The organism is Roseiconus nitratireducens, from assembly GCF_008629675.1.
GTDB classification, from domain to species: Bacteria; Planctomycetota; Planctomycetia; order Pirellulales; family Pirellulaceae; genus Stieleria; species Stieleria nitratireducens.
Genome location: NZ_VWOX01000018.1, coordinates 57,672 through 115,342, shown reverse-complemented (window position 1 = coordinate 115,342; position 57,671 = coordinate 57,672). Strand labels below are relative to the sequence as shown.

Below are 57,671 nucleotides of genomic sequence, written 5' to 3'. Positions count from 1 at the left end.
ACCAATTCCCCCATCGCCATCGTGTGAGACAGCCCGTCCAAGATGTCGCGGAACTTGAACTTGTCATAGGGTGCGAAGAAGCCGCGTTGCACAGCCCTGGCATTGAGCACGTTGCCCCAGTTGTCGGCGGGCTTGAGGGAGCCGCCGAGCACATTCTGAGTGATATGGATGTGGGGCGCGTCGCCCAGTGACGGTCCGTAGTTGGTCCGGCCGCGGCCCGGCAACCCGCTGCCTGGGTCACTGGGACAGCGCAGCATCGGGATTTCGGTCTGCCAGGGGATGTATCCCGGATCGGTCGAATAATGCTTGGGACTTGGTCCCATCGCCGGCCAAAACCCGCTGGGGGTCGGCGGCGTGGCCCCAGTCACAGTCTCTCGACTGGGCATTGAGATCTTTTCCCACAGCCCCTGCTGTTCGAAGTAGGGCGTCAGCGGCACGAAGATGCTGAGGTTCTTGCGATTGGCCGTGTTGCTCAGCCGCCACCAAGCCGGCGGTGTTTCCAACCCGATGCCGGTCCCGCCCCCATGCGGTGGAAGTTGCTTGAACGCCGAGTGATAGTTGTGCATCGCCAAGCCGAGCTGCTTGAAATTGTTGCTGCAACTCATTCGGCGGGCCGCTTCTCGGGCCGCTTGCACGGCCGGCAAGAACAGTCCGATCAAGATCCCGATGATGGCGATCACGACCAATAATTCGACCAGCGTGAAGCCGCTCGCACGCTGCCTGCGCTTTTTGGATGCCATTGGACAACTCGATCAGAAGAGGAGAAGACGTCCTAAAACGCCCCTAAAGTGAATCCATCCACCATTTGAGAATAAAACTCAACGTTCTGCCAGCGAAATCTCAACTAGCAAATTTCATCGGGAAATTGCAAAAATAAGTTGAGCCCACTCTCCTACAATTGCCCCGGATTCGCCAAACACCCACCGAGAAACCACCCTTCCTGGGGGACACCCCGCGGAATTCCAACGATTCGGTGAAGTCGCGGACCAAAGCGGGCCTGGTCAGGCGATCCACGGGGTGACGCCCAGAGACAGGGCAAAGATCGCAGGTGAAGCCCGCGGGCGGACGTTACCGGGCGGCCCGCGTCTCCAGCGGCGCGGGGACGTGTTCATGCCCGGAGCGGCGCACCTGCGTGTGCCGGCGGGTTCGTTCTCGGGAGGATTGGTCAGGCGATCCCGGCCGCGGGTCAAGCCACCGGCCCGATGGGAACGCAAGTGAACAGACGCAGCCACCGTCGGGAACGATCGCTGGACAACCGTCACTTTGGCAACGGTCGCTGCACGTGGCGTGTTGCCGGCTTTCCGAGAGCGATCAATCCAAGGGGCGAAGACGAATGCGGCGGTACTCCACTTGTCCGCGATCGCCTTCCAGACCGATCGGTCCCTCCGCGGGAACCTCCATCGAGGTTTCCAGCACCTCGCCATTGCAAGTGCTGTGCGCGTTGGTGCCGCGGACGGTGATCTCCAACTGGTTCCAGTCGCCCGGGCGGTAGTGCTTCAAGTCCTTGTAGGGTCCCGCCAACAGGTAATCGCGACACTGCAGCTGCTGGCCACGAATGAACACGCCGCTGTCGGCATTCGGTGTGGCGCGGAACTCCAACAACAACTGGAAGTCCTGATCAAAATCATCGGCCGTCCAAAGCTGCTGAATGGACCGACCTTGCGGAGGCGTTGTCACCACGAGCCGGCCGTTGATCGCGACGTAGCGACCGTCCGGCGTCGCGCGCATGCCGTCAAACGATTGCTTTTGATCGACCAACGGCCAATGAACGGCGCCGGGACTGCGGGCCAGCCAACGTTGCCGCGCGGCACGCATCGCGTCGGGCGTGCGACGGTATTCCCAACCGGTCAAGTCTTCGCCGTTGAAAAGCCGGATCGCATCCGGCTCGTATTCAAAGTCGTCCGGTTCGGTGTCCGCAAATCCCAGCGTTGCCAGGATCGGTCGCAAGGCGGCTTCCCACTTGGCGTAGCCTTTCGCATTGGGGTGCAACAGATCGGGAAACTCCGCGGCCTTGGCATTGCCGCTGTCGTCGGCAAACAACGTCCAGGTATCCAGAACCGTGATCTGCGGATCACCTTTTGCCAGATCACGATAGAGTTGGTTGATCTGTTTGATCTTGTCGGCGGGCCTGGCCTTTTCAGAACTGCTTGGGAACACCTCGCACAGGACGATGGGCATTTTGGGGTCATGCTGCTTCAGTGCCTGGACAATCCGCTGGACATTGCCCGCAATGGTTTCCGGTTCCGCCCCTTCCTCCAGGTCGTTGGTTCCCATCAACAGGACGACCGCGGCGGGATCCAATTGCAGTACATCCTGGTCCAAACGAGAGAGCATTCCGCGAGTCGTATCGCCGCTGATTCCGCGATTGGCCTTGGACACCGACGGCAGAGCACCGCGAAAATCGTCGCCCCAGCCCTGCGTGATCGAATCTCCCAAGAAGACCACCGCGCCCTGCTTGGCATCACGATTTGCCTGGAAGGTGGTACGCCGGTTCCGCCAAACATTTTGAAACCAATCGTAACGACGCATCGGACCCTCGCCGGGCAACGCCGCGTCGTCCGGAATCACAAAACGTTCTTCAGCGACGGCGGCCGCTTGCTGTGCGTTGCACCTTCCGGCGACAAGTGACAGGGCGGTCAGAATCACGGCCAAACAAACAGGCGGGGAAGACATCAATCGGCTCGATTCAGGCGGAAAACAGGAGAGACATTCAAGGGCAAGAGTGTACCACGCGGACCGAACCGCAGGCTGAACCCCCGAACCGCAGGCTGAACCCCCGAACCGTAAGCACCGAACCGTAAGCACCGAACCGTAAGCACCGAACCGTAAGCACCGACCGGCGGTGTCCGCCGGTCGATTCACTGCCGACCGCCCCGGCAAGGCCATGCCCGACACGGCAGACCACTGGCGATCCGGTCGGTCCTTCCGGACAACCGCCCAACCGTCGGTTAGAATCGCACGGCAACCGTGTCCGCTCTTCACGGTCCGCCAGCTTCCCCACCCTCGCTCCACTTGAGGTTTCCAGTTGTCTGTCCGCCTGCTTCCCGTTGTGATTCTGTTTTTATCCCTGTGGACGGAAGTTTCCCGAGGGCAACCCGCCGACCCAAAGGCTGATTCCAGATCGTCAGGCCAACCGAATCTGATTTTCGTCCTTTCCGATGACACCGCGCAGGGTGATTTGGGTTGCTATGGGCAACAGATCATTCAAACGCCGCACCTGGACCGCATGGCCCGCGAGGGGACTCGATACTTGCAGGCCTACAGCGGAACATCGGTGTGCGCTCCCAGTCGCGCCTCCCTGATGACCGGCTTGCATTGCGGGCATTGTCCGATCCGAGGCAATTATGAAGTGCCGCCGGAAGGCCAACTTCCCTTGCCGGCCGACACGACGACGGTGGCGGAGGTTCTGAAGTCCGCCGGCTACGCGACGGCTTGCGCCGGAAAGTGGGGAATGGGTTATTTCGACACCCCGGGAAGCCCGCTGAAGCAAGGCTTTGACCATTTTTTTGGCTACAACTGCCAGCGCGAAGCCCACTCCTATTTTCCAAAGTACCTTTACGACGACGACCGCCAAATCAAGTTGCAGGGCAATGACGGTCGCGGGATCGGCCAGACGTACGCACAAGACTTGATTCAAAACGACGTCATCAAGTGGATCAAGTCCCACCACCAGGAACCGTTCTTTGTGTTCTATGCGGTCACGCTGCCGCACGGCCGGCACGAAATCGACGACTTGGGAATCTATGCCGACAAACCCTGGTCGCTGAGTCAGAAATCCTATGCCGCGCAGATCACACGGCTGGACCGGGACATGGGCCAGTTGCTTCAGACGCTGGAAGAACTGGGCATCGATCAAGAAACGCTGGTGATCTTTACCGGTGACAATGGATCGTCCTTCGCACCCGAGAGCGAAATGGGTTCGCTGTTCAAACAGGCCGACAATGGGCTGCGTGGATACAAACGCGCGTTGTACGAAGGGGCGCTCCGGCAGGCCGCCATCGCGTGGTGGCCCGGCACCGTTCCGGCTGGACGCGTGACCGACGGCCCCTGGGCCTTCTGGGACTATCTGCCGACCGCCGCGGAACTTGCCGGTGCACCGCTGGACGCGGACGTGCGCACCGACGGAAAGTCCCTGGTCCGTTTCCTGAAAGGCGGCGACGCGCCGACACGCGACTACTTCTACTGGGAATTGCACGAGGGCAGACCGATCCAAGCGTGTCGCTTCGGCGAATGGAAAGCCGTCAAGAACGGCGTCCAGTCGCCGATCGAGTTGTACAACTTGGAAGCCGATCGCGGCGAATCTGAGAACGTCGCAGAGTCGCATCCCGAAGTCGTTCAAAGAGCAGCCTCCATCATGGACCAGGCCCACGAGTCCGATCCGAACTGGCCTCTGACCGGCAAAACAGCCCAGCGGCAGCAATCGGAAAAGGCAGCCTGGCAGGCAACGCGGCAACGCCGCGAACAGAACTAGCGCTGCGCCTATCGATCGATGTCACGCGTTCTCTGGTTAGCCCTCCCGCGAGCCGTGTTTTGCAGTGCAATGAGCGGCAAGGCGCTAGCCGCCGGTTGATGCGGAAAGACCCGCGGCTACCGCCACGCGGCTCACAAAGTGGCGCCGTCCAGCGAGGCTTTGTCTGAAAAAAGTAGCGACGCTCGCCAGAGCATCGCGTCCCGCCGCGATCGCGACGGTAACTACAAGGTTTGCGAGTTTTCAGACAGGTCCTAAGCGGGGCACGTCAACGCTCGTTGTTCGACCCGAACGGAAACACCAAGACGTGACCGTTCCGCGGCACGTCGCCCGCCGCGAAAGACGGTATCATCCAGACGAGGTCCGTGGTCCCAGGGTGCCGCCGCGGGATTTTCAGAGCTTTGCGGTTGATGATCGCGCAACCACATGGCCTCCTCAGGCTCTTTCAAAAACCCGCCAACGTGATCTTCCGATCCATCGCGTTTTCTTTAGCCAGGTCATCTTTTGCTGCGGCATGGTCGCGTGTTCCATGACAAACAACCCGATCGAAGGCCGACGTCCCGTGAAGTCGCGCCGGTGGCCGATCTTTCGCCGCCTGGCCGGTTGGTTGTCCGAAACTCGCATCACTCCCAACACCATCAGTGTATCCAGCGGCGTCTTCGGCTGTCTTGCCGGGATCTTGTTGGCCGGCACATCCTGGACATCCGGCGACCCCCTGCGGCTGACGTGCTACATTGCCGCGGCGGTGATGATTCAGTTCCGACTGATCGCCAACCTGCTGGACGGGATGGTGGCGGTGGAGGGCGGCAAGTCTTCGCCGGTGGGCGGCCTGTTCAATGAAGTCCCGGACCGGATCTCGGATGTTGCGGTGCTGGTCGGAGCCGGTTACTCGCTGTCGGCCATCGCGCCGTTGGGCTATGCAGCCGCCTTGGTCGCGTTGTTCGTCGCGTACGTGCGGGCGGTCGGCGGCAGCGAAGGCGTCGGGCAATGCTTCCAGGGCCCGATGGCCAAACCGCAGCGGATGGCGATCATGACGGCCGCCTGTTTGGCCTGCGGCCTGGCGATCCTCCTGGGGGCGGCCGCCCCCGCGATCGCGATCCTGATGAACGCCTCCCTGAGCTTGATTGTCGCCGGCGGCGCGGTCACCGCTTGGCGGCGCTTGTCATCGATCGCCCAACGGATGCGGGAGCAACATGTTCGGACTGTTTGATCATCTTTCGCATCAGATCCATTTGACATTCATCGGTGTCGCCGTGTTGCTTGGGATCGCGGAGGCCGCGTTGCTGGCCCGACGGCGTCGAGTCCCGGAGCGTGATGACAGCGAATTGGCGCAGCGGATTCGCACCTGGTGGGTGATCGTCATCTCGTTTGCGATTCTGTTTGGTGTTTCCCGAACGACGGCGATCGTCTTCTTCGCCTTGGTCAGTTTCCTGGCCCTGAAAGAGTTCCTTTCCATGGTCCCCACGCGACGCGTTGACCACCGCGTGTTGTTTTGGGCCTACCTCGCGATTCCACTGCAGTACGTCTGGGTCGGTTCGGAATGGTACGGGATGTTCATCATTTTCATCCCCGTCTACATGTTCATCTTGCTGCCGACGCGGATGGTGATGATCGGGGAAACCAGTGGATTCCTGCGCGCGGTCGGATCGTTGCAGTGGGGCCTGATGACCACGGTTTACAGCCTGTCGCATGGCGCGATGCTGTTATCGATCCAGCCGCCGGTGAATCCTCGCGTTGCACCGATCTGGCCGGCCGGATCGTCGCAGGAATCCGGCGGAGCGGCGTTGTTGGTATTCTTGATCTTGTTGACCCAGTTCAACGACGTGGCACAGTACTGCTGGGGGCGTGCATTGGGGGAAACCAAGATCGTGCCCAAAGTTAGCCCCAACAAGACGGTCGTCGGAATGCTCGGCGGCGTCTGTTCGACCACCGTGTTGGCCGCGGCCATTGGCCCCTGGCTGACGTTCATGGATTTGCTGCGGAGCATCACGGCGGGCTTGATCATCGGAGTGTTCGGGTTTGCCGGCGACCTGTCCGTCTCCGCCCTCAAACGCGACCTGGGTGTGAAAGACTGTGGCTACACGCTGCCCGGGCACGGCGGGGTGCTGGACCGGGTCGACAGTCTGACGTTCACGGCGCCGCTGTTCTTCCATTTCGTCTATTACTTCTATGGTTGAACGATGATCACTGCGCTGCGTTACCTGTTCTTTTTGTTCATCGTTCGCCCCGTGATCCTGTTCGTGATCGGGTTGAACGTCCGACGGATCGCGAACCTGCCGACCGAAGGCCCGGCGGTGGTCGTCGCCAACCACAACAGCCACCTGGACACGTTTGTCCTGATGACCCTGTTCGGCATGCAGCGTTTGAAGGACGTGCATCCAGTGGCAGCGGCGGATCACTTCCTGCGGAATCCGGTGATGGCATGGTTTTCCCAGCACATCGTCGGAATCATCCCGTTGGAGCGAGAAGTCAAGGGCATGCGCACCGATCCGTTGGCCGGCATCTGCAACGCCCTGCGCGAAAACCAAATCCTGATCATTTTTCCTGAGGGGACGCGCGGGAAGCCGGAGGTGCGGGAAGAATTCAAAACGGGAATCGCGCACGTGGCCAAGCGTTTTCCTGAAGTGCCGTTCACACCGGTATTTTTGCACGGCCTGGGGAAGTCCCTGCCCAAGGGAGAAGGGATCCTGGTTCCCTTCTTCTGTGACGTCTTCATCGGCCGGTCCGTGCGGTGGACCGGCAAACGAGAGACCTTCATGCACGAGTTGTGCGAGGAAATGTCGGCGTTGGAAAACGAAAAGCCGATCCCGAACTGGACCTGAGCGTGTCGCGAGGCTGACAAGAGTTTGGCGACATCTTCCACGCTCTGGCGAGCGTGGCGGCGTCGCATCCCAACATCTTCCGCGTTCTGGCGAGCGTGGCTACGTCACATCCCAACGTCTTCCACGCTCTGGCGAGCGTGGCGGCGTCAACGTCGCACCCGAGCGATTCGCTGCGGCTAGAAGAAGCCGCCGCCTCCGCCCATGCCGCCGCCCATGCCGCCCATTCCCCCGCCCATGCCGAACGGTTGCGACTGGCCCGTATCGGGCACTTGAACCCGTTCGGGAACGTCGTCGGGGACAAACGAGTTTTCCCGAAACGCCGCGATCACGCGTTCGATTTGGCGATGCACGCCGTAGGTCGTCCGCACCGCGATCGCAGGACGGGCCGCGTCGAAAGGTGAGATGCTGGAGTTGCCCCCCAACGCTTCCCAGGTGCCCGGCACGATGTTCGATTCGATCAGCTGGATGAAGTCCTGATAGTCGGCTGCCGCGTTCAGCCCTTCCAGCCAATAGACGCGGCTGAGCAGATTATCCTCGGCGGCCTCCAGCGTGCTGACCAACAACTGGTTGTGCACCACGTTCAGGGTGCAATCCAGATCGGAGAGCATCAAGGACAAAAAATCGTAGGCCGGCATGGACGGATATTGAGCGGTCACGCCGACGTCCTGATCCAACCCGATCTCTTCCATCGAACGCCGATCGATGCTCAGAGGAAGTCCCAGGTCCTGGGAGATGGTTGCCACCGCTTCCGAAAGCGGCGTTTCCTGAAAGTCGTAATCCACCTGCTTGGCCAACGTTTCTTCCAACTGTTCCATGAAGGTTTCATCGACGTTGATCCAACGCGAGACACCGATGCCTTGATGAACGAGGGCTCCGGGATCGGCGGTAACGACCAGTGCTTCATCTTGCACCGTTGCTTTCAAACCTAGCGGGCGCAGCAGTTTTCTCAGTGCGGTGCGAAGCGGCACGTCGCTGAAGTCCCCGGAAACGGATCGCGACGGCTCCAACTTTGCATAGGAGATCGCGCGGTCGTCGATGATCACCGGCATACTCAGCGATTGTTCCAGTTGCCGCTCCAGATCGCCGACCGCGGCGGAAACGGACAGATTGACCGGCTCATCCAATCGTCGTTGAATGTCTTGAGCCAACTGGCTGGTCGGTTTCGCCGGACGGTATTGCTTTTCCCAGACCATCGGCTTGCCATCGCCGGACGACGGTGGAGCTTCGCCGGCGTAAGGGGAGGGCGCCGGAGCGGGCGGCGACGCCTTCGGTGGCGGTGCCGGTTGCGGCGGTGCCGGTTGCGGCGGTGCCGGTCGCGGTGCTGTCGGTTGGCGTGGCACGGGTTGGATAATGACCGGCCCCGGCTGAGGAACCTGCGCGAGGATCGGAGCCCCATCGACATGGAGGGATGGTTGGTCGTTTCCGGCCGAGTCACCCGGAGAGGGTGAGAGGAAAACGGCGGCCAGGGTGCCGACGGCGGCGAGCGACCCGAGGGTGTTCCAGGGTGTCATGATTCGGGCTCCTTTCGAAACGAGGGGTTGGAGAAGAGGATCGGTGGGAGCCGGCGGCAGCGTCCCAGAAGAGATGTCGGCCAGAAAAGTGCTGCTGGCGGCGGCGGCTTCCGAGGCCGTGCATTGGGAGAGTCCGGCCGCAGCGAACGCCAGCACGGGAACGACGCCACGACACCGCAAACGTCTGGCAAGCAATTGCTTGCCGCGTTGCAAACGGCCGCGCACGGCGCCCAACGTGGTCTGAAACTGCTCGGCCAGGTGTTGCACCGACTGGCCTTCATACAGGTGCATGACGATTGCCGACCGGTAGTGTTCCGGCAGTGCGGCCAGTTCCTCGTCCAGCACGATGGCTTCGTGTCGTCTGGCAATCCCGTCCAGCGGGCTCTCTTCCGCTGCCGGCACATCATTCATGGCGGGAGGATCCGGGTCGAGTGGTGGAGTGCTGCGGTGAAGCGTTGCGTCGGCGGCGCGCTGGGCAACCCGTTGGAGCCACCCCGGCAAACATTCCGGTCGACGAATCTTGTGGGCGTGGTGCGCCAGAATCAGGAAAGCCGTCTGATAAGCATCGTCGGCATCGCTGAGCGTTCGACAGCGTCGGCGACAGACACTCAACACCATCCGGCTGTAACGCTGCACCAGAACCGCGAACGCCTGGGGCTGCTGGTCCTGGATCCAACCGTCCAACAGCTCCGCGTCACTGAGAACTTGCAGACCCTGCGCCTCCTCGCGTGGGTCTTCCGTGATCTCACACGGGATCGTTTCATCGGCTGGAGGCGGCTGTGTACTCATTGGCTTCACCAGGGTAGTGGGACCAACCCGGCCGGTGGCGCGCAAAAAACGCGATTTTTTTCTCGCTTCCGCCTGCAATGTCCCGCCGCTGGCGGCGACGATTCGGCTACCCCTGGCGGTGATTTCTTGCTAGTTTGTACGGAACACGTCGCACACCGGCGGGCGGGTCGAATGAACCACGCAGTTGTGTCTCCCGGCAGGATTGGCCGAGGGGGAAATGGCTGCCAGAGTTGGTACCCGATCGCCGGCGTGTGACATGGACGGTTTCGAAACGCGCTGCGTGATCATCGTGCAGCGTTCGTCGTTGACCGCCTCGTGTCACAACTCCTTCTCTTCGCAGTTGCCCGACGCCGAACCGGCGATTCTTCTTGGGCAACGAAGGTTTGCAGTTGACCGCGAGCGCCAACCCGCATTCCCTTTGACTTGACCCCCACGAACTTGACTTCTGCACCCAACGCGAATGCCACCGGTCCCTCCGGTGGCGACGAAGATCGCTCCGATGCGAGCCCTCCGGGACTGGGCACACCGGTCACCGGCAACGGATCGTCGTCCAAATCCGGCAGCCGCAAATCGGCTGGGGCTGCAACCCATTCCGATCCCGTCACGTCGACCGATGGAACATCCACCGATGCATCGGGCGAATCGTCGATGGAAGACGGTGTCGCCGAGTCGGCATCTCAACCACGGTCGGTTGAAGTCGATCGGTATCAAGACGAAATCCGGCTGGTCGGACCGACGAAGGGGGAGTCCGGCGAGGCGGACCACGCCGAAAAACTGCACCGTTGCCAGGAATTGATCGACTATCAATTCGAAGACCTGGAACTGTTGCGTTTCGCCCTCACGCACGCCTCGGGCGCCTCCCATCGATTGGCCAGCAATGAACGGCTGGAGTTCTTGGGAGATGCGGTGTTGGGATTTGTGGTCTGTGCCTGGTTGTTTGATGAGTATCCCGAGTACAGCGAAGGTGATCTGACCAAGATCAAATCGGCCGTCGTCAGCCGCCGGACCTGTGGAAAGGTCGCCTGCCAAATCGGCTTGGACAGCTGCCTGATCGTCGGCCGCGGCGTGACCCGCAATCGCAGTTACCCACGCAGCCTGGTCAGTGACGTTTTCGAATCGGTCGTCGCGGCCCTGTACCTGGACGGCGGTCACCTGGTTGTGCGGGACCGGCTGAAACGCTGGTTGAAACAAGAAGTCACTCTGGCGGTGGAAAGTCAGGGTGCTGCGAACTACAAGTCAGCGTTACAGCAACGGGCCCAAAGGGACATTGCTTGCACACCGATGTACCGGCTGAAGAAAGAGTCGGGCCCGGATCATCGCAAAGTGTTCCTGATCAGCGCGGTGATCGACCAGCGCGAATACACCGCGGCCTGGGGCACCAACAAGAAAGAAGCGGAGCAGAAAGCGGCGGCCAACGCGCTGGCGGAAATCAAAGGCGAATCATTGCCTTTTCCGCTGGAAGACCCGCCACCGACGGCTTGATCCGGCAGAATTGGCGGTTGCTCCGCAACAGTACCGCCAGCCGTCGCTGCTTTCACGGAATGAAAGCCGACAATGGAAACCAACGATTGACCGGCGCTGTCCCGGCCGCCCTGGCGCCCGATCAGATCCGCAGCAGGGCAGTGCCCCAAGCCAGTCCGCTGCCGAAGCCGCACAACAGCACGTAGTCGCCTGCCGCAATCTTGCCTTGTTTGAAGGCTTCGTCGAGCGCCAGGGGAATGCTAGCCCCGGACGTATTGCCGTAGCGATCCAAATTGACGAACACCTTCTCCGGCGGAACTCCCAAATCGGAAACCGCCGAATCGATGATGCGTTGGTTGGCCTGGTGCAGGATCACCATCGACAGGTCATCGGGTCCGATCCCCGCCGCTTGAAGCACGTCCTTGGCACTTTCGTCAAACACCCGGACGGCCCACTTGAACACGTTTCTTCCGTCCATCCGCAGGTACTGCAGACCGTCGCGTCGCGTTTCCTCGGTCAGGGGCAAACGTGTCCCGCCGGCGGGGATGCACAACATCTCTCCACCGCATCCCTCGCTGCCAAGCTGATAGGAGAGAATGCCGGCGGCTTGGCCGTCGGTGTCGGCTAAATCGTCACCGGAACGCTCCGCGGCCGATTCGTCCGGACCGATCAACACGGCGCCCGCCCCGTCGCCGAACAACGGGTAAGTTTTTTTGTCATCCGGATTCACCGTCCGGCTCATCAAATCGGCGCCGATCACCAACACCCGCTTGGCATTGCCGGTCGCGATGAACTGGGCTCCCGTGGTCAGCGCGTACATGAACCCGGCACATGCGGCCCCCACATCCATCGCCGCAGCGAACGCCCCCAGCCGTCGTTGCAGGTGGCAGGCGGTCGAGGGCGTGAAATGGTCCGGTGTGATGGTTCCCACCAAGATCAGGTCCACCTCATCGGCGGAAACCCCGGCGTCGGCCAAACACCGCACGGCCGCCTCATAGCACAGGTCACTGGTGGCTTGGTCGTCGGTCGCGTGCCGCCGCTGTAGAATGCCGGTGCGGCGAACGATCCATTCGCTGTCACAGCCCAGCGCCGCTAAATCGTCGTTGGTGACAACGTTATCGGGTACGAAGGCCCCGGATCCGAGGATCTTGATGCCAGGCACCCTCCCCATGCGTCCTCGGGTCGCACGTGTTGGAGCTTCGGCAGGTGTCCCGGTGTCTTGGGTGTCGGTCTCGTTCAACGGTCCAGGTACCAAGGGCTGGCGGTCAACGGTCTGGCGGTCAACAGTCTGGCGGTCAACAGCCTGGCGGACAACGGACTGGCTGCCAATTCGCTTGCGGGCGGGCCGTTGACGTGAAGGGACGGTGCTCGGATCGGACATCGATTGACGAATGTTCTGGCAATTCGGAAATGGCTGCGGTCAGCGCCGCGTTGGCAGTATAGCCGTGTGACGCTGATTTCGTCAGGTGAATCTGGAGCCCATGAAGTCCCACCGTCCCGCCCCCACGCGATTTTCTCGGTTCGCTGCAGTAGCGGTGTGCCTGGCGGTTGCTCTGTGCACGGTGCTATGCGTCGCGGCCGGATACCGAATCGGCTTCCGCGTCGGTCACGGGGGGGCTGGCCGGGGTCCGCAGCCGGACCGGATGGTGTTCCAGGTCAAAGGGGCGTCGATGACACCGACACTGGTTGAAGGCGACCTGTGCCTGGTCCAACCTCCGGCGTCCGCTTTGGCGATCGGCGACGTGGTCGCAATCGACTGGGCCGGAAAAGCTCGAATCAAACGCATCGCCGCGTTGGCGGGCGACCGCCTGGAAGTCCGCGAGGGGCACCTGCTGGTCAACCAGCAACGCTTGGAGGACCTGCTGGCCGCTCGCGATGATTCCGCCTTCCCTCTCCGACCCGCGTTGGTGCCCGTGGCATCGGGCCCGACCGATTGGCGCCGGCCGCATCCGACATCGCCGTGGCTGGTGTTCTGCTATGCCAACCCGCACTCTGGCGGACACCCAACGGCGGTGATGGATGACTACCCCAGCAATACCGACGTGCACCGCCGCCTGCGCCCGGTCGACCGCTTGGTTCTGGAAGTCACGCCCGAAGCCGACGGAAGGTGGCCGTCGGCGTCAGATGAAGGACGCGTCGCCTTCTTCCAATCCGGCAATCTTGCCGTCGCCCCGATCCCTATCTCGATCGGATCACGGCGAATCTCCCAGCGAGCCGCCCGCGAATCAACTCGAAACGACGGGTCGGATCTCGAGGCCGGCGCACTGTCGATCTCGCGTCCGATCGCCCTGCGAGTCTCTCCGCAAGTCGCTTCCGAATTGCAATTGCGCGTGTGGCGAGAAATCGAGTACCGCGCCGATACCGCGTCGTCGACGGTTGCCTATCCGTTGACCGTTCCGGAGGGAAAGATGTTTGTCGTGGGCGACAACGTCCCCGTGTCGGTGGATAGCCGACAGTGGGGAAACATCCCGACGAATGCGGTGACGGGGCAGGCCGTTTGCACCATCGATCCTCGCGAATGACCAAGCGTTTGGCGCACGTGGCGGCCGTGACGAGCGTTCTCAAACACAGCCAGTTTCGGAACCTGTCCAACGATCCGCGACAGCTTACCAACCCATGGTGCCGGGACCGCCCTTGAACGGCCCGACGATGTCGGGCGTGATCCATCCGCCGTAAAAGTCGCCGGGCTGGGCTTCGACAGCAATTCCGTCAACGTATCCCGCGTCGATCTTGCTGGGATAAAACGCAACGTACTCCGCCATCGCACTGTACCGGTCAGGCGGATCGGGGTAATACCAGGCGGCTCTCCCGATCACGCGCCGCGGCGTCACGATGGCGAAGTAGTAAGCGGGTCCTTTCCACTCGCAAAAGCTGCCGCCGGGTTCGCGACGCAACCGACGAAGATCCATGTCTTCCGGTGGGATGTAGTAAACCGGCGGATGGCTCGTTTCCAACATCCGCATCGCCCGATTGGTTTCGGCAATCGTCAATCCATCGACCACCACGCGAATAGTCTTGCTGGTCCGTTCCAATCGTGGCGGGCGAGGATAATCCCAAACAGATTCCTGAGGGCCCTGACGTTTGGATGGCTCCATCTCACTCGGCCCCGTCGGATGCCAAACGCACCCCGGTAAATTGCCAGCGCGCCTCTGGAGGAAAGAAGTTGCGATAGGTTCGTCGGGCATGATTCGCCGAAGTGGCGCAGGAAGATCCTCGCAACACAAACTGGTTGCACATGAACTTTCCGTTGTATTCACCCAGCGCACCCTCCGGGGCGGAATAGCCCGGATAGGGACTGTATTGGCTGGACGTCCATTGCCAAAGACAACCAAAGAGTTCTCGCAATGCCGCCGTGTCGGTCGGATCATACTCTGGGTGCACCGGACGCCCCGAATCAACGAAGCGGTTCGCACCTTTCAAGATCTGTTCTGGTGCGGCGGCCTGGGACGCGATTTCCCATTCGGCCTCGGTCGGCAACCGATGCCCCGACCAGCGTGCGTACGCGTCCGCTTCAAAGTAGCTGAGGTGACACGCCGGCGCCGCGGGATCCAACCGCCGCAACCCGCCCAAAGTGAATTCGTGCCATTCAGCTTCCCGCCGGCACCAATACAGCGGATGCTGCCAATCGCCTTCCTGGACCGCCGCCCATCCCGCCGACAACCAATGCTCCGGTCGTCGGTAGCCACCGTCTTGGATGAACGCCAAATATTCCCGGTTGGAAACCGGACGCGACTGAATCCGAAACGGATGGACGTACACCTTGTGACGCGGCGATTCGTTGTCGTAGGCAAACCCATTTCCGTCGTGTCCGATCCGGCGAACGCCACCTTCAAAACCGACCCATTCAACGGAGGCAGGTGAGGCCTGGTCGGCGACCGGATGATCGAACATGGCCGGGAAGATTGGATTGCATGACAGCAGGTGCTTGACGTCGGTCAACATCAGCTCTTGGTGCTGCTGCTCATGATGGAGCCCGACTTCCAATATCTCCCGTTGCTCCGCAGTAAGCTCCTGGCGGGACAACCAATCGATCACCGCAGCATCGACCTGTTGCCGGTACTCGAACACGGACTTCATCGTCGGACGCGACAACAGTCCGCGTCGGTGCCGAGGAAACTGTGCTCCGACGGAGTTGTAGTAAGAATTGAACAGGTACTCGAACGCTTCATTGACCGGTTGATAACCGGCCAGAGGTTTCAGCAAGAACGTCTCAAAAAACCACGTCGTGTGGGCCAGATGCCATCGAATCGGGCTGGCATCCGGCATCGATTGAATGACGCAATCCTCCGCGTGCAACAGCGCCGTGATGCTCATCGAATCTTGACGCACACGATGAAACCGCTGCTTCAGACCCTCACCTTGGCCGTCCACGCCCGATGGATCCGGCGCGCTCGGATCTTGCGTTGCGTTCTCAGTCGTGATGGTGCGCGACATGGTGATAGCGGACGAAAGCGAAAAGAAAGGGGAACGCGGGGCGATGCCACAGGAAAGGAGCCGGCTCTCGCGAGCCGCCTCAGGTGTCATCCGATTCCGCAGCACGAAAAAACAGCACCGAAAACCTTGATTGCGGATCCGTCCACGCCTGACGAACCGACCAACCCGCCGTCTCCGCCAGCTGGGTGAATCCGTCCAGCGTGTATTTGTGCGAATACTCGGTGCGGATAGTCTGACCACAACCGAATTCAAAACTGCGTCCGCAGAGGTGAACGGTTTGGTGCGTCAGGCTGACCAGCCGCATTTCGATCCGGCGAGCGGCTTCATTGTAAATGGCCGTGTGGCCGAATTGATCCAGATCAAAATCAGCTCCCAACTCGCGATTGATTCGCACCAACATGTTCTTATTGAATTCCGCGGTCACGCCCTCGCGGTCATTGTAGGCAGCCTCCAAGACGCCCGTGTCTTTGTGCAGATCGACTCCGATCAAGAGACCAGTTTTTGAAGGTTCGTTTGAAGCGGTTTGCCCCTGGCAACGCATCCGCCTCAGCAGGTCGACCGCTTCATCGGGCGTGAAGTTGCCAATCGTCGATCCGGGAAAGTAGAAGCACACGTTTTCGTGCTCCGCGACCCATCCGGGAAGTTCGAACGGTTGGGTAAAGTCAGCGACCACCGGCGTGATCGGCATGCGCGGATACCGATCGGAAAGCTCCTCCGCCGTCTGTGCCAAGTGCTTTCCGCTGATGTCGACAGGGACATAGCTAGCCCGCGGCCCAACTTGGTCCAGCAGCAACCGCGTCTTGACGCTGCTGCCGCTGCCGTATTCGACGATGCAAACGTCCTCACCGATTTGTGACACCATCGCGCCGGCATCACGCTCCATGATCTCGGTCTCAGTCCGTGTCGGGTAGTATTCCGGCAGCGAGCAAATGGAGTCGAACAGCGACGATCCACGTTTGTCGTAAAAGTACTTGCTGGAGAGCACTCGCGGCATTTCGGAAAGACCGGCCAAGACGTCCTCGCGAAGCTGGGCGTCGTCGGAAAGCGAGCGTGGTTCCGGGATGGTCGTCGTTTGACCGGCGGAGGAAGTACCGACAGGCGAAGTACCGACAGGCATAGCAGATCCAGTTGAGGCGGGTTCCGTTGGAGTCGGGGCAGTCTACCGCAGCGACAAGTTGACCGCGAAATGCTGCGTCCGACGCATCACGACGCAATCGGCGCGGCGAAGAATCCGCGCGGTCGAAATCGATCGTGGTACGGACGGTGGGTTGCAATCCGTGTACCACGCCCGTGACGATTCGCAGTGCGATGGGCGGCATGGCGTCAGCCGCCGGTGGATGCGAAAAAATCCGCGGCGAACGCCGGGCGACTCACGCAAAGAAACGCTGTCCGGTTAGCGCGTCTTGGAAGCATCCTCGGCGGGTGCTTCAGCAACTTCCGTTTCGGCCTGGGAGGCTTTCGATTCATCCGCCGACTGCGAATCCTGACCCTCTTGCTGATCTTCACTGGAAGCCAGCATGTCGGGGCCGTGACCGACGCCGCTGAAATCCGGCCAGCCCTGGTTGAACCGCGTTTCCGCGGTGTAGTCGACGGCGGGCCGCTCGTAAGGTCGGGCCGGCGAGCTGTTGGCGCTGCGGCGTCCAAATTGGAACCGGCTACCGGCCAGCTTCGTTTTTTCCCGAATCGAACCGCCCTGGAACGGGCCGACGCCCAGGACCCAGGTGTTCTTGGCCGTGGCCACCGAATGCCGCACGCCAGATTGCCAGATGGGTCTTCGGGTTTCACGGTCGTAGGCGAAGGCGGCAATCTTCGAGGCGGCCTCGCGCGATTCCCGCCGGGCGAAGGCGATTTCCGGAATCGAGGGCAACGTTGGTGCGTTAGGAATCAAACTGGCCGCATTGCTGACAGCATTGTTCTCCGGCAAACCGAACGTCACCTGATGATCGTCCGAACCCAAGGTGCCGATCCGGCCTTCGATGATGATTTCGGCATCGTTCGAAGAATCCTGGATCAAACAACCGGCCGCAAGAATCTGTTGACGCAATCCACTGATCACGTACTCCGCGTTGACGAACGTGGGGCCCTTCACGTTCCTCATGTAGCTCGTATCCAAGTACACCTTGCGGCCCGACAGCGGCCGAAAATCCAGGTCCTGAATGTTCCGGTCGACCGCTTCACTGACCACCAGCTGCTCGGTGGCCTGGTGCTCACGCGTGGTTCCGCAACCGGTCAACGCGACGACAATCCACCAGGACGTCGCGCAGATGATCGAGATCGGGAAACGTTTGGCGTGAAACATGAATCGCAGAAAGCGCAATCAGGGCGGGTACACAAGCACGACCCGGGCGGGCACGCCCGCGCAGGGCGTGTGGATCGTTGCGGTGTTAACGGTTCAGTGAGCCGATTGGCAACCCCGTTTTGGATGATCACCGGTTCAACGGTGTACCTTGCGGTTCGTGATTGACAGGGTGCTTGATTGCGTTTCCGCTGAAAACCTCGGTTGCACCGGTCAAAACTCGCAGGCGGAGCCTGCAAGGCAGTTTGTTCCAAGGCGGGAGCCTTGGAACAAGGGCACCAGGGGGAATCAATGCAGGGTCCCGCGCGTGTTCCGCTCGTTCCCGGGCTCCCGCCCGGGAACGCACGGTCCCACCGGCTCTGCCGGCCTTTCCCAGCGAAACGCTCGAACCACCGGGGACACTTGCCGCCAATCGCGTTCCGGGCCTGCGGGAGCTGGCAGGCAGAGCCTGCACAGCAGTTTGTTCCAAGGCGGGAGCCTTGGAACAAGGGCCCGTCGCGCGTGGAGCTTTTGCCCAGCCGGATCAGTAGGCTTTGGCAAAGATCGCCTGTTTGGCGGCGGGCTTTCCGGTCGCGAAGCAGGTCCCCGACGCGTCGTTGGCCTCCCGGGGAATGCAACGGATCGTGACCTTCAATTCCTTCAGCAACGGCTGCAGGCTTTCTTCGTCGGCGAAGTGGCACCAGGCAAATCCGCCATGGATTTCCGGCGATTCCGGATCCTGCGGGGTGAAGTAGTCGCGGAAATCCTTTTCATTGGTGATCGTGACGGTGTTGTCGCGACGCAACTGGTCGGCTTTGTCGTACAGGGATTGTTGGATCTCGTCCAACAATTCGACCACATTTGCAATCAACTCTTGCCGCGGCATCGGCACACTCTTGCCTAGATCCCGCCGCGCCAGGAACACGGAATCCTTCTCCATGTCCTTGGGCCCAACCTCCAACCGGATGGGAACGCCACGCTTGACGTGGTGCCATTTCTTTTCACCGCCACGCATGTCACGATCGTCCACTTCGACCCGAATCGGTGCCCCATGGAAGGACTGATCGCGGAGGGCCGTGGCCAGCGAATCGATGTATTCCAATACCGCGGACCGCGATTCCTCTTTGTAGATGGGCAGGATCACGATGTGGATCGGGGCCAACCGGGGCGGGACGACAAAACCGTCGTCGTCGCTGTGCGTCATGATCAGGGCTCCGACCAATCGCGTGGAGACACCCCAGGAGGTGGTCCAAGCGTATTCGCGAGACCCGCTTTCGGACTGGAACACGATCTCCTGAGCCTTGGAAAAATTCTGCCCCAGGAAATGGCTGGTCCCGGCCTGCAGTGCTTTGCGGTCCTGCATCATGGCTTCGATCGAGAGGGTTTCGACGGCTCCGGGGAATCGCTCTCCGGGCGTCTTGGCGCCGATGGTGACCGGCATGGCCATCCAGTTCCGCGCGAAGTCCGCGTAGACATCGATCATCTTTTCCGTTTCTTCGATCGCCTCGGCTTCGGTGGCGTGCACGGTGTGGCCTTCCTGCCACAGGAATTCCGCGGTCCGTAGGAACATCCGCGTCCGCATCTCCCAACGGACCACGTTGGCCCACTGATTGATCAGGATCGGCAAATCCCGATAGCTTTGCACCCACTTGGCATAGGTGGCTCCGATGATCGTTTCACTGGTCGGCCGCACGATCAGCGGTTCTTCCAGTTCACCGGCCGGCCGCAATCCGCCCTCGGGATCGGGTTCCAAACGGTGGTGGGTGACGACAGCGCATTCCTTGGCAAACCCTTCCACGTGCTCCGCTTCCTTCTCCAGAAAGCTCATCGGAATGAACAGCGGAAAGTACGCGTTCTGGTGACCGGTTGCCTTGAACATGTCGTCCAGCGCCCGCTGCATGTTCTCCCACAACTGGTAGCCCCACGGTTTGATCACCATGCAACCCCGGACCGGCGAATTCTCCGCCAGATCCGCGGCACGAATCACTTGCTGGTACCACTCCGGATAATCTTCGGCGCGCGTCGGGGAAATCGCGTTTTTGGGGGCTTTGGCCATGTCGATGCGGGTTGGCGAGACTCGTGGTGGTTGATTGCGGAGCGGGAATATAGCAAGCGACGCCTGGAATGGCACGAGCGGTCCGGCGACAGCGGGCGACCACTGCGGAACACCGCGGAACACCGCCGGGACAATGCGGGAGTTGCGGCGGGGCCTCCGGCCCAGACTCCGCTGCGGCGGGCGCCGCCCGAGCGAGGGCGACGCGGGGACGCTACTGATAAAGCGCCATTTGGACGACGTTGGTGACGATCTTGGCCGCATCTTCGGTGGCATATCCGGGACACTGCACCGAATTCAGACTCTCCAACGCGCAGCTCAAGTCCAACGGCGAAAACACCACGCCGACGATGCCGCCCACTTCGGCATACTCCAGCAACGGCGGACCGGTCTGGCGGCGAATCGACTGACCTTGCCCGCCGCGACTGGGCCGCCGGATGGTGACCGAACGGAGGTTGTATCCAAAGTACTGGTCAGTCAGCATCGGATGGTCGGCGGGCATCGGCCGCATTGCCTCGCCGCCCAACAAGCCGGCGATCTCGCGACGGAATGAGGCGGCGAACGCTTCGTTGCCACAGATCGCGGTCCCCAAGATCACGCCGTCACGGTCCAGAAAATTCTTCAGCACTTCGCGTTGTTCGCTGCTCAGTTCAAACTCACGACGTCCGTGAATCCACAACACCGTGACTTCGGCCAAGTCAGCATCGGTGAAGCCGACGGAATCTTCTGGGACCGAAACGGGAATCTGGGCCTGGTCGCGGATCAACGTCGAAACGTTCGGCAGCGCGCGTCGCGCGTCTTCGCCGCCCGCGCCGACATCCAACCGGGCGATCCGCGTGGTACCGCGCTGGGCGGTGGGGAGTGAATCGGCACGCAACACGATCGGGTTGTCCAATTTGTCTTTCAATTCCCTGCCGGTCGCGTAGGCCACCAGGTTCTGCCCCAAGCGGATCGAATGGTCGATTTGGCGTCGCACCGGATCGTCGGCGGGACCACGCTCATACAGCACGTCGCCCAGTTCCCAACGGCAGGTCAAACTTTGCGGCACATAGAAAACGGCCGTTCGGCAGCAGGCCTGCACGCCGTACACCCAAAATCCGTTTGGCATGGCGTCAATGTCCACTGTCCGTTCGGCGCTCCAAATCGGATGCGAGGTCGGCAACCGTTCCAAAGGTGAACCGGGATACCAACGGGCACACAATTGTTTGACCGTGGCTTGAAATTCCGCCGGGTTCCCACAACCGTTGTCGCCGCTGGAATCAAACAGGATGGTTCCGCCCTGGTCGATGTAGTCTTTCAACAGATCACTCCGCGGCCCATCGATCTGCAACGCCTGCTTGCCGCTGATGACCAGCACTGGTGTTTGCAGCAGATCGGCCACGGAGGCACTTTCGCTTTGCACGGTTTGCCAAGTCAAGTCACGGCCCCAGGCACGTTCAACGTGCCGCACCAGTTGGCGCAACGAATCCGGATGGGGTTGCCATTCCGATCGATCTGGCGTCCGCCGTTCCAATTGGCCGATCACGACTTGGCGTTTTCCCTTCGAGAGGAACAACAAGGCAAACGAGGTGGCGATGGTCGGCCCTTCCCAATCACCGCCGGACCAGTACCCCTGGAAATCGTCCTGCAGCGCGATCAACTTGTCGGCGCCTTCGCGATACCAATCGTAACCGCCGAAGAAGCGTCGCCCGGATAGCCGTCCGGTGCGTTCGATCGCGTACAGATAGTAGAAATAGGTCCCCGAGTGTCCGCCGGGATTGGCATCGACGGAGAATCGGTCGCCCAACCATTCCAGCCCTTTCTGGATCGGGTCCTCGGCGGTGTCATCCGAGCCGCAACACTGGATCTGGCCGTTTTCAATAGAGGAACTGGAATTCCCCAACCGGCCGTTGGCGATGATCAACGACGCGACGCCGGCGCAGGTCATGCTGCCGGTCGGCTGACTGGTCCCGTACCCCCAGCCTCCGCTTTGCGTTTGACGTTTTTCCCAGTACTGAATGGAGCGGGCAAAGACTTGGGGATCCACGTCCACACCGCGATCCTGGGCGGCACCCAACGCCAGCAGGGCGAATTGGGTGTTGGACGGATCACCACCACCGGATCGCTTGCCACCATAGGTCCACGCCCCCGAATTGCCGCCGGAGTCGATTTGCGAGCGGGTCAGCCAGGAAACATTGTTCTTGATCCTGGGCATGTCGGCCGCGGCACCGACCTGGCAGAAAACCAACGTCTGCAGCGACACCGAATAGGTTTCGTCGGCGATGGTCGCGCGCAGATACTTCATCGCCTGGGTGATGGCCGGATCGTCGCGAGAAACTCCTGCGTTGAGCAACGCCAGCGTGCAGAGTGACGACAGCCCGCACGACTGTCCTGCGTACTCGTCCCAACCGCCGCGATCATTTTGCGCTTTGCGAAGATAGGTAATCCCGCGTTCGATCGCACGATTGACCGCCGCGGCATCGACGTCGGCCCGGGCCATCGGGGCGTGGCAGACCGCAAAGGTCAAGAGCAGCAAAAGCGGTGCGGTGAAGCGAAACAATGGGGATCCCCCTTTCCAGAAACGCGCGGCGCGAACGTACACTGTTTGTAACCGCCGTCGGATCGGTCCCAATCAGACCACCGCCGCGCCGGCAATCATTCCATCGTCACCATACCACACTCCTTCAGCAACCGGCGACAATTGACTGTGAGCGAACCGACGCCTCCACCACCACCCGGCGACAAGCGATCCGAAGCGAAACCGCCCGCCCCCAGGACGTCCGCATCGCTGCCGGCGGGGTCGTCCGAGGCCCAGCCGGGCAAGAACTTGGGGGACGTGTTGCGCGAATTCTCCGGACACCAGGCAACGATCCGATCGGAGCTGGGTAAGGTCATCGTCGGACAAGGCGAAACCATCGAGCAACTGCTTGCGGCGATTTACACGCGCGGCCATTGCCTGCTGGAAGGCGTTCCCGGGTTGGCCAAGACGTTGATCGTCAGCACCCTGGCCAGCATCTTGGACGTTTCCTTCAAGCGGATTCAATTCACGCCCGACCTGATGCCGTCGGACATCACCGGCACGCAGGTGCTGGAGGAAGACGAATCGGGACGCCGCAGTTTCCGATTTGTCGAAGGCCCGATTTTCGCAAACGTCTTGCTGGCCGACGAAATCAACCGGACGCCGCCCAAAACTCAGGCCGCGTTGCTGGAAGCCATGCAGGAACGGCAGGTCACGGTGGGCCGCGAAACGTACGCCCTGCCCAAGCCGTTCTTCGCCATCGCCACCCAGAACCCGATCGAGCAGGAGGGCACGTACCCGCTGCCCGAAGCGCAGCTGGACCGGTTCATGTTCAACATCAAGTTGGATTACCCCTCGGTCGATGAGGAAGAACAGATTCTGACGACCACCACGCGCGGCGAGTCGGCAGCGGTCAACAAGGTGCTGTCCAGCCGCGCGATCCTGAACGTGCAACAGTTGGTCGGCAGCGTGGCGGTCAATCCGTTTGTCATCAAATACGTCACCCGCCTGGTCCGCGCGACGCGTCCGGGTGACGAAACCGCTCCGGATTACATTCGCCAGTTGGTGGACTTTGGTGCCGGACCGCGGGCGGGACAAAACCTGATCGCCGGTGCCAAGGCGATCGCCGCCATGCAGGGCCGATTCAGCGTCGATGCCAAAGACGTCCGGCGGATCGCCCTGCCGGTGCTGCGGCACCGGATCGGCACCAACTTTCAGGCCCAAGCCGAAAGCATGGATAGCGACGCGTTGATCAATCGCCTGCTCGAGGACATCAAACCGCCGCAGCCGGAAAAGTTGGCCAAATGACCGCCTCGCTCTCGCCCGAATCGCTGCAACAGATCCAGCGTCTGGACCTGCGTGCCCGCATGGTCGTGCGAGGCTTCCTGCAGGGCTTGCACCACAGCCCCTATCACGGCTTTTCCGTTCAGTTCAGCGAGCACCGACGATACAACCGCGGTGACGACCCGAAACTGATCGATTGGCTGGTGTATGCGAAGACCGACAAGTACTACACCAAACGGTTCGAAGCGGAAACGAATCTGATCGGTTACCTGGTGATCGACCTGTCCTCGTCGATGGGGTTCACCGAAAGCCAGTCGATGACCAAGTTCGAATATGCAACTTGCCTGGCCGCCGCGTTGACGTACCTGATGATCATGCAGCAGGATCCAGTCGGCCTGATCACGTTTGATCAATCCGTTCACGCCGCGTTGCCGGCGCGATCGCGACGCGGGCATGTCGGCGACGTGCTGGCCAAACTGACCAACCTGAAGCCGTCCGGATCGACCGACCTGCCGGCATCGTTGACACAGGTCGCCGCGATGCTCAAGCAGCATTCGCTGGTCATCCTGTTCAGCGACCTTTGGCCCAGCGATGACCCGGAAAAGACCTGGCAGCAACAAGTCGACGAAACGATCTCGGCCCTGGCGCGACTGCGGCATGCCGGCCACGACGTGATCGTCTTTCACGTGCTTGACGCCGCCGAGGTGGAATTCCCTTACGACGGGCCGGTGCAGTTCACCGATGCCGAAAGTGGCGAATCCGTTTCGGTCGACGCCACCGGCTTTCGCGAGGACTACCTGAGAACACTGGCCGAATTTCGAAACGCCTATCGCGACGGGTGCAACCAACTGCAAATCGATTTCGTACCGCTTGACACCAGCATGCCATTCGACGCGGCGTTGACTCAGTACCTGTTGCAACGACAGAGCATGTTTTGAACGCCACGGCAACCGTCTCTCGTTGAAGCGACGACGCCGGACGACTCGACCAGGTGATCCGTGACTTTTCTGAACGCCTCGCTACTTTTTGCCCTGGCCGCGATCGGGATTCCCATCGCGTTGCATTTGATTGCGCGCAAGGAGCCGCGGCAAGTTCTGTTTCCCTCGGTCCGATTGCTGACCCAGCGGTTGGAAACCAACCGCAGCAAGATGCGCGTTCGGCGGTGGTGGTTGTTGGCCCTCCGAATTCTGGCACTGGCGGCCGTCGCCGTGGCCCTGGCCCAGCCCGCCATTGCGGGATCGCTTTCGTTGACCTGGACCACCATCGGGATCCTCGCCGCGGCCGGCGTCGCGCTGTTGGGCCTCGCCTCCGTGGCCGCCAGCCACGCGGCGCAAAAGTCCCTGGTGTGGTCCCTGCTGGCGATGGCCGGCTTGGTGTTGGCCGTCGCACTGACCTGGTCCGGTTACACGTTAGCCAGTGGGACCAAACCGGTCATCGATGAAAGGGGGCCGGTGGCGTTGACGATCGTGATCGACAACGGCCCGTTGTCGGCCTGGCAAACGTCGGAAACAAACCACCTGCAACAACTGCGTAGCGCCGCGACGGAATTGATCGCTTCGGCCGGGGCCGAAAGCCGCATCGCGGTGATCGACCGCTCGACGACTCCGGCGGCGTTTGCGCTTGATCGCAGCGGTGCCATTTCGAAAGTGAACGACTTGCGTCCCCTGGAAATGGCGCAACCGCTGGACGCCCGGATCGAAGCCGCCGCCAGGCTGTTGGAAACCAGCCAAATCGATTCGCGTCAATTGGTGTTGTTAAGTGGGTTGGCCGAGTCGGCGTTTTCGGATTCCTTTGCGGACCAATCGCTGGCGGACTTGATCCAGGACGCCGGCATCGGGGTGACGATTTGGCAAGCGGATGCCTATCGGGGTGCCAACCGTTCGCTCAGCCTGCCGACGCTTTCCGATGATTCGCCCGCGCCGGAAGCCCCGATCAAGGTCGCCGCCACCGTTTCCCTACGGGAAACGACGTCGGAGGATAACGAGAGTGGCGATCAACCCTCGGCGGCGCCCCCGCAATCACGTTCGACGACGGCCGAGTGTGTACTGTACCCGCGTGATGCCTCCCTGCCGGTCGTTCGCAACGGCGACGTGGTGCGTCCCGAGCCTCAGCCGGTGGATCGAGTGAGTGTTCCCTTGGCCCCGGGCCGCGATGTCGAACTGCAGATGACGCTGCCGCCGTTGGAAGTCGGATTGCACCACGGCGCCATCCGCCTGGTGGGCGAGGACCCTTTGGCGATCGACGACGCTTGTTATTTCAGCGTCGAAGTGCTCCCGCCCAATGAAGTGTTGTTGGTCGGCGATCAGTCGGAAGAGGCGGACGAGATTGCGCGGACCATTTCAGCGCCCGCCGAAGTGAACGACCCCACGGCACAGTTTCGGCTGCAACGCATCAGCTATGCCGATCTGGGCGTGTCACGTTTGCAGGATTACGACGGCGTCATTCTGCTGGATCCGCCGTCGGCGGCGCTGGGCGATCCTGCCCTGAAACGGTACCTGCAAAGCGGCGGCTCGGTGCTGGTCACCGTCGGACGTCAGCTCGGAACGACCCGCGTTGATGAACCGGGGTTTCCGATCTTCCAAAGGCCTTGGCGGGTGAATCGACCCGGAACCTTTTTGGAGATCTCCTCCCCGTCCCATCCGGCACTGCAGAACCTGGCTGCGATCCCCGAGGGCGTTCCGTTCCCGGATTTTCGTATCGACCAGTATTGGCAGACGCAACCCCGCGACGGCGATCGCGTCCTGATGCGTTACGCGGGAACCGGTCACCCGGCCTTGATCGAAAGTGCGGCCGAGGGCGGAGAGGGTGGACGCCTGCTGGTGTTGACGACGCCGATCCCGGAACTGGCCGATCCCGCCCAAGCCTGGAACGAATTGTTCAGCGCCGAAGAGTTCTGGCCGGCGTTCTTGCTGGTCCGTGACTTGACCGATTACCTGACGCGTCGCGGGACGGAGACCTGGACCTTTCGCGTTGGAACCCCCGTGTCGATCGTGATCGAACAATCAACGCCCGAGCAGGATCCCCGACGCCTGCAATGGTTTCCACCGGACGTCTCCACCCCGATCCCGGTGGACGTCCCGGCAACCGATTCTGAAGACACATCCTCCGAGCGGCGAATCGTGATCGGCCGGCCCGAACGCAGCGGCGTGCACTGGATCCGTGGTGATCGCGTGGGACTGGGATTCACCGTCAATGTGCCGCGTGACGGCTTGGATCCGGCAGCGATCGACCCGAGTCAGCTGGACGAATGGTTTGGATCGGAACGCGTTCGTCGAATCGAAACGTTGACCGACATGGACTGGACGTCCGGCAGCGAACGACAAAGCGTGTCTCTGTGGTCACCGGTGATGCTATTGGCGTTGATCGTGTTTTTGTTGGAACAGATCCTGGGCAACCGGTTCTATCGGCGGCGGGCGGGACCGCAACGGGCGACAGCCGCGGCGGGGTCGGCGGCATGACGCAGTTCGATTGGGATCCGATTTACGGTTCGGCGTGGGTCGCCGTGTTGGCAGCGATTGCGATCGTGTTGGTCATCGCGCGTGTCACACCACCGACCGACGATCCGGTGCGACGACGCTGGCTGGTGGGCTTGCGATCCTTCGCGGCGTTGGTGCTGTTGTTGGCCGCGATGCGTCCGGCTTTGGTTCGCACCGACAATCGCCCCACCCCCGCCACCTTGGTCGTGGCCATCGACGCGTCGAAAAGCATGACCTTGCCTGACGGAGACGGCGGCGACCGCTGGAGCAGCCAACAACGGGCCACCGAACAGTTGCTGGCCGGGTTGGCCCCGCTGGCTGAATCATTGGACGTGGCACTGATCGCCTACGACGGTCGATCGACCACCGTCGCCCAAGCATCCGATGGAGAAGGGATTGCCGGATTGGCGGCGAAACTGGAAAACGTCCAACCGGTCGGCGATGCGACGGATCTTGGCCAAGCGATTCGCGCCGCAATCGACGCTTCCTCCGGAAACCCGTTGGCCGGGGTGGTGCTGATGGGAGACGGAACGCAGACAGCCAGCGCGGGCGCTGGCGGCGGCGCGACCACCAGTAGCGCGGCGGCGCAGCGAGGTGCCGAAGTGCTGGATTCGCTGGGCGTCCCCATGTGGACGGTCCCCACCGGTCCGCCGGACGGCGGCGACACGGCGCGCGACATCGCGGTCGCCAACCTTCCGGACAGTTTTCAGTTGTTTGCCGGCAATCAATTCGATGTCGCCTTCACCTTGCAGACTCAAGGGATGGCGAACACGCAAATTCCCGTGACGGTGTCGTGGATCTCCGACGACGGAACCGAAACGGAACAGCGGTCCCGTCAGGTCGACACACGCAATTCCAGCGAAACCCTCGCGATGACGATCCCGATGACGGCTCCACCGCCGGGGCTGTATCGATTGAAAGTACAGGCCGAGGAGCAGCCGGGCGAATGGGTGACCGGCAACAATGCTCAAACCGCGTTTGTCGAAGTCCGCGACGGCGGCGGTCGGATCCTGTTGATCGAAGGTACCGCCCGCCCCGAACAGACCTTTCTCCGCCGAGCGCTACGGCGGTTCCCCGATCTGGAACTTGATTACGTCCCGATCCGCGGTGATCGCCAATGGCCGGTCGACCTGCAGGGCGCCTTGCAGCCCGGCCGTTACGACATCTACCTGATCGGTGATGTCGACGCCAATGCGATCGGCGATGCGCAATTGAAGCTGCTGGCCGAACGTGTGGCGGAAGGTTCCGGGTTGGTGATGATCGGCGGATTCGGCACGTTTTCCGTTGGAGGCTACGCCGACGGACCACTCAGCGACGTGCTGCCGATCAAACTGGATGCGGCACTGCGCCGGCAACCGGTTCGCGGCGTGATGTCTCCGGCGGAATTGTCCGCGCGCGCCGAGGGCGCGGGACAGATCAGCGGACCGATCGAAATCGAAGTCGCGCGGAATCATCCCATCGTCGATCTGGGAAGCGGCGATCCGGCCGCCGTTTGGAATTCGTTGCCCGCCATGCCCGGGGCAAACCGGTTCGCCGGGACGAAGGTGGCCGCCGGGACACAGGTGTTGCTGAAAACCGCCAACGATGAACCCCTGCTGGTGATCGGCAGCTACGGGCAGGGTCGAGTCGCAGCGGTCGCGTTTGACGAAACGTATCGTTGGTGGCGGGCGGGGAAAGCCGAAGCCCATCGCCGTTTTTGGCGTCAACTGATGCTGTGGTTGATGTCGCGTGAAGATCAGGGTGGCGACAGCGTCATCATTGAAATGGATTCACGACGATTTGCCGCCGACGCCGCGCCGGAATTCCGAGCGCGATTGCAATCACTTGCCGATGACACCGACGACATCACACTCTCGGCAAGTCTGCTGGACTCCGCCGATCAGCAAACGCCATTGGAAGTCACGGCATCCTCCGATGGGCAGCCACGCATCTCCGGGACGATTCCGGAGTTGGCACCGGGCTTCTATCGATTGGTGGTTCGTGCCGACCAGGACGGTGTCGAACCCGGCGAATTGGCGTTTCAGGTCACCGAGACCAGCCGCGAACTGTCTCGACCGATGGCGGACCCGTTGTACCTGCAACAACTGGCGGAGATGACGTCCGCCCACGGCGGAAAGGCGTTCGATCCGCGTCAAATCGACCAGTTGATCGATCGGATTTCCGAAAAGCGTCGCAGCGCTGAGGCGCCGGTGATCGAGCGCCAACGCTTGGGCGATGGCCCGATCAGCGGCTGGCTGGTGTTTCTTCTATTTGCCGGTGCACTTTCGGCCGAATGGCTGCTTCGACGCCGGTGGGGCATGGCCTGACGGTGCGTTGAGCCTCGCATCCGATGGTCACCGGAGCAATGGAAATCGTTTGTGATGGTGCGGCTGGGTGGCGACTCGAAAGTCCCGGTGCACCGTTGGCTTACAGCCCCAAGCGTTCGCGGGCTTCATCGGCCCATGGGCTTTCCGGTGCCAATTGCAAGAATCGCTGCCAGTGTTCGGTCGCTTGCTGCGCTTGATCGACCTTGTCCAGGATCTTGGCCAAGGTGTAGTGCACGTCGGCGTACCCGTCGTACATCGCCAGCGTGCCGCGCAGCGCCGCGATCGCCAATTCGTATTCGCCAAGCTCCGCAAGCACACCGCCCAAACCGGCACGGGCCTCAATGAATTCCGGGTCCAACTCGATCGCCACGTAATAACGTTCGCGAGCGGCCACCAGGAAATTCATGCGGTACAAGAGTTCCGCGATCTGAAAACAGATTTCGGCGCGAGGACCATCGCGAGCCAACAGTGTGTGATAGATCTCGACGGCGGTTTCCAGGTCGTCTTCGTCTTCGGCGTGGTAGGCGGCCAACAGCAGGTCGTCTTCGTCGTTGGTGCCGACCGCCCGCAGCATCGGCGGCTCGTCTGGCGGATGAAACGCCAGCACGTGACTGGATTCCGTGGACGTGGCGGCCTCGCTCGCATCGCTCGACGAATCCAGCGAATCAAAGTCAAATCGCATTTGCCCGCCGGGTTCGATCAGCCCGTCGCCCTGGCGGAGCAGGATCTGCTTGCCTTCGACCAGAATCGACAACTGGTCCAGCGGACGTCGGATGTTGGGCAACACTTCAATCAGGTCGACCAACCGCCGTTCGATCGCTGCGGGGCTGGCGCCGGCCGCGATCCAACCGGCCAAACGTTTGGCCGTCGCCACCTCGGCGAAGTCAAAGTAGGGCAGCTTGTGCAGCGTGACCACCGGCGTGATCAATCCGCGCCGCTGCCAGCGGCGGATGACTCTCACCGACACACCGACCAGTTCGGCCAACATCGCGGGGGTGTGGAAGCGGCGCACCGACTGTTCGATGTCGACCAGCCCCAGCCGCTGCCACAATTCTGTCTCGTGGATGATCTCCAGGTCACCGCGGGCCGCCGCCTGGATCAGTTCGGGACACAGCAAGTCCGTTTGCGACAGCGGCGGCTGATCCGCACCGATCACGACCAGATCGACCGGAGGCTGCCAGCCCGGTTCCTGGGCACTTGGGACCGAGCGTGGCAGGTCAACCACGATGGCCTGGTAGGATTGCAACACGTTGGCCGCTTCGCGGCGATTCATACTGCCGAATCGGCCGGCCAGCGCGATCCGCTTTCCGTCGATGGTGGGCTGGTCGCCCGTTGGCTCGAACGGCAAGGCCGAGTCCTCGGAATCGTCCAGGTGGTCCTCGGCCTCCAACCAATCGTCCTCCTCGGACTGGAAGGGAATCACCACGTGCGGATCGCCGCCGTGCGGCGGATGCCGGGGCGAATCGTCGTCGGTCGTTGGCGGAGGCTTGGACAACGGTCAGAAAGCGTTGGGGGGGGGAAAGCAAGTTTGGGCACGTGCGACGAGGGGCCAACAGCGATTCAACGCCGGCGAGACGCGATTATCGCAGAATCGCCCCGTCAAGGCAGGTGACGTGGTTTTGTGGTCGGCACAAGACTGCGGCAATCACCCCCAACCCGCGAGGGAGCTATCGCACTCCCTTGCAACTGTTTAACAATAGGAGTCCGCGTCGAAAACCACTCCCGTCCCGGGGCCGGTCAGGGCGTGGCCAATCGATTCTGACCGTGACCCTTGGATCGTTCGCTATTTGCCCGGTGGTGCCGACGCATGCTGCTTGTCCATTCGCTGACGAAGCGATTTCCGATCGACGATGGCGTGCTGACGGCCGTCAACGACGTCACCTTCGAAATCGGTTCGGGCGAAGTGTTCGGACTGCTCGGTCCCAACGGAGCCGGCAAGACGACGACCATGCGGATCATCCTGGGGCTGCTGCAGCCGGATTCGGGCTACACCGAAGTGGATGGGCTGCGGACGTCGGCCGACCCGATGGCGGTCAAAAGCCGCTTGGGGTTTGTCTCGGCCAGCGATGGCGTCTATCCGTGGCTGACGGTCCGAGAAATGTTGCTGTACTTCGCGGACCTGTACTCGGTGAACGTCACCGAAGCGGCCAGCCGCTGCGAAAGTCTGTGCGACATGATGGACATCGGTGACCTGCTGGATCGCCGCGCAGGCGATTTGAGCACCGGGCAGCGGCAACGGGTGACGCTGGTCCGAGGTCTGATCCACGACCCGCCGGTGATGTTGTTGGACGAACCGACGCGGGGCCTGGATGTGGTCGGCGTGCAAACCATTTTCGACTACATCGACATTCTGCGACGGGGCGGCAAAGCGGTGGTCGTCTGCACCCACCGGTTGGACGAGGCCGAACGGCTTTGCGACCGCTTCGGCCTGCTGCATCGCGGACGGCTGAAACACTGCGGGACGCTGTCCGACCTGAAAGAACAAACCGGCCGCGATTCGCTGGTGGACATTTTCGTTGACCTGATCAGGAACTGAGGGAAACCGCGACTTGTCCAACGATACGAACGATCCGCTGTCCAGCCGACGCGCCCCGAAACAACATCGACGCAGCACCCAAGCGAAAAGTCGGCTGGGGCGGTTGTGCCAGAAAGAACTTCGCGAAACGCTGCGCGATCGGCGCACGATCACGACGCTGCTGTTGATGCCGCTGCTGGTGTACCCGCTGCTGAGCATGTCGCTGAATCGGTTCCTGGTCACCGCCACCGCAGGGACCAGCGAGGAGACTCCCTACACGATCGGCGTCGCCAGCGATGCCCAAGGGGAAGTGCTGCTGCGTTGGCTGGACGATCCGATGAGCCAGCCGCCGCCGGCGGTCTTGAAAGCCAGCGGCGGACAGCTTGCCAAGTTTCGCGTCGTCAACACGATGTCCGACAACCTGTCGCCGGTCGAAGCGCTCAAGCAGAACCAGATCGATTTGGCCTGCGAAATCCAAAGTGTGGCTCCGCCGAAGGTGCACCTGACCGCCTACAACGGCGACGCCTCCAGCGGAGCCGCGATGCGAATTCTGACCGAACGGCTGCAATGGTTGCGGATGGCTCGCGCGGAGTTCGTTGCCAAAGCGGTGAGCCCGGACTACGTGCCCCCGGCCGAGGTCACGGTCGAGAAAGTCGGGAAAGTCCAGGAACGATCGATGTTAGGGACCATCGTCCCGCTGGTCCTGGTGCTGATGACCATCACCGGCGCGGTCTATCCCGCAATCGACCTGACCGCGGGGGAACGGGAACGTGGAACGATGGAATCGTTGATGGCGTCGCCGGTGCGTCGGTCGTCCATCCTGTTTTCCAAGTATGTCGCGGTGGTCGTGGTGGCCTTGTTGACGGCCGTGGCGAACCTGTTTGCGATGTTCACCACGCTGTGGGCCGGCGGTTTGCTGCCGCTGTTGACCGGCGGAAGCGAAGCCTTCCCGTGGCTGGCGGTTTTGCAGATTCTGGGCCTGCTGGTGCTCTTCAGCGGTTTCTTCGCGGCGCTGCTGCTTTCACTGACCAGCTTCGCGAGATCCTTCAAAGAAGCCCAGGCCTACCTGATTCCGATCATGCTGCTGTCGCTGACGCCCGGGATGCTGTCGCTGATGCCGGGGGTGTCGTTGAACGGCCCGCTGGCGATCGCGCCCCTGGTCAACATCGTGCTGTTGGCGCGTGAGGTCCTGCAGGGGACCGCGGAAGCCGGACCTGCCGTTGTCACGATTCTCAGCACGGTGGGCTACGCGGCCGCCGCGATCGCCATCGCCTCGCGACTGTTCGGCAGCGACGCGGTCACACGAACCAGCCAGCAATCCTTTGGCACCATCCTGCGACGTCCCGAGCAGGAATCGGCCGCGCCGTCCCCGCAAACGGCGGCCGTCACGTTGGCGTTGCTGGTTCCGATTTACTACCTGGTCAGCAACGTCCTGATCCGGATCGTCCCGGACCTGACAATCGAGTGGGTGCTGGTGCTCAACGCGTTCGCGCTGGCCCTAACTTTCGGGCTGATCCCCTACCTGGCCGCGCGGCTCAGCCGATGTCGGCCGGCGACGACGTACCGCTGGCGAATGCCGCCGCCGCTGGCGTTTGCGGGCGCCCTGCTGATCGGCTTGGGGGCCTGGGGATTGGCGCACGAAGCGTTCGTGATCGCGCAGTCCCTGGGCATCGGGGGGTTGGACGCGGACCGAATTGAAAAGACGAAGCAAACGGTTGGCGCGATCAAGGAGGCGCCGGCTTGGCTGCTGGTGGTCTGCCTGGCGCTGGCCCCGGCCGTCGTCGAAGAACTTTGCTTCCGCGGTTTTTTGTTTTCTTCGCTGGGCAAGGTGCTCTCACCCGGTCGATTGATCCTGGCCACCGCGATCATCTTTGGCCTGTTTCATGTCGTCACGGGCAACATGTTGCTGATCGAACGATTCGTCCCCACCACGCTGCTGGGGCTGATGTTGGGCTGGTTGGCCTATCGCAGCGGCAGCGTGTTGCCGGGCATGCTGATGCATTTGACGCACAACGGCTTGTTGATCCTGGCGACGAAGTACGAAGACAAGGTCCGTTTTCTGGGGGCCGGTTTTGACGACCAGTTGCACCTGCCGCCCAGCTGGATGGCGGTGCTGACTTTGTTGACGGTCGCCGGCTTCGCCCTACTGTGGATCGGCACGCCGAAGCCCGAATCGACGGTGTCCGCGGCGGGGGCCTGGGAAACCTGACCGGCCACCGAGGGAAGTGTGCAAACCCAACCTGGTTCCAAGGCTCCCGCCTTGGAACCCACTGTCTCGCCGGTCCGCCGGCAGAATCGTCTCTAAAGACCCCAAGCCAAGGGCTGGCGGAGCCAGCTTCCAGTGCGTTCCCGGGCGGGAGCCCGGGAACGAGGAGGGAGATCCGGTGTCATGGCTTCCGCCTGGGCTCCGTCGCTCGTTACTCAATGGCAATATTACACGGCGTGGAGGCCCCCGCGGCAGGGTGCGGGACCGATCTTGATGCATCGTGTAGGATGTGCCGGATCCTCCCCTTTCCACGTCACGCGTGAGTGATAAATCCTTCGAATGTCCGACACCGTCTCCACCGAAAAGGGCTCCGATTCCGCGTCGAACCAAGACCCGTCTTACGTCGTCGTTGCCCGCCGCTACCGGCCGCGAACCTTCGAAGAATTGGTGGGGCAGGAACACGTCGGTCGGGCCCTCAAGAATGCGATCGAAACGGGACGAGTCGGGCACGCGTACCTGTTCACCGGCGCCCGCGGGGTCGGAAAGACCAGCACCGCGCGGATTTTTGCCAAGGCTCTCAACAATCCCGGTGGACCCGCCGCGGTCCCGGACAATGACAGCGACATCGCCCAGGCCATCGACTCCGGGGAAGACATCGATGTCATCGAGATCGACGGGGCCAGCAATCGCGGGATCGACGAGATCCGATCGTTGCGGGCCAACGTCGGGGTGCGGCCCAGCCGCTCCCGTTACAAGATCTACATCATCGATGAAGTCCACATGCTGACGCAGGCCGCGTTCAACGCACTGCTGAAGACCCTGGAAGAACCTCCGGAGCACGTGAAGTTCATCTTCTGCACGACCGATCCGGAAAAAATGCCGATCACCGTGCTCAGCCGCTGCCAGCGGTTTGATTTTGCGCCGGTGGAAGTCCCCAAGATCGTCAAGCGGTTACGTGAGATCGTCACCGCGGAAAACGCGGAGGCCGACGAGGACGCATTGGAACTGGTTGCCAGGCGTGCCGCCGGTTCGATGCGTGACAGCCAATCGCTGCTCGAACAGGTGCTCAGTTTTACCGACGGCAAACTGACCGCCGATTCCGTCCATGCGATGTTGGGAACGGCCGACGACGATCGCCTGCATGCGCTCGCCCAGGCGATGTCTGACCGAGACTCCGCCAGCGCCCTGGGCCAGTTGGACCAGGCCATCGACGCGGGAGTCGACGCCGGCCGATTGGCCGAACAATTGCTGGGCTACTTTCGTGACCTGATGGCGGTCACCGTCGGCTGCGACGCATCCTTGCAACGCCACACGGCCGCGTCGATGCACGAGGAACTGAAAAAGCTGGGCGACACCTGGGGATTGCAGACCGTGTTGGCGGTCGTCGCAATGATCGACCAGACGCTGGTTCGCGTTCGTCACAGCGTCTACGGTCGCGTGCTGTTGGAAGCCACCGTGATCCAAATTTGCAACCTGCCCGACCTGCAAGCGATTTCGGACTTGGCCGCAGCCGCCAGCAACGGTTTGCCGCTGGCAGGCCAGGCCGGGGGCGAAAAAAAAAAGCTGACTCGGCCCACGCCAAACCCAGCCGCTGAGTACACCGCCCCTGAGTCGTCCTGGTCGGATTCCTCATCGGTTGGTTCGTCCTCGGCGGTGTCGCCGCCCCGGACTTCCGCCCCACCCGTCGCCGCCCCGCAATCCGATCGACCGCCGGTGAGTCAACCGGCCGATCGTTCACCGGATAGCGACGCCCCGGACCCAAACGAAGTCACGGGCGATGGGGCGTCCAACGTCGCGGCCGGAGCCGAATCGACGGAGGCCGAATCCCCGGTCCGCGCCAATCTCGACACCCCGACGGAAGCCGACACCGCGGCGGTCCGAACGGATTCGGGTGGAGCCGCCGTCGCAGCCCCGAAGATGAAACTGACGGCATCAAACGTTCGTGATGTGTTCTCAACGGCCCTGCAGAACGTTCAGCAAATGACCGCGGCGATCGCCGCGACGGCCGACGTTCAATTGAGCGGCGACGCGGAGATTCGCCTGGTGTTCCCGGCCGAATCGTCCATGTCGATGCGGCGGATGGAACTCGCGGAACACCGCGGCCCGGTCTGTGAAGCACTGGCCGAAGTGGTTGGGCATCCCGTGCAGCTGCAACTGGCCGCCGGGACCGCCTCAGGCGTTCGACCTGCGGCACCACCGGCGGCGGCCCCCAAGCTCTCCGCCAAAGAGCGGATGGAGCGGATGCGAGAGATTGAAGCGCACCCCTGGGTCCAGGCTTGCATCGACACGTTCCAGGCGGAGATCGTCAAGATTGATCCGAAGCGTTAGGGCTTCGGAGCTGGCATCGCCTTTGACGCACCACGACGACGTCAGCTCAGGCGTCAGCACCGAGCGATAAGCCATCCAGCATTTGTGCCGCGGCGCTACTCTTGTTCAGCACGTAGTAGTGGATGCCGGGAACATCGTTCTCGATCAGATCGATCGTCTGGCGGCGTGCGTGGTCGACACCGACGTTGAACTGGAAATCGGCATCGTCGCTCTCGTTCATCGCGGCAGCCATTTCGTCGGGGATGCGTGCCTTGCACATGGCGGCGATTCGGCAAGCCTGTTTGTAGTTCGTCACGGGCAGGATTCCGGGCACGATGGGAACGTTGATCCCGGCCTTCACGCAGTCGTCGCGGAACCGGTAGAAGTCGCTGTTCTCGTAGAACAACTGCGTGACCACCACGTCCGCTCCCGCATCGACCTTGCGTTTCAGGTTGTCCAGATCGGTCTGCGGGTCGGGGGCTTCCTGGTGGACTTCCGGGTAGCCGGCGACCGCGATCCCGAAATGCTGTCCGAAGTCGGCCCGGATCAACTCCACCAATTCGTTGGCGTACCGCAGCCCGCCTTCGACGGCCTGGAAAGTTTCGCTGCCTTTGGGCGGATCGCCTCGCAGAGCGACGATGTGGTCGGCGCCGCGACGCTTGGCTTCCTTCAAGTAATCTCGCAATTGATCGACGGTTGAACCGACGCAAGTCAGGTGCGACGCGACCGGCAGCCCGGTGATCGCTTTGACTTTCTCCACCACGTCCAGCGTCCGCGACTGAGTCGAGCCGCCCGCTCCGTAAGTGCAGGTAAAGAAGTTGGGATGAAACGCCTGCAGTCGCTCCACGTTCTTTTCCAGCAGCGCCATGCCTTCGTCGGTTTTGGGCGGGAACAGCTCGAAGGACATCGCGCAGCGTCCGCCTTTGAAATAATCAGCCAGTTTGGTCGGTAAAGTCATCAGAGACCGAGGAGAGGGTGTGGGAATTGTCCGCGGCGAGTTGATCGCCGGAGGCACACCATTGTAGCGACCGAGCGAAAATCGCAATCGCAGGGCCTCCAGACTGGCAATCTCCCTGGACTCCGCCCACCACGAAGCCATCCGAGGCTGGACCGGTGTCCCGGCCGGTCGGATGAGGTCTCGCGGGGGGGCTCGTGCGGCCGGACATCCGGATTGGACGCGCAAAGCGGAGCCGGCTGGCCGCGACGTGGAATCCAGCCGGACGCCGCAGCGGTTCCCTAAGGGCTGAATCTTGACCCGCGCCGGCCGCCCGCCTAGACTCGCCGCTCGCCCCGCCGGCCAGGGTGCTCGGGCGGGCTTCCAGGGCGGAGTTCCCCCGTCCCAGGCGCTGCCCGCTTCTCACTCCGCCCGCAATCTACCGTTCCTGCCCGATCCCTCCTGCTTCTATCACGGCGGTGCCTCACTTGACCCAGCTCGAATCGCTTTCAGCTTCCGCGCTGTCATTGCCCGGGTTCAGCCCGCTGTCTCTGCTCAACTCGCTGCCCCTGTTCAACTCGCTGTCCCTGGCCGGCTCGCTGTCCCTGGCCGGCTCGGGGGCGGACGGATCCGCTTGGCTGTTCCCGACGCTGCTGGCGCAGCAAACCACGGAAGCGGCCGCACCGCCCGCGGGGCCCCTGATCGCACTGTTGGTTTTTGGGATCGCCCTGCTGCTGGTGTTGATTCTGAAGCTGAAGCTGCAGGCGTTTCTGTCACTGCTGATCGTTTCGGTGCTGGTGGCGGCATCCAGCCGCCTGGTCAACCCGGAGGCCGTGCCGTTGACGCAGGTCGCCGACACGATCGTGGCCAGCATGGGCGGGGCGTTGGGATTCATCGCCACGATCATCGGCATTGGCGCCATCTTCGGAGCCATTCTCGAACACAGCGGCGGCACGCAGGCGTTGGCGAATCACCTGGTGCGGATCTTCGGCGTCGAAAAGGCTCCGTGGGCGATGTTGCTGACGGGCTTCATCATTTCCATCCCGGTCTTCCTGGACGTGGCGCTGGTCATCCTGGCCCCGCTGCTGTACGCGCTGGCTCGAGACACCAAACGCCCGTTCCTGCATTTTGGCTTGCCGCTGGTTGCCGGGATGGCGGTCACGCACGCGTTCGTCCCGCCGACGCCGGGCCCGGTGGCCGTCGCCTACCTGCTGGGTGTCAATCTGGGCTGGGTGATTCTGTTCGGCGTGATGGTGGGTTTGCCGACGGCCATCATTTGCGGCCCCTGGTTGTGCGTTCGCGTGGCCAAGGGCGTTACGCTGCCGGCGATTGAACCGATTGAGACGGTCGAAGGAGAACTGGAAGCGGAAACGAACCTGCCCTCATTCACTTCCGTTTTGCTGCTGATCGGGCTGCCGATCGCCTTGATCCTGGCAAACACGGTGGTTGAGCAATGGGTCGCCTCGGGGCTGCCCGAAGGCCTGACCCGCAACGAACGCTCCGAGCAACTGGCGGCCGCGCTGGCGGAGGGATCCTGGCTGGTGCAGGCGATCACTTTCATCGGACATCCGGTGATCGCCTTGTTGGGATCGACCATTGCCACGCTGTATTTTTTGGGCACGCGGCGGGGCGTCGACCGCGACACGCTGCTGGATATTTCCACCAAGGCCCTGGGGCCGGCCGGCGTGATCATCCTGATCACCGGCGCCGGCGGAGTCTTCAAGGGCGTGTTGAGCGCCACCGGCATCACCGACGCGATGGAAGTCCTGTTCGCCGATTCGGGCATTTCCGTGCTGGTCTTGGCTTGGGTTTTCGCGACGCTGATCCGCGTGGCCCAAGGCTCAGCGACGGTCGCGATGCTGACCGCGGCGGGGCTGATGGGAAACTTCGTGAACGACCTGAACCAGCCTCAATTGGCCCTGGTGACCATCGCGATCGCAGCCGGGGCGACCGGCTTCTCACACGTCAACGATTCTGGCTTCTGGATGATCTCACGATACTTTCGCATGAGCGAAGGCCAGACGCTGCGTACCTGGGGCATCATCTCGGTGATGATCTCCGTGACCGGTTTTGCCTTCACCATGTTGCTGTGGCAATTCGTCGGCTAGTGGGACATCTGCCCTGCATTTGTCTAGCGGGCAATGTCAGGCGTTCTCTAGTTCACCCTCCCGCGCGCGGGAGGGTCGCGGAGGAGCTTGCGACGACGCGGGGAGGGTGATTGCTGGGCCATGCGTTGTTGACATTCGCTTCCCGTTCTGCCCTCCCCGGAGTCTCGTGCCTCGCCTCCGACCCTCCCGCAAGCGGGAGGGTGAAGTGGCGAAAGACGTCGTCGCTGGGCACAAATTCTAGCTGGATGAGCCACTCGTGGGACGGACGCCACTTTTAATCACAAGACGACGTTTGCTACGCGGTCGGCCCGTTCACGCCGTCATCAAAATCGTTCGCGCCGACATCCGGATCCGCCTGATCGTCGGATCCTGATTCCTCGTCCGATCGTATGGAACTCTCGGGCGCGGACCTCGGCTCGGCTTCCTTGGTTGACTCGCGTAGCACGAGCGGGACGGCCAGGACCGCCAGCGCCCAAACAATCTGCGTCCAACGCCCGCTCTGATCGCTGGGCCACCAGGACTGGCTCCACAGCCAACGCCACAAAACCAGGTGCGTGGTCAACGCCAAGGGTAGTGCGAAAGCAAAGTACTCCATCGCTCCACGCTGCCGGATTTGGCCTCGGGGCGTGTCATTGATGGGAATCCGGTCAATCAGCGGCCGGATCACCAGCGACAGGATTGCCGCGGCGATGACCAGCGCGGGCATCGATTGCCATCCGATCAGCACCGACGGGATCGCCAGCATGGAAATCAGATCGACCAGGCGCGACGTGCCGCCGCCCAGCGGGTCCAGCTTCAGGTCGGCGGTCGGACACAAACCTTTGGCCAGCACGCGTCCGAACAATGCCGCGGCGACCAAAGCGGTCATCACCCGCATCACGGCATCGTAGTACAGTCCGTCGGGCGTCCATCCCGGAGGCCGGTCCGCTTGCCAGGGAACGATCATCGACGTCGGGTACAGCAGCATCGGCAGCACGACTGCCAGAAAACCAAACCACCGCAACCGGACCGGCACCGCAGCTCCATCGACACGGATCAACGCCAGTGCCCACAAGGTCGACAGGGCCAAGGCGTGGTACGTCAGCACCGCCATCACGAAAGGCGTCACGTGCGGCGCCCACATCGGACCGCCGTGCCAGTGGACCGCTTGGTCGGGCAGAGCCAGCGAGTACAACTCGGCCATGCCGACCAGGGTCAACGAGATCCCCACGCAGGCCTCGATGATCGGGTAGCGGCGCGAGATCGGCAAACCGCAAAAGCGGCATCGTCCCCGCAACGAAATCCATCCCAGGATGGGAACGTTGTCGCGGCTGCTGAGCGTTTGGTTGCAGCGCGGGCAGCGGGAACGTCCCCCGATCGCTTGGCCCCGCGGCATCCGCCAAGCCACCACGTTCAAAAAGCTTCCGATCGCGCTGCCGAAGTAGATCAGCCAGATGACGATCGTGGCATCGACCAAACGCGGCAGAAACAGATCTTTGGCCTCGTAGTACCGATACAACCGAGCCTGGATCAAGGACGCGCCGACCACGTAAACCACCACCACGCCCAGGATTGCGGCGCAGGTGATCATCAGCGGCAGTTTTCGTTGCAGACGTTTGCGGTTCAAGACAGGTGTTCGCGGTTCGAAACAGGGGTCAGACTGCGTGGACGATCCGACGGCGTGGGCTCAGGCGTCGAGAGCTCGACCGACGAGGGCACGGAAGCGGCTGATCGATCGGAGGAATTGAACGGGGATTCTAGCCGGACCGCAACGGTTGGAAGGGGAAAGCCGGTTCAAGCTCGATTCAATGGGGTGACCGTCGTCAGACGGCGGACGCCCCCAAACTGTGGCGAGCGTAGCGATCGCCCGCCAACGCTGTCCAGCGAGCCGCAACCGCGGCGCTCGGTTGCTACGTCCGGACAATGGCGTGGCTGCAGCGTGCCGGGCAGGATTCCGGCCACTGTCCTTAACGGATGCCGTGCTCACCGGAACGTGTTCTCCCCACTGAAAAGTCCCACGGACCACCATGCCTGTACCTGCGAATCGAGTTTCCCAAGCCAACGACCGTCCGATCCGGAAGGACGGCCAATTCGTCGTGTATTGGATGATCGCGTCGCGTCGGACGCACCACAACTTTGCCCTGCAGCACGCGGTCGATCGCGCCCGCAGCTTGGGAAAGCCGCTGGTTATCTTCGAGCCGCTGCGGGTGCGCTATCGCTGGGCAAGCGACCGGATCCATCGATTCATCATCGAAGGAATGCGTGACAATCGGGCAGCCTTGCTTGAGACGCCGGTCACCTATTACCCGTACGTGGAGCCGGAACCCGGACACGGCACACCGCTGTTGGCCGAACTGAGTCAACGAGCCTGCACGGTGGTGACCGACGAGTACCCGTGCTTTTTCTTGCCACGGATGATTGCGGCGGTGAAGGACAAGTTGCCTTCGTCCTTGGAACTGGTCGACTCCAACGGGATCATCCCACTGCGGCTTCCCGAGAAAACGTTCACGGTCGCCCACAGCTTTCGTCGCTGGATCCAAAAGAACGTCCTGGATTGTTTGTTGGATCAACCGGTGCCGAACCCGTTGGCGGGGATCGACGTGCCCGAACTGAAACGGCTGCCCAGTGAGATCACCAAGCGTTGGCAGCCGGCGGACTTGGAATCGTTGCTCGCCCCCGATGGGCTGGCGGATCTGGCGATCGATCACTCAGTCCCTCCCAGCCCGGTCGTCACCGGCGGCAGCGTGGCGGCTGGAAAGCGGCTTGCCGATTTTCTCAGCAACGGCTTGGCCCGATACGGGACCGATCGAAATCATCCGGACGAACACGCCACGACCGGTTTGAGCCCGCATCTGCATTTCGGCCACATCGCGGCCCATGAAATTGTGCAGCGCATCCTGGACCAGGAACAATGGACGCCGGACCAGATCGGTCCGCCGGCGGGAAAAAACAACGGCTTTTGGAACACCAGTGAAGCCGCCGAGGGATTCCTGGACCAGATCATCACGTGGCGTGAATTGGGCTTCAATCTGGCGTTCCGCCAACCGGACGATTACGACAAATTCGACTCCCTGCCGCAGTGGGCCCGGAAGTCGATGGAGGAAACGCGCGACGATCCGCGACCGGTCGTTTACACGCTGGAGCAGTTTGAACGGGCCGAGACCCACGACCCGCTGTGGAATGCGGCCCAGCGAGAATTGGTCCGGCACGGGGTGATGCACAATTACCTGCGAATGCTGTGGGGAAAGAAGATCCTGCAGTGGACCGAAACGCCGCGTCAGGCGCTTCAGGTGATGATTCACTTGAACAACAAGTACGGGCTGGACGGTCGCGACCCCAATTCCTACAGCGGAATCTTCTGGGTGCTGGGCCGCTACGACCGTGCGTGGGGTCCCAAACGCCCCATTTTCGGAAAGCTGCGGTACATGACCAGCGACAGTGCTCGCAAGAAATTGCGGCTGAAACGCTATCTGGCCCGATTTGGGGCCTGAAAACGCCGAAAAGCCCTTGCCCATCCGGGAGGCGGTCGATACCTTTCCGGATTCTCCGCCGAGACGCCGTTGCTAGGCACATCGGGCGGAAACCGAGCGAACGCAGGGCTATGCGTCGCCGAGCGGCTCCGTGGTTGCCACGGACGCGATGAGATCGAGCACACGTTGCCGGAAAGCTTCCGACGCGTTCGATCGCCGCCGGCCCCTCCCTTCTCGCGTTTGCCAGTGCACCAAATCAATTACCGTTTTCCCCAGAACCATTCTCGTGACCGCTCAACGCACCTACGTGGCCAAGCCCGGCCAAGTCGAAAAGAAGTGGCACCTTGTCGACGCGAGTGACGAGGTGCTGGGACGTTTGGCCACCGACATCGCCGTCGTCTTGATGGGCAAGCACCGGCCCGAATACACCCCGCACGTCGATTGCGGCGATTTCGTGATCGTCACCAATGCGGAGAAGGTCGCCATGACCGGCCGCAAAATGGAAGTGCGTCACTACACGTGGTACACCGGTCACCCGGGCTTGCGTCTGGAAAGCTACGCCGATCGCCAACAACGCAAGCCGGAAGATTTGATCTACCATGCCGTCCGCCGCATGCTTCCCAAGAACAAACTGGCTCGCCAGATGATCAAGAAGCTGAAGATTTACAGCGGACCCGATCATCCCCATGTGGCCCAAAACCCGCAGCCGCTGGCCCGCAAGACCAAGAAAGTCGAATAGGCCGCTGCTGCCGATCCTCAATCCAACACGAATTCAAATTCCCCATTTAATTTGCACTGATGTCCCTGGTCAAAAAAGATAAGATCAATGGCGACGCCCTCGGAACCGGGCGACGTAAAAGCAGCGTCGCACGCGTGCGCGTCCGCAGCGGTGAAGGCAAAATCACCATCAACCGCAAGCCGCTGGAAGAATACTTCGTCAATGATCAAGATCAGGCGGCAGTCAACGCAACGCTTGAAGCCGTTGAATTGACCGGCAAGGTCGACGTGCTGGTTCGCGTCGACGGCGGCGGACTGACCGGCCAGAGCGGTGCCGTCCGAATGGGACTGGCCCGTGCATTGGTCAGTTACGACGAATCACTACACGATCCGCTCCGGGATGGAGGCTTCCTGACCCGGGATTCCAGAATGAAGGAGCGGAAGAAACCTGGTTTGCGTGGCGCCCGTCGCGGTGTCCAGTTCAGCAAACGATAACCACCTGGGAAACACACTTGGGCAAAAAAGAAGAAGCATTTGAAGTCGAAGGCACCGTCACTCAGGCGCTCGCCAACACCCGCTTCCGCGTTCAACTGGAAACCGGAAGCGAAGTCATGGCGCACGTCGCGGGACGGATGCGCAAACACTTTATCCGGATCGTCCCCGGCGACAAAGTTCGCGTCGAACTGTCGCCCTACGATTTGACCAAGGGTCGAATCACCTACCGCGAACGTTAGCCGGCGACTCTCCCGGTCTCCCCTCCGTGACGGACGATCTCTCCGACCTGCTCCGAGTCGCCCTGTCCGCCGCGAACGCCGGTGGACAGGTCCTTCGACGCTATTGGTACGACGGCGTCGAACTCCGCGACAAATCGGCTTTCGGCGGCAAGACCTACGACCTGGTCAGCGACGCCGATCTGGAAAGCCAAGCGGTAATCGCTAATCTGCTGTCTGACGCTTTTCCCAGCCATGAGCTGATGGGCGAAGAAGACTTGGTCGGGGATTTGGATGCGGAACACCTGTGGGTCATCGATCCGCTGGACGGCACGAACAACTTCGCACACCGCATTCCCCATTTCGCGGTTTCGATCGCACACTACCGGTCGGGAATCCCCGTGGTCGGAGTGGTCGTCAATCCGATGACCGGAGACATCTATTCGGCCCGGCTCGGGCAGGGGGCGACACACAACGGCCAGCCCATCGGCGTCTCCCAAGCCGACTCACTTTCGCAGTCCCTGGTCGGATGCGGGTTCTACTACGATCGCGGTGAGATGATGCGACGGACCCTGACGGCGATCGAGGAACTGTTTTCTCACCACATCCACGGACTGCGCAGGATGGGCACCGCCGCCTTGGACTTGTGTGCGGTCGCGAGCGGTCAATTCGGCGCATTCTTCGAGTACAAACTTTCGCCCTGGGACTTCGGGGCGGGGCAGCTGATCGTGACCGAGGCCGGCGGGACCGTGACCGACGGCGCGGGCAAGCCGCTGGGATTGGTCCCATCCAGTCTGGTCGCCAGCAATGGACGGCTGCACGAAGCCCTGCTGGACATCGTCATGCGACACCACCCCGGCGAAACCTGAAGGCATTCCTGGTTCCAAGGCTCCCGCCTTGGAACCCACTGTCTCGCCGGCTCCCCCGGAAACTGGCCGAGAAGGCGGCTGGCAGAGCCAGCCCGCAGTGCATCCCCGGGCAGAGCCCGGGAACGAGTGAAAACCTGAAGGCATTCCTGGTTCCAAGGCTCCCGCCTTGGAACCCACTGTCTTGCCGGCTCCGCCGGAACCTCGCCGAGAAGGCGGCTGGCAGAGCCAGCCCGCAGTGCGTTCCCGGGCAGAGCCCGGGAACGAGTGAAGCGAGTGGAGCAACTCCTACTCCAAATCGAACTTGATTCCCCCGATCAGCGCCGCACAGCCGTTGTAAATCAGCGCCGCGATCAGGCCTCCGATGAAGCCCATCACGCCGTAGATAATCGGCATCATGATGATGGCCCCGACGCCTCCGATGATCCCGCCAAGGGCATTGCCGTTTTGGGCAAACGCGCCGACCAACGCAAACAGCGATGCAAACGCACCGAAGATCAGTCCCAGGATCGCATAGAACACGCCCAGCATCAGCCCGCAGGAAAGCGGGTCGACGCGTTTGAGCGTGAAGGTCCGAAAAGTGCCTGCGTATTGCGGCTGTGATTGCGGTGTTTCGTAAGGGTTTTCAACGGACATCGCGTGCTGCTCGTTCGGGAAACGCGGTGGAGGGCGGGAAAGGATGGAAAAGTCAAGCGTAACAATTATTCCGTCCCCTCGGGTCCACTGAGCCCTCGCGGCAAACTCATTCGCATTTCCGCGCTTGTTCTCGCCGATCAGCTGCTGGATCCGATGGTCCTACCTGCTTCAGGTGAGTGGCGACCCCTGGTTCCAAGGCTCCTGCCTTGGAACCCACTGTCTCGCCGGCTCCGCCGGAATCTTGCCAAGAAGGCGGCTGGCAGAGCCAGCCCGCAGTGCGTTCCCGGGCGGGAGCCCGGGAACGAGAGGCCCCCCTGGTTCCAAGGCTCCCGCCTTGGCACCCACTGTCTTACCGGCTCCGCCGGCGGAACGAAGTTTCGCCCCGCGAACGCTCAGTTTCGCGCAAACGTCTGCAACTTTTCCGCGTCGCGCAGGTAGTCATCGATCGGTTGCAGATCGAACTCCGACAACACGTCGGCAATCCGAACGTCCGGTGAACGGCTTTCCAGAATCGACCATTCTTCATCCGGATGCGTGGTGATCCGCACCTTGGGTCCATACTTCGCGTACACCTCGGGAAATCGCTGCACGAAAGGCCACGTGTGCAGAAACGCTTTCTCCAGGTTGACGGTTGCGACGGCCCAAGGGTGCCAGCGATTGGTTGACCCCAGAGTCGTGCCATCGATGTCGCAAATCTGGCTTCGATCCTTCCGCGTGCTGCTGACAACGACGTACCGATTCAACGCGGCCATCGTGTTGATCATTCGCCCACCGGAGAAGGCGCTGGGCCACACGACGACCTCCGCACCTGCCTTGGCCAGTCGCTGCCACCCGTCCAGCCACTCGATGTCAAAACAGATTTGAAATCCCAGTTTGCCGAAGTCGGTGTCGAACACCGGCGGCTGAACCGGACCAGGCGACAATCCTTTTTCGATCTCCCCGGGTGTCAGCCGGATCTTGTGGTACTCGCCGGCAACCTTTCCCTCGCGATCAAACAGGATCGCCGTGTTGAAGAAATGGCCCCGGTGGGACGTGTAAGTGGGACAGACGACGTAGCACTGATGCTGGCGGGCAAATTCCGCGACAGGTTGCGTCAAAGGACACAACGGCTCCCCGGCAACTTTCTCCAACGGAGGCCGGCCTCCCTCCAGGTTGGCGCAGGGAAAGACTTCGGGCAAACAGACCAGATCCGGTTTCTGCGTGGCCGCCTGCCGACACCGTTTCAACATCGCATCGATCATTCGCTCCGGCGTGTCGCTGCGCAAACCTTCCTGGGCAACCGTCGCGATCACGATCTCACGAGGCAAACGAGCCGGCTGCAATGGCGCGGTAGCTTCGCCGGCGCCGGACTCGGCCGCTGAAGCCATCCCGGCACCGGTTGCCACTGCACCGCCCAGTCCCGTTGCCAAGAATTGACGACGTGCGACCGGATGGGACGACGAAGTGTCCGCTGACTTCTGGGTTGGACGCTCTGATTCCGACATGACCGACTCCAAAAAAACACGTGTCAATGATCTTCGCCAAGGGCTCGATGGTAACGCCTTCCGATCACCCTCGTCCGGCAATCCCTTCGACCGATCAGCGATCGCCCGCAGTTTATCCCAATCCCACTGCCTGATTCCGATCCAATGTGCCGAAGTTCAGCAGCATGCCCATCCAGATCGTGCGGCCCCTTCAGCTTCAACCCAACGCGCCGACAATCCTCCAAACTCCCAACAGGGCGACACCCGCTACCACGATCCACGCCGCGACGTAGCCAGCGAGCGACAGATTCGCCTGGCCGCTCGCTGATGCTTTTCGCACCGCGACCAACAAGAACACCGCGATCATCGGCAGCAACAAGCCGTTGGCAACTTGGGCGAACAGAATCGTAGAAGCCGGGCTGCTGCCCCACCGCAACGCGGACGCCGCGCCGATCAGAACGACCGCAATGGCAATCGTCTGGAACCGTCGCTGAGACGGCCGGGCGTCCCAGCCCAGGCAACCGCAGACTGCATAGGCGGTGGCCAGCGGCGCCGTGATGGAACTGGTCAACCCGGCCGCAAACAGCCCGATCGCAAACGCGGGACCGCTGCCCGCACCCAACGTCGGCCGGAGTTGATCGGCGATCTGGTCGATGCCGGTCCATGGCGTGCCCGTGTCAAAGAACGCGGCGCTGGCGGTCAATAGGATCGACGCCGTTACCAGACCACCCAACCCGATCGAAAGCAGGGTATCCCACCGGCACTGATGCCAGGCCCGTTCAAAATCTTCGCCCCGCCAGGCAGCCGCGGCTCCGCTGGCATGCAAAAACAAGTTGTAGGGAACGATCGTGGTGCCAATCATCCCCAGGACCAACGTCAGGTGATCGGCACCGACGCGCGGAACCACCAGGCCTTGCAACAATCGACCGGCCGACGGCAACGCGTTCGCCGCGGACCACAGGAACGACAGGCTTAACAAGGCGACCAGCCCCACCAGCACGCGGTGCAAGACTCGGTAGCGACCGAGCAAGATCAGCGCGATGGTCAATCCGGCCAGGGCAATCACCCACACGTGCGAGTCGCCACCGGTGACGACGGAGATTCCCTTGACAGCACCGGTCAGATTACCGGTCTGGTACGCGGCGTTTCCGATACCGATTGCACCGATGACCAGTGCGACGGCGGGCCGCAAAAAGACAGAATTGGAAAAAGATCGGCGGATTGCTTCGCCCAATCCCTGCCCGGTCACGATTCCCAAGCGCGCCGCCAACGACTGCAGAATCACGGTCCCCACGCAGGCAAACAAGACGGTCCACAGCAGGCCGCAGCCGAACTCGGCGCCAGCCTTGCTGGCGGTCACCACCGTGCCGGGACCAATGAAGGCGGCGGTGACCAACAGCCCCGGACCGACGCGAAATCGTCGGCGCGCGGGATGTTGCTCACGGTTCCGATTCATCGATCCCCACGTCGGTCATCGCATAGAGCGCGAAGGTTGCCAACCAATGGTCGCCTTCGTAGTGCCCGCTGTTGACGTAGTTCAACCCGGATCGCAGGTGACGTGCGGCGCTTTCCACGAGCGGCTGACGCAGTGGCTGTCCGTCGGGAAGCGACTCGGCAACCGATCGCAGGCACCACGCACGGTGCAGATTCAATCCCGCCAGGTGAACCAACTTTCCGTCGGTCACATCGCTGACCGAAACCGGCTGGATCGTTCCGTCGGTCAGCTGCGTCGCCAGCTCGGGGACGAATTGCTGCAACCAGGATTCAAAGTCCTGGGCGTCCAAGATCCGTCGCATCAAATCAGCCTCGTTCCAACAGGACGAGAAGAAGTCATGTCCGGACGGTTCGTACTGAACGGGATAGCGTTCGTCGCGCGCGTAGAACTCCTTTGCACGGTCGATCACCTGCTGTTCCAGATCATCCAGCTCCATCGCGCGGGCGTAGTCCAGAATCTGCCCGAGTGCGAATGCCGTGTCGGTGTGTTGTCCGGTGCGGATGGGAAACGTTAACAGCGGCAGGTAGGCCTGGATCCGATCCACCAGCAACGTCTCCAACGGCCGCAGATGATTCCGCCAGCTTTTTGCGTCGGCGTCGTCCCAGCGATCCAGCTCCATGACCAGCCGCAGGTACCACGCCCAGCCGTACATGCGTTCGAACGTCTTGTGCTCCTCCCGCGCAAAAAACTGTGCCTCCTGCTTGAGGTTTTCTGCCGACAAATGACGATTCAACTCCCACCGCACTTGCTGGGCAGATTCCATGTCGGGAAACAGACGCAGTGTGCGGACAAGCAACCAGTGCCCATGCACGCTGCTATGCCAATCGAAGCACCCGTAGAACGCCGGAAAGTTCTCGCGCGGTGACTTGAGTTGATCTTCCCCGACGTACACGATCGGCATCTTGTTGGGGAATTCGGTGTTCACTCCATCGAGCACCATTTGTGCCCAGGCGTTTGCTGTGGCAGCGTCTAGAGAAAGGGCGTCCGGTCGATCGTTCACCTGAATCTCCGCATCCGACTTGGCTTGGGCCTGGACGACGGCTGCGGTGTTCATCCAGCCCAGCAACACTGCGCAGATCGACACCGCGCAGATCGACAACATTCCCCGTTGCATCATGGGATCTCCATTTCGGTTCGCTCGAGTACCGCGTGACGGATGGGCGGCTCGGAGCGACGCGGCCCCCGGTCCGAGACCCGGCCGGTACCTCCGTCCGCTCTCCCCACCGCCTGTTGTATCAATGGCAGGCTTGGCGTGCTGGCGTGTTCGTTCAATATCCGCAAAACCTCCGCGACCGTTTCCGGGTGAGATTTGACTTCCGAGTGGGTTGCGCGGATCATCCGCTCGCTGATCGCGTACGGTTCTCGAGCGCTGCTCACCGGCACCACCCCATCCGAACGACCGAAACAGGGCGACCAGCAATGATCACCAATCACCGAATGCGCCCTCACGCCGCAGCCGAACGGCAAGCGCCCGATCGCCAGCAGCAGTGGATCGCTGGGTTCCAGCAGATCAATGCTGGTGGGCACCCGTTGCCGGAGCCGAGACACGAAGACGTCGGGATTGCGACGCATCAATTCGGCGTATTCTTGCTGACGCTGCTGCGGGACATTCACCATCCATGATCCGATCCTGCCGCACAAACGCTGAGCGGTTAGAGAACCCCGGTTCGGGGTGGCCAGGAAAACCACCTCGGAAACGTGCGGCGATGGTTGGAAGAAAAACGACTCCGTCAATCGTTGACGGATCGCGTCGGTCATCACCACTTGCTCGATCGGCAGATTTGCGAACGCGTTCCACAGGGCGTCGCCGCTGGAAGTCACTTGCAATTTGGCAATCAGCCCGCCCATGCTGTGACCGACCAACACCATGTCTCGCAATTGCGGATCTTGATGCCCGGGATCCAATCGCTGCACCCGCTGATCCAGACGCTGACGCAACTCGGCGGCGCTGGTCAGAAAGGGTTGTCCGGTCGGGTATTCAAACACCCAAATCTGGAAGCGATCCACGAACCCCGGTTGGGCGCGAAGATCGTTGACCAACGACACCCACGCGGACGGATCGGATAGCAGACCGTGGATCAGCACCACTGGGATCTTTCCAGGCTGATGTGGTTCCAGACTGTACAGCCGAGTGGCTCCTCGCGAGGAATCCGCGTTGATGAAGTTCCGCAGGTAGATCAGCCCCTCTCCCTGCAAACCGTAGGCGAGTGGAGCGGTTATCTCTTTGGCGATCGGAAGCACGTTCCCGCAGCTGGCCACCGAATCGACCCGCAGCGGGTCCACCAATTCCAAATAAAAGTGGTCGGTGCCGGTGAGCAGATTGGCGTCCTCGATTCCCATTTGATCGGAGACGAGGCACAGCGTGGCAGCAAATTGAGCGCGCATGGGTGCCGCACCGTCGTCGTCCGCTCCGGGTGACGAAACGACCACGGGCAGACCGACGCCGCCGCGGCAATAGGTGTTACGAATCGCTTTCGCCTTGTACGCTCCGATCGGTGTCAGACGACAAAACTGGTCGGAGGACCACACAAACCCTCGGTGTCGGATCGGGACTTGGCGTTCAAAGCCCGGATCGCCCATGGTCAAACCGCAGCGCGGATCCAGGCGTGCAAACTTCTGTCCGGCTTCCACCAGGCGGATGAGCGCCGAGCGGTGCAGCTCTTGACGGCGCGGCGACGCAACCGCGGTGCAGCCCGGGGCCGTCCCTACAGCCACCTCGTAGAACAATTCGACGCAGCTGCTGCGGTCATCGCTTTCCAACGCCAAGGCGTGGGCGTATAGCGTTTCGACGTCAATCGGGTCTCCGCAAAGCGACGGGCCGGTCGACCTGATCGGGCCAGCGACCTCGGCCGCCTTCCAATGAACGGCGCTGAATAGACAGCCGCTGGTGCTGACCAGGCTGGCGCACAGCAGGACCGAAAAGCAGCTGGTTCGAATGGATGGCGATAACCACACGCGACGATTCTCATGACCGATTGTCATGGCGTCCGTGCCGAAGTCTGCTCAGGCGTGCGCAGCATGTACCGCCTGGGCCCTTCGATCGGTATCGGCAGAGATGGAACCAGCGTCGCAGCTTTTCACACAATCGCTGACCTTGACGATTGCACGGACATTGAAAATTGCACCAAACATCCGGCCAGACTGAACATCCGGCCAGACCAAATCGATCGGCGGGCGATCACCAATCCAGCCCGATCCGGTCCAGGCGTGATCGCAATGCGCGCAGGTCCCAAAGGTGCAGATTGGTGTCCGACGCGGCGGCCAGCAGATTCGCGTCTGCACTGACACCACAATCATGGAATCCGACTTTGCTGCCGGCGTCCAGCCGAGCCAGCGGATCGCCGCTGTCCGCCTCCAGCAGCGTCAGCGTGAATCGCGAGTGCGCGGCAACCAAGGTCCGACCGTCGGGAAAGTAGCACAGCGGTCCCGGCCAATCGTCGTGCCTGGGGCGCACGAACCGCTGAACGACTTGACCATCGGCAGCCCGAACCAGCACCCAGTGCCGGGCCGTGCTGATCATCAAATGCGAGCTGTCGGGGCTGAACACCACATTGTTTTTCGTCGCATCGGGTTCGATTGCGGTTTCGTTCAAGCGTTTCCCAGTGTCGACTTCCCACAGATGGACTCCGCGGCCACCCCAACAAGTCGTCGCGGCCAGTTTGCCGTCGGGGCTCAACCGCACGTGGTCCAGCGCCGGGTGCGGACCGAACACCAACCTTCGATCCGGAAAATCCATCTCCACCACTCGAGCCATCATTCGCGAAGCGTCCGCGCGAAAGCCGATCCGTTTCCCGTCACGATCCAAGCTGACCCAGGCGGACGGCTGGTCGTGCAGGACCCGAATCCTCTCGGGAAGGAAGGCTAAAGTGCCATCCGATCGAAGCTCGGTGGGAACCAGTCGGACTCCGTCGCCATTGCTGACCACCACGCCCGTCCCGTCCGGCAAGAATCGGGCATCCTTCGAATCACCCATCGATGTGATTCGGAAAGGCAAAAAATCGACTTGTCGGGCGACGTCCGTCTGCCACAGTTCGACGCCGTCGTCCCGTGCCGAAGCCAACCATCGTCCGGTCGGATCGATGTCAACACTCCAGCGATTCTTCATCGGCCGGTTGCTTCGCAGCACTCGCAACGGCGTGTCCAGGGAAACATCCCAAAGCTGAAAGTCGGCTGTCGTGGTGGTCGCCAAATGCTTTCCGTCAAAGCGGCTCAAACCGCTGCTGGCCAGGTTCGTTCCCTCCACCCGCAATAATTGCCCCCCCGTGCCGACGTTCCAAAGCCGCATCGTTCCGTCCCACGCCTGGGACAACAGATGATCGCCGCTGGGCGTGAAGTGCACTCGGTTGACCCTTCCGCTGTGCCCTTGAAAACGTTGCGTCAGTCGGCCCTGGTCATCGGCGTGCCGCATCACGAGGCGTCCATCGTTGAACCCGACCGCGATTTGATCGCCATCCGGATTCCAGGCGATCGTCGCCACACCGCCCAGCTCGTCCCACTGGAATTGCTTTTCCCAGGGCTGCAAAGAATAAACCTGCAGCCGTTGGTCACGGGTCCAGAGGACCAGACGTTTCCCAGAGGGCTCCAGAGCGATGGCGTCAATCTCCGCTGGCAACGTCTGCTCGGCCAAGACCTCCGCGTCCGAGAGAGCGTGGATCATCAAACGATTTCGATCCGCCAACACGACGCTTTGATCGGACAACTCGAAACGTCCGATCAGATTGGATGAAACCGTTTGCCCCGCGGTGAACTTCCCACGCGACACGTTCCAGGCACCCCATCGAAAGCCGCCGTGTCCCTGGTACACGACAAACAGGTAGTCCGCCCGGGGTGAAAACTGGATCGACGCCACCGCCCCGACGGCGTCCGGGCTCGGAAACCGGTGCAGTTCTCGATCGTTGTGGACCGAGCGGATCACCACGTTTCCGGCGCGGTCTGCCTGGGCGTAGCGATCGTGGGCGGGTGTGAACGTCACGTGGGATGTCCACGGCGACTCCACTTTCCAAGTTTTAGCCGGCGTGATGTCTGGAAGAACCATCGCGGAGATCGCTGCGCCGCGCAACCGTCGACGTTCGTCGCGGACGCGGGCATCATCCCAATCCAAATCGGGAAGGATGGCGGCGGCCCTTGCAATGTCCTGAACGCTGTGAAGACTCTGGCCCGGACGCCCGCTCCACCGAGACGCCTCGGCGCTCCGCTGCAGGGATTCGTACAACCGTTCGGTCGACCGATGTTGGCTGATCTGCAATTCGCTGGCGTGTCGGGCGCTAGCGTACGCAAAGCCCAACGAACCCAACGTCAGCAAGCCGATCAGAAACAGCACGCAACCCGCCAAGGTCGCTTGCTGGGGATTGCGTCGGCACCAACGCCAAAGACGTTCGGCGGACGACACGCGGCGGGCACCGATCGGGCGATCAGCCAAAAACAATCGCAAGTCATCGGCCAATTTCTCCGCATGCTCGTACCGACGCTCCGGCGTTTTCTCCAACAGCTTCAGCACGATCGTTTCCAGATCGATGGGGATCGCGGGATCGATCCGACACGGCTTCTCCGGTTCCTGTTCGCAGATTTGGCGAACCAGTTGCCCCCGGTCGTTGGCGTGGAAGGCGTTCCGCAAGGTGATCAGCTCGTACAACGTCAAACCCAAACCGTACAGATCGCTGCGCGCGTCCGCGTCGCCGGAAAACCGTTCCGGCGCCATGTAACGCATCGTGCCGACCATGTCACCCGATTGCGTCAAATCATCCTCGTCGCGTTTCGCCAACCCAAAGTCCGCCACCCAGGCGACGCCGGCCGCGTCCAGAATGATGTTCGATGGTTTGATGTCGCGATGCAAAATCCCTTGGCCGTGGGCGTACTGCAACGCCTCGGCGATCTGCAAACCGATCGCCGCGACTCGGCGAAAGTAGTCGTCATCGGGGGCCCGATTCGGCTGCGAAGTTTGAGACGCCGGCGTCGAGAGCCGGCCGGGACCGACGCCCTGCGGGTCGGTCTTGACCTCCGAAAGCGCCGGAAGACTTTCCTGCCCCTGCCCGCCGCTGACGACATCGACCTCGCTCCTCCCACCGCCGGTTCGCTCCTCGGCAATCCCGTCCGGGCGCGACCGCGATCGGTCCGCTGTCGACCACGACGCGCCGTTGTCGACTTCCGATTCAGGTTCGGTTAAATCCTGCTCCACCGCGTCGCACGCCGTGTGAAGTTCGCTGGCGGTGTGCAGGCGGTCCGATTGCAGCCGGCACGCCAGGCTGTGCTGCAAGCTTCCCTTGATGGTCGACCGGATCACGTCGCCGGTCGCCTGCGGACGGGTTGACTGCGGGCGGGGTGACTGCAGACCTCGCAGCTGACGCAGTTCCCGGACGACCGAATCCAGACTCTGTCCGGCGATGAACTGCATGGCGTAAAAGTGGTCACCGGCGTCGCTGCCGACCTCGAACACCGGAACAATGTTCGTGTGGTGCAACCGCCCGGCGAGACGCGCTTCCTGGTAGAAGCGACGCAGTTGGCGAGGCTGTTCGGCCAAATGCCCGGCCAACACTTTCAGCGCGACGCGCCGCCGCATGGTCCGGTGCTCCGCCTCGTACACCACGCCCATCCCGCCGCGACCGATTTCGCGCAGGATTCGGTACTCACCCAGAATCTCCGGACGAGCCCGCTGACGAACCGACGCGCCGCTGGCGGCTTGCTCGGCCCCGGCGGCGAACGCTTCCCCACCCTGCTCCAAAAGCAGCAACGTGGAGAACAGCGACCGAATCTCCTCGGCCAATTCCGGAAACTTTGCGCAGTATTCCTCGATCGTGGGTTGCTCGCCACGTCGAATCCTGTCGACGAAGGATTCCGCCAGCGCATCGACCGTCGGACGTCCCGGCGGCGGTGCGGGCATCTGTTTCGCTGCTGTTTCGCTTTCGCTCATGCAAGACTACTCCGCGTCACGCGGCGGCCGCCGGGTATCGCCCCGGTGCTGCGGCACGACTTCGGTTGCGGCATCGGCGGCCTCCACCGCGCCCCGCCCGGGAAAGCCGTGCCATCCTGTTAGCCGCTGGTATCCAGGATGACTTTCAAGCGTTTGACGGCGCGCACGTAACGGTTGCTCGCCGCAGACTCGGTCAGGTGCAGGACTTGGGCAGTTTCCTGATTGGTCAGCCATTCGAAATGCCGCAGCGCGATCACTTCCCGATCGATCGGCTCCATCAAGTTGAGCGCGTCCTCCAATTGCGACTGCGTTTCGGCTCGAATCGCGGCCTGGCTGGGCGTGGTCAATTTGCCAATCAAATGGGCGGCCAACACCGCCGAACTGACTTCCGGCGACGGACCGCTGAACACCGACACGTCTCGGGAGACGTCCCGTGCCAACACGCCCAAGTGCCGGCGATGAAACAGGCACAGTTTCTGGACCGTCAGAAACCGGAGCCACAGAAAAAAAGGCATTTTCGGATCCCGTCGGTAGTCCGCGAACCGAGTCATCGCCTCCAGAAACGTTTCCTGAACGACATCGGCAGGGTCCACCCGGCCGCGGATCCGCGGATCCATGCGAAAACTGACCACGCGGACCAGCCGGTCGTGGTGACGCATCAGCAGGTCGCCCAGCACCTGGTTGTCACCCTGGAGGGCCTGGTCGAGCAGCGGGTCAGCCTGTTCGAGCATCGTCGATCACATGGTTTTGACTTGGGACGCGGATCCACTGTTTTCGGTTCACCTGTTCGCGGATCCACTGTTCATTGAACTGCGCCCGGGCCCCGATCCGGCACCAAAACTTGGAAAAAAAAACGGGAGCAGTCCTCTCGGACCTCGACGGCCCATTTTTTCGGTGCCGGCGCGGGGGTCGCGCGCAGTGAAACTCTTGGGCTCTGTCTGAAAAGCTGCAGTAGGTCAGGCTGTGCCTGACGGCGGATCGGGTCCGCCCAACGCATAGCAATGATCGATCGGCCAAACCGACTTGGTCACAGATTCAAACTGGAAACACCACTAGCAGACTCGCCCACGTCGGTCGGTTCGTTTACTCCCCCGTCTCTCCATCGGAGTCGTTGTCATGAAACGCTGGTTCCTGTTGCTCTACGGCGTGTTTTGTTACGCAACGTTCCTGGCCAGTTTTCTGTACCTGGCCGCCTGGCTGGGGAACTTCGTCGTGCCGCGTTCCATCGATGCGGCTCCGACCGTCCCGCTGGGCATTGCGTTGGTCATCGACACTTTACTGATCGGCCTGTTCGCGGTGCAGCACAGCGTGATGGCGCGGCCGACATTCAAACGAACCTGGAAACGAATCGTCGGGGAGCCAGGCGAACGCAGCACCTACGTGTTGTGCACCAGCGTTACGCTGCTGATCTTGTTCCTGCTGTGGCAACCGCTCGGCGGCGTGATCTGGAACATCCAGAATCCTGCGGGTGTCGTCGCGATGCGTGTCCTGTTCGCGATCGGATGGCTGATGGTGGTCGCGTCGACGTTCTTCCTGAACCATTTTGACCTGTTCGGGCTGCGGCAGGTCTGGCTGCGCTTCCGCGGGCGTCCCTACACGCACCTGCCCTTTCGCACCCCCGGTCCCTATCGGTTCGTGCGGCACCCGCTGTACGTGGGCTGGATGATCGCCTTTTGGGCCACGCCGGTGATGACAGCCTCGCACTTGCTGTTTGCCGCGGGGATGACGGCCTACATGTTGGCAGCGATCCCGTTGGAGGAGCGCAACTTGATGGAACATCTTGGACATCCGTACCGCGAGTATCGCGACCGAGTGGGCAAGCTGCTTCCGCGATGGCCGCGTGCGACCGGGGCCCACCGCCAGCTCGCCCAGAGCCGCGGCTGGCGGAGCCAGCCCGCAGGGCGTTCCCGGGCGGAGCCCGGGAACGAGTGAGCGGCCCCTGGTTCCAAGGCTCCCGCCTTGGAACCCACTGCAACGCCGGC

Annotated in this window: 40 protein-coding genes (1 of these 40 only partly in view); 20 read left to right on the top strand and 20 right to left on the bottom strand. The window is 62.0% G+C overall.

All coding sequences use genetic code 11. The annotated features are described in order from the left end of the window. Window positions 1-740: the 5' portion of a DUF1559 domain-containing protein gene (locus FYK55_RS23960; RefSeq protein WP_150079153.1), read on the bottom strand. 505 nt of this gene lie to the left of the window's left edge; the window shows 740 of its 1,245 coding nt (coding positions 1-740); its start codon is at window positions 738-740; its stop codon lies off the left edge, out of view. A gap of 571 nt (window positions 741-1,311) precedes the next feature. Continuing rightward, window positions 1,312-2,673: a GDSL-type esterase/lipase family protein gene (locus FYK55_RS23955; RefSeq protein ID WP_150079152.1), complete on the bottom strand. Its 1,362-nt coding sequence runs from the start codon at window positions 2,671-2,673 to the stop codon at window positions 1,312-1,314. A gap of 352 nt (window positions 2,674-3,025) precedes the next feature. Between FYK55_RS23955 and FYK55_RS23950 the strand changes: the two genes are divergently transcribed. From FYK55_RS23950 to FYK55_RS23935, 4 genes are all read left to right on the top strand, one after another. Beyond that, a complete protein-coding gene (locus FYK55_RS23950; protein ID WP_150079151.1) occupies window positions 3,026-4,471 on the top strand; it encodes an arylsulfatase in 1,446 nt (481 codons plus the stop codon). A gap of 526 nt (window positions 4,472-4,997) precedes the next feature. Further along, on the top strand, window positions 4,998-5,678 hold the full coding sequence (locus FYK55_RS23945) for a CDP-alcohol phosphatidyltransferase family protein (protein ID WP_161604713.1): 681 nt from the start codon (window positions 4,998-5,000) through the stop codon (window positions 5,676-5,678). Continuing rightward, a complete protein-coding gene (locus FYK55_RS23940; RefSeq protein ID WP_150079149.1) occupies window positions 5,662-6,645 on the top strand; it encodes a phosphatidate cytidylyltransferase in 984 nt (327 codons plus the stop codon). Before FYK55_RS23945 ends, FYK55_RS23940 begins: the two co-directional genes overlap by 17 nt. Before the next feature lie 3 nt (window positions 6,646-6,648). Further along, the gene (locus tag FYK55_RS23935; RefSeq protein ID WP_150079148.1) at window positions 6,649-7,290 is read left to right on the top strand and encodes a lysophospholipid acyltransferase family protein; all 642 of its coding nucleotides are present in this window, start codon (window positions 6,649-6,651) and stop codon (window positions 7,288-7,290) included. Between the two features lie 176 nt (window positions 7,291-7,466). Here the strand turns inward: FYK55_RS23935 and FYK55_RS23930 are convergent, their stop codons facing one another. Beyond that, window positions 7,467-9,590, bottom strand: coding sequence for a sigma-70 family RNA polymerase sigma factor (locus FYK55_RS23930; protein ID WP_150079147.1), 2,124 nt, complete (start codon window positions 9,588-9,590; stop codon window positions 7,467-7,469). A gap of 438 nt (window positions 9,591-10,028) precedes the next feature. On the opposite strand from FYK55_RS23930, the gene rnc reads away from it, so the two are divergent. Beyond that, entirely contained in the window at window positions 10,029-11,072 is a 1,044-nt protein-coding gene (gene rnc, locus FYK55_RS23925) for a ribonuclease III (protein WP_390621769.1), read from the top strand. 121 nt (window positions 11,073-11,193) lie between these two features. Here the strand turns inward: rnc and FYK55_RS23920 are convergent, their stop codons facing one another. Continuing rightward, a complete protein-coding gene (locus FYK55_RS23920) occupies window positions 11,194-12,222 on the bottom strand; it encodes a beta-ketoacyl-ACP synthase III (protein ID WP_150079172.1) in 1,029 nt (342 codons plus the stop codon). 310 nt (window positions 12,223-12,532) lie between these two features. Between FYK55_RS23920 and lepB the strand changes: the two genes are divergently transcribed. Beyond that, window positions 12,533-13,573 carry a signal peptidase I gene (gene lepB, locus FYK55_RS23915; RefSeq protein ID WP_150079146.1) on the top strand — a complete coding sequence of 347 codons (1,041 nt, stop codon included), beginning with the start codon at window positions 12,533-12,535 and terminating at the stop codon, window positions 13,571-13,573. Window positions 13,574-13,657: 84 nt separating this feature from the next. Here lepB and FYK55_RS23910 read toward each other — a convergent pair whose 3' ends face one another. From FYK55_RS23910 to FYK55_RS23885, 6 genes are all read right to left on the bottom strand, one after another. Then, window positions 13,658-14,146 carry a DUF427 domain-containing protein gene (locus FYK55_RS23910; RefSeq protein ID WP_150079145.1) on the bottom strand — a complete coding sequence of 163 codons (489 nt, stop codon included), beginning with the start codon at window positions 14,144-14,146 and terminating at the stop codon, window positions 13,658-13,660. Between the two features lies 1 nt (window position 14,147). Then, a complete protein-coding gene (egtB, locus tag FYK55_RS23905; protein ID WP_150079144.1) occupies window positions 14,148-15,485 on the bottom strand; it encodes an ergothioneine biosynthesis protein EgtB in 1,338 nt (445 codons plus the stop codon). Window positions 15,486-15,564: 79 nt separating this feature from the next. Then, window positions 15,565-16,602, bottom strand: a complete 1,038-nt coding sequence (gene egtD / locus FYK55_RS23900; protein ID WP_150079143.1) for an L-histidine N(alpha)-methyltransferase — start codon at window positions 16,600-16,602, stop codon at window positions 15,565-15,567. Between the two features lie 276 nt (window positions 16,603-16,878). Further along, window positions 16,879-17,784, bottom strand: coding sequence for a DUF6655 family protein (locus FYK55_RS23895; RefSeq protein ID WP_150079142.1), 906 nt, complete (start codon window positions 17,782-17,784; stop codon window positions 16,879-16,881). A 520-nt stretch (window positions 17,785-18,304) separates the two neighbouring features. Then, entirely contained in the window at window positions 18,305-19,816 is a 1,512-nt protein-coding gene (gene proS, locus FYK55_RS23890) for a proline--tRNA ligase (RefSeq protein WP_150079141.1), read from the bottom strand. A gap of 211 nt (window positions 19,817-20,027) precedes the next feature. Next, entirely contained in the window at window positions 20,028-22,352 is a 2,325-nt protein-coding gene (locus tag FYK55_RS23885; protein WP_150079140.1) for a DUF4159 domain-containing protein, read from the bottom strand. Between the two features lie 276 nt (window positions 22,353-22,628). On the opposite strand from FYK55_RS23885, the gene FYK55_RS23880 reads away from it, so the two are divergent. From FYK55_RS23880 to FYK55_RS23865, 4 genes are read left to right on the top strand one after another with little or no spacing between them, the layout of a single operon-like run. Continuing rightward, on the top strand, window positions 22,629-23,618 hold the full coding sequence (locus FYK55_RS23880; RefSeq protein WP_150079171.1) for an AAA family ATPase: 990 nt from the start codon (window positions 22,629-22,631) through the stop codon (window positions 23,616-23,618). Next, window positions 23,615-24,532, top strand: a complete 918-nt coding sequence (locus FYK55_RS23875; protein WP_150079139.1) for a DUF58 domain-containing protein — start codon at window positions 23,615-23,617, stop codon at window positions 24,530-24,532. The genes FYK55_RS23880 and FYK55_RS23875 overlap by 4 nt, the downstream gene beginning before the upstream one ends. Window positions 24,533-24,592: 60 nt before the next feature. Further along, window positions 24,593-27,052, top strand: coding sequence for a BatA domain-containing protein (locus tag FYK55_RS23870; protein ID WP_150079138.1), 2,460 nt, complete (start codon window positions 24,593-24,595; stop codon window positions 27,050-27,052). Continuing rightward, window positions 27,049-29,376, top strand: a complete 2,328-nt coding sequence (locus FYK55_RS23865) for a glutamine amidotransferase (RefSeq protein ID WP_161604712.1) — start codon at window positions 27,049-27,051, stop codon at window positions 29,374-29,376. The genes FYK55_RS23870 and FYK55_RS23865 overlap by 4 nt, the downstream gene beginning before the upstream one ends. 100 nt (window positions 29,377-29,476) lie before the next feature. Here the strand turns inward: FYK55_RS23865 and FYK55_RS23860 are convergent, their stop codons facing one another. After that, window positions 29,477-30,871, bottom strand: a complete 1,395-nt coding sequence (locus tag FYK55_RS23860; protein ID WP_235908937.1) for a MerR family transcriptional regulator — start codon at window positions 30,869-30,871, stop codon at window positions 29,477-29,479. A 312-nt stretch (window positions 30,872-31,183) separates the two neighbouring features. Between FYK55_RS23860 and FYK55_RS23855 the strand changes: the two genes are divergently transcribed. From FYK55_RS23855 to dnaX, 3 genes are all read left to right on the top strand, one after another. Beyond that, a complete protein-coding gene (locus tag FYK55_RS23855) occupies window positions 31,184-31,912 on the top strand; it encodes an ATP-binding cassette domain-containing protein (protein WP_150079136.1) in 729 nt (242 codons plus the stop codon). Between the two features lie 13 nt (window positions 31,913-31,925). After that, a complete protein-coding gene (locus tag FYK55_RS23850; RefSeq protein ID WP_261344966.1) occupies window positions 31,926-34,100 on the top strand; it encodes an ABC transporter permease subunit/CPBP intramembrane protease in 2,175 nt (724 codons plus the stop codon). 336 nt (window positions 34,101-34,436) lie between these two features. After that, entirely contained in the window at window positions 34,437-36,425 is a 1,989-nt protein-coding gene (dnaX, locus tag FYK55_RS23845; RefSeq protein WP_150079135.1) for a DNA polymerase III subunit gamma/tau, read from the top strand. A gap of 46 nt (window positions 36,426-36,471) precedes the next feature. On the opposite strand, the gene metF is transcribed toward dnaX, so the two are convergent. Beyond that, window positions 36,472-37,362 carry a methylenetetrahydrofolate reductase [NAD(P)H] gene (metF, locus tag FYK55_RS23840; RefSeq protein ID WP_150079134.1) on the bottom strand — a complete coding sequence of 297 codons (891 nt, stop codon included), beginning with the start codon at window positions 37,360-37,362 and terminating at the stop codon, window positions 36,472-36,474. Window positions 37,363-37,826: 464 nt separating this feature from the next. Between metF and FYK55_RS23835 the strand changes: the two genes are divergently transcribed. After that, window positions 37,827-39,446: a GntP family permease gene (locus tag FYK55_RS23835; RefSeq protein ID WP_201743794.1), complete on the top strand. Its 1,620-nt coding sequence runs from the start codon at window positions 37,827-37,829 to the stop codon at window positions 39,444-39,446. A 295-nt stretch (window positions 39,447-39,741) separates the two neighbouring features. Here the strand turns inward: FYK55_RS23835 and FYK55_RS23830 are convergent, their stop codons facing one another. After that, window positions 39,742-41,052, bottom strand: a complete 1,311-nt coding sequence (locus tag FYK55_RS23830; protein WP_201743793.1) for a prepilin peptidase — start codon at window positions 41,050-41,052, stop codon at window positions 39,742-39,744. Window positions 41,053-41,452: 400 nt separating this feature from the next. On the opposite strand from FYK55_RS23830, the gene FYK55_RS23825 reads away from it, so the two are divergent. The 5 genes from FYK55_RS23825 (at window position 41,453) to FYK55_RS23805 (ending at window position 45,191) form a co-directional block, all read left to right on the top strand. Beyond that, window positions 41,453-42,916 carry a deoxyribodipyrimidine photolyase gene (locus FYK55_RS23825; protein WP_390621767.1) on the top strand — a complete coding sequence of 488 codons (1,464 nt, stop codon included), beginning with the start codon at window positions 41,453-41,455 and terminating at the stop codon, window positions 42,914-42,916. Window positions 42,917-43,181: 265 nt separating this feature from the next. After that, on the top strand, window positions 43,182-43,634 hold the full coding sequence (gene rplM / locus FYK55_RS23820) for a 50S ribosomal protein L13 (protein WP_150079133.1): 453 nt from the start codon (window positions 43,182-43,184) through the stop codon (window positions 43,632-43,634). 59 nt (window positions 43,635-43,693) lie between these two features. Then, the gene (gene rpsI / locus FYK55_RS23815; RefSeq protein ID WP_150079132.1) at window positions 43,694-44,107 is read left to right on the top strand and encodes a 30S ribosomal protein S9; all 414 of its coding nucleotides are present in this window, start codon (window positions 43,694-43,696) and stop codon (window positions 44,105-44,107) included. A gap of 17 nt (window positions 44,108-44,124) precedes the next feature. After that, complete coding sequence (gene infA, locus FYK55_RS23810; RefSeq protein WP_145416653.1) at window positions 44,125-44,346, top strand: translation initiation factor IF-1; 222 nt, start codon at window positions 44,125-44,127, stop codon at window positions 44,344-44,346. 26 nt (window positions 44,347-44,372) lie between these two features. Next, a complete protein-coding gene (locus tag FYK55_RS23805) occupies window positions 44,373-45,191 on the top strand; it encodes an inositol monophosphatase family protein (RefSeq protein WP_150079131.1) in 819 nt (272 codons plus the stop codon). Between the two features lie 285 nt (window positions 45,192-45,476). On the opposite strand, the gene FYK55_RS23800 is transcribed toward FYK55_RS23805, so the two are convergent. From FYK55_RS23800 to FYK55_RS23770, 7 genes are all read right to left on the bottom strand, one after another. Beyond that, complete coding sequence (locus FYK55_RS23800; protein ID WP_150079130.1) at window positions 45,477-45,824, bottom strand: hypothetical protein; 348 nt, start codon at window positions 45,822-45,824, stop codon at window positions 45,477-45,479. Window positions 45,825-46,216: 392 nt separating this feature from the next. Beyond that, window positions 46,217-47,308 (bottom strand): carbon-nitrogen hydrolase family protein, encoded by a 1,092-nt coding sequence (locus tag FYK55_RS23795; protein WP_150079129.1) that lies wholly within the window; start codon window positions 47,306-47,308, stop codon window positions 46,217-46,219. A 196-nt stretch (window positions 47,309-47,504) separates the two neighbouring features. Continuing rightward, window positions 47,505-48,743 (bottom strand): Nramp family divalent metal transporter, encoded by a 1,239-nt coding sequence (locus tag FYK55_RS23790; protein ID WP_150079128.1) that lies wholly within the window; start codon window positions 48,741-48,743, stop codon window positions 47,505-47,507. Then, entirely contained in the window at window positions 48,727-49,899 is a 1,173-nt protein-coding gene (locus FYK55_RS23785; protein WP_390621766.1) for a DUF2891 domain-containing protein, read from the bottom strand. The genes FYK55_RS23790 and FYK55_RS23785 overlap by 17 nt, the downstream gene beginning before the upstream one ends. After that, complete coding sequence (locus FYK55_RS23780) at window positions 49,896-51,764, bottom strand: esterase/lipase family protein (RefSeq protein ID WP_150079127.1); 1,869 nt, start codon at window positions 51,762-51,764, stop codon at window positions 49,896-49,898. The genes FYK55_RS23785 and FYK55_RS23780 overlap by 4 nt, the downstream gene beginning before the upstream one ends. Before the next feature lie 196 nt (window positions 51,765-51,960). After that, window positions 51,961-55,689, bottom strand: a complete 3,729-nt coding sequence (locus FYK55_RS23775) for a protein kinase domain-containing protein (protein WP_150079126.1) — start codon at window positions 55,687-55,689, stop codon at window positions 51,961-51,963. A 119-nt stretch (window positions 55,690-55,808) separates the two neighbouring features. Further along, window positions 55,809-56,420, bottom strand: coding sequence for a sigma-70 family RNA polymerase sigma factor (locus tag FYK55_RS23770; protein WP_150079125.1), 612 nt, complete (start codon window positions 56,418-56,420; stop codon window positions 55,809-55,811). Between the two features lie 385 nt (window positions 56,421-56,805). On the opposite strand from FYK55_RS23770, the gene mddA reads away from it, so the two are divergent. Further along, window positions 56,806-57,621: a methanethiol S-methyltransferase gene (gene mddA, locus FYK55_RS23765; protein WP_150079124.1), complete on the top strand. Its 816-nt coding sequence runs from the start codon at window positions 56,806-56,808 to the stop codon at window positions 57,619-57,621. The last annotated feature ends 50 nt before the right edge of the window (window positions 57,622-57,671 follow it).

What these genes read in the sequence shown, in the direction of transcription:
- FYK55_RS23945 (WP_161604713.1), top strand. Translation starts at nt 4,998, where the DNA reads ATGACAAACAACCCGATCGAAGGCCGACGTCCCGTGAAGTCGCGCCGG.
- FYK55_RS23785 (WP_390621766.1), bottom strand. Translation starts at nt 49,899, where the DNA reads ATGATGCAACGGGGAATGTTGTCGATCTGCGCGGTGTCGATCTGCGCA.
- egtD (WP_150079143.1), bottom strand. Translation starts at nt 16,602, where the DNA reads ATGCCTGTCGGTACTTCGCCTGTCGGTACTTCCTCCGCCGGTCAAACG.
- FYK55_RS23935 (WP_150079148.1), top strand. Translation starts at nt 6,649, where the DNA reads ATGATCACTGCGCTGCGTTACCTGTTCTTTTTGTTCATCGTTCGCCCC.
- metF (WP_150079134.1), bottom strand. Translation starts at nt 37,362, where the DNA reads ATGACTTTACCGACCAAACTGGCTGATTATTTCAAAGGCGGACGCTGC.
- FYK55_RS23790 (WP_150079128.1), bottom strand. Translation starts at nt 48,743, where the DNA reads ATGAATCGGAACCGTGAGCAACATCCCGCGCGCCGACGATTTCGCGTC.
- FYK55_RS23775 (WP_150079126.1), bottom strand. Translation starts at nt 55,689, where the DNA reads ATGAGCGAAAGCGAAACAGCAGCGAAACAGATGCCCGCACCGCCGCCG.
- FYK55_RS23930 (WP_150079147.1), bottom strand. Translation starts at nt 9,590, where the DNA reads ATGAGTACACAGCCGCCTCCAGCCGATGAAACGATCCCGTGTGAGATC.
- FYK55_RS23875 (WP_150079139.1), top strand. Translation starts at nt 23,615, where the DNA reads ATGACCGCCTCGCTCTCGCCCGAATCGCTGCAACAGATCCAGCGTCTG.
- proS (WP_150079141.1), bottom strand. Translation starts at nt 19,816, where the DNA reads ATGGCCAAAGCCCCCAAAAACGCGATTTCCCCGACGCGCGCCGAAGAT.
- FYK55_RS23825 (WP_390621767.1), top strand. Translation starts at nt 41,453, where the DNA reads ATGCCTGTACCTGCGAATCGAGTTTCCCAAGCCAACGACCGTCCGATC.
- egtB (WP_150079144.1), bottom strand. Translation starts at nt 15,485, where the DNA reads ATGTCGCGCACCATCACGACTGAGAACGCAACGCAAGATCCGAGCGCG.
- FYK55_RS23795 (WP_150079129.1), bottom strand. Translation starts at nt 47,308, where the DNA reads ATGTCGGAATCAGAGCGTCCAACCCAGAAGTCAGCGGACACTTCGTCG.
- mddA (WP_150079124.1), top strand. Translation starts at nt 56,806, where the DNA reads ATGAAACGCTGGTTCCTGTTGCTCTACGGCGTGTTTTGTTACGCAACG.
- FYK55_RS23910 (WP_150079145.1), bottom strand. Translation starts at nt 14,146, where the DNA reads ATGGAGCCATCCAAACGTCAGGGCCCTCAGGAATCTGTTTGGGATTAT.
- FYK55_RS23920 (WP_150079172.1), bottom strand. Translation starts at nt 12,222, where the DNA reads ATGGGGAGGGTGCCTGGCATCAAGATCCTCGGATCCGGGGCCTTCGTA.
- FYK55_RS23895 (WP_150079142.1), bottom strand. Translation starts at nt 17,784, where the DNA reads ATGTTTCACGCCAAACGTTTCCCGATCTCGATCATCTGCGCGACGTCC.
- FYK55_RS23855 (WP_150079136.1), top strand. Translation starts at nt 31,184, where the DNA reads ATGCTGCTTGTCCATTCGCTGACGAAGCGATTTCCGATCGACGATGGC.
- FYK55_RS23865 (WP_161604712.1), top strand. Translation starts at nt 27,049, where the DNA reads ATGACGCAGTTCGATTGGGATCCGATTTACGGTTCGGCGTGGGTCGCC.
- FYK55_RS23940 (WP_150079149.1), top strand. Translation starts at nt 5,662, where the DNA reads ATGTTCGGACTGTTTGATCATCTTTCGCATCAGATCCATTTGACATTC.
- lepB (WP_150079146.1), top strand. Translation starts at nt 12,533, where the DNA reads ATGAAGTCCCACCGTCCCGCCCCCACGCGATTTTCTCGGTTCGCTGCA.
- FYK55_RS23955 (WP_150079152.1), bottom strand. Translation starts at nt 2,673, where the DNA reads ATGTCTTCCCCGCCTGTTTGTTTGGCCGTGATTCTGACCGCCCTGTCA.
- dnaX (WP_150079135.1), top strand. Translation starts at nt 34,437, where the DNA reads ATGTCCGACACCGTCTCCACCGAAAAGGGCTCCGATTCCGCGTCGAAC.
- rpsI (WP_150079132.1), top strand. Translation starts at nt 43,694, where the DNA reads ATGTCCCTGGTCAAAAAAGATAAGATCAATGGCGACGCCCTCGGAACC.
- FYK55_RS23800 (WP_150079130.1), bottom strand. Translation starts at nt 45,824, where the DNA reads ATGTCCGTTGAAAACCCTTACGAAACACCGCAATCACAGCCGCAATAC.
- FYK55_RS23770 (WP_150079125.1), bottom strand. Translation starts at nt 56,420, where the DNA reads ATGCTCGAACAGGCTGACCCGCTGCTCGACCAGGCCCTCCAGGGTGAC.
- FYK55_RS23780 (WP_150079127.1), bottom strand. Translation starts at nt 51,764, where the DNA reads ATGACAATCGGTCATGAGAATCGTCGCGTGTGGTTATCGCCATCCATT.